The sequence below is a fragment of the Methylocaldum sp. genome, assembly GCF_039794385.1.
Lineage (GTDB): Bacteria > Pseudomonadota > Gammaproteobacteria > Methylococcales > Methylococcaceae > Methylocaldum.
This window is the reverse complement of the sequence record NZ_JBDIVO010000005.1, coordinates 1-46,492: the sequence shown is the minus strand read 5'-3', so window position 1 is coordinate 46,492 and position 46,492 is coordinate 1. Positions and strand designations below refer to the sequence as shown.

34 protein-coding genes and 3 tRNA genes are annotated in these 46,492 nt (G+C 56.9%); 21 read left to right on the top strand and 16 right to left on the bottom strand.

Translation table 11 applies throughout. The features are described 5' to 3' along the window. Window positions 1-163: 163 nt before the first annotated feature. From ABJK70_RS00845 to ABJK70_RS00835, 3 genes are all read right to left on the bottom strand, one after another. Window positions 164-646 carry a redoxin domain-containing protein gene (locus ABJK70_RS00845; protein ID WP_168175475.1) on the bottom strand — a complete coding sequence of 161 codons (483 nt, stop codon included), beginning with the start codon at window positions 644-646 and terminating at the stop codon, window positions 164-166. A gap of 41 nt (window positions 647-687) precedes the next feature. Next, window positions 688-1,761, bottom strand: coding sequence for a sialidase family protein (locus ABJK70_RS00840; RefSeq protein WP_156879736.1), 1,074 nt, complete (start codon window positions 1,759-1,761; stop codon window positions 688-690). An 835-nt stretch (window positions 1,762-2,596) separates the two neighbouring features. Then, window positions 2,597-2,968 (bottom strand): response regulator, encoded by a 372-nt coding sequence (locus ABJK70_RS00835; protein WP_077731451.1) that lies wholly within the window; start codon window positions 2,966-2,968, stop codon window positions 2,597-2,599. A 274-nt stretch (window positions 2,969-3,242) separates the two neighbouring features. On the opposite strand from ABJK70_RS00835, the gene ABJK70_RS00830 reads away from it, so the two are divergent. The 4 genes from ABJK70_RS00830 (at window position 3,243) to ABJK70_RS00815 (ending at window position 6,172) form a co-directional block, all read left to right on the top strand. After that, window positions 3,243-4,397 carry an FAD-dependent oxidoreductase gene (locus ABJK70_RS00830; RefSeq protein ID WP_347257261.1) on the top strand — a complete coding sequence of 385 codons (1,155 nt, stop codon included), beginning with the start codon at window positions 3,243-3,245 and terminating at the stop codon, window positions 4,395-4,397. A 126-nt stretch (window positions 4,398-4,523) separates the two neighbouring features. Next, window positions 4,524-4,994 (top strand): SRPBCC family protein, encoded by a 471-nt coding sequence (locus tag ABJK70_RS00825; protein WP_205780824.1) that lies wholly within the window; start codon window positions 4,524-4,526, stop codon window positions 4,992-4,994. Between the two features lie 82 nt (window positions 4,995-5,076). Continuing rightward, window positions 5,077-5,538 (top strand): PAS domain-containing protein, encoded by a 462-nt coding sequence (locus tag ABJK70_RS00820; RefSeq protein ID WP_077731453.1) that lies wholly within the window; start codon window positions 5,077-5,079, stop codon window positions 5,536-5,538. A gap of 151 nt (window positions 5,539-5,689) precedes the next feature. Further along, on the top strand, window positions 5,690-6,172 hold the full coding sequence (locus ABJK70_RS00815) for a type II toxin-antitoxin system RatA family toxin (RefSeq protein WP_347257260.1): 483 nt from the start codon (window positions 5,690-5,692) through the stop codon (window positions 6,170-6,172). Window positions 6,173-6,221: 49 nt separating this feature from the next. On the opposite strand, the gene ABJK70_RS00810 is transcribed toward ABJK70_RS00815, so the two are convergent. Beyond that, window positions 6,222-6,461, bottom strand: coding sequence for a hypothetical protein (locus ABJK70_RS00810; RefSeq protein ID WP_205780825.1), 240 nt, complete (start codon window positions 6,459-6,461; stop codon window positions 6,222-6,224). A 354-nt stretch (window positions 6,462-6,815) separates the two neighbouring features. On the opposite strand from ABJK70_RS00810, the gene ABJK70_RS00805 reads away from it, so the two are divergent. Next, window positions 6,816-7,250 carry a hypothetical protein gene (locus ABJK70_RS00805; protein WP_077731455.1) on the top strand — a complete coding sequence of 145 codons (435 nt, stop codon included), beginning with the start codon at window positions 6,816-6,818 and terminating at the stop codon, window positions 7,248-7,250. A gap of 72 nt (window positions 7,251-7,322) precedes the next feature. Here ABJK70_RS00805 and ligA read toward each other — a convergent pair whose 3' ends face one another. From ligA to smc, 3 genes are all read right to left on the bottom strand, one after another. Next, on the bottom strand, window positions 7,323-9,335 hold the full coding sequence (gene ligA, locus ABJK70_RS00800) for an NAD-dependent DNA ligase LigA (protein ID WP_347257259.1): 2,013 nt from the start codon (window positions 9,333-9,335) through the stop codon (window positions 7,323-7,325). A 2-nt stretch (window positions 9,336-9,337) separates the two neighbouring features. Continuing rightward, entirely contained in the window at window positions 9,338-10,075 is a 738-nt protein-coding gene (locus tag ABJK70_RS00795; RefSeq protein WP_077731457.1) for a cell division protein ZipA C-terminal FtsZ-binding domain-containing protein, read from the bottom strand. A gap of 101 nt (window positions 10,076-10,176) precedes the next feature. After that, entirely contained in the window at window positions 10,177-13,683 is a 3,507-nt protein-coding gene (gene smc / locus ABJK70_RS00790) for a chromosome segregation protein SMC (protein WP_077731458.1), read from the bottom strand. A gap of 213 nt (window positions 13,684-13,896) precedes the next feature. Between smc and queF the strand changes: the two genes are divergently transcribed. Beyond that, window positions 13,897-14,286: a preQ(1) synthase gene (gene queF, locus ABJK70_RS00785; protein WP_077731487.1), complete on the top strand. Its 390-nt coding sequence runs from the start codon at window positions 13,897-13,899 to the stop codon at window positions 14,284-14,286. On the opposite strand, the gene ABJK70_RS00780 is transcribed toward queF, so the two are convergent. From ABJK70_RS00780 to ABJK70_RS00770, 3 genes are all read right to left on the bottom strand, one after another. After that, window positions 14,273-14,977: a class I SAM-dependent methyltransferase gene (locus tag ABJK70_RS00780; RefSeq protein ID WP_077731459.1), complete on the bottom strand. Its 705-nt coding sequence runs from the start codon at window positions 14,975-14,977 to the stop codon at window positions 14,273-14,275. The two genes, queF and ABJK70_RS00780, sit on opposite strands and share 14 nt — an antisense overlap. A gap of 9 nt (window positions 14,978-14,986) precedes the next feature. Beyond that, window positions 14,987-15,382, bottom strand: a complete 396-nt coding sequence (locus tag ABJK70_RS00775; RefSeq protein WP_077731460.1) for a hypothetical protein — start codon at window positions 15,380-15,382, stop codon at window positions 14,987-14,989. 193 nt (window positions 15,383-15,575) lie between these two features. After that, window positions 15,576-16,367, bottom strand: a complete 792-nt coding sequence (locus ABJK70_RS00770; RefSeq protein WP_086135094.1) for a polysaccharide deacetylase family protein — start codon at window positions 16,365-16,367, stop codon at window positions 15,576-15,578. Between the two features lie 203 nt (window positions 16,368-16,570). On the opposite strand from ABJK70_RS00770, the gene ABJK70_RS00765 reads away from it, so the two are divergent. Further along, window positions 16,571-19,783, top strand: a complete 3,213-nt coding sequence (locus tag ABJK70_RS00765; protein ID WP_347257258.1) for a discoidin domain-containing protein — start codon at window positions 16,571-16,573, stop codon at window positions 19,781-19,783. A 27-nt stretch (window positions 19,784-19,810) separates the two neighbouring features. Then, a complete protein-coding gene (locus ABJK70_RS00760; RefSeq protein WP_347257257.1) occupies window positions 19,811-23,656 on the top strand; it encodes a hypothetical protein in 3,846 nt (1,281 codons plus the stop codon). On the opposite strand, the gene ABJK70_RS00755 is transcribed toward ABJK70_RS00760, so the two are convergent. Then, the gene (locus ABJK70_RS00755) at window positions 23,648-24,268 is read right to left on the bottom strand and encodes a class II aldolase/adducin family protein (RefSeq protein ID WP_347257256.1); all 621 of its coding nucleotides are present in this window, start codon (window positions 24,266-24,268) and stop codon (window positions 23,648-23,650) included. The genes ABJK70_RS00760 and ABJK70_RS00755 overlap by 9 nt on opposite strands. Window positions 24,269-24,507: 239 nt before the next feature. Here ABJK70_RS00755 and ABJK70_RS00750 point away from each other — a divergent pair. The 9 genes from ABJK70_RS00750 to ABJK70_RS00710 all read left to right on the top strand — a co-directional run bounded on the left by ABJK70_RS00750 (window position 24,508) and on the right by ABJK70_RS00710 (window position 33,702). After that, window positions 24,508-24,592, top strand: a tRNA-Leu gene (locus ABJK70_RS00750). A 151-nt stretch (window positions 24,593-24,743) separates the two neighbouring features. Beyond that, window positions 24,744-26,066 (top strand): trigger factor, encoded by a 1,323-nt coding sequence (gene tig, locus ABJK70_RS00745; protein WP_077731464.1) that lies wholly within the window; start codon window positions 24,744-24,746, stop codon window positions 26,064-26,066. Window positions 26,067-26,085: 19 nt separating this feature from the next. Further along, entirely contained in the window at window positions 26,086-26,730 is a 645-nt protein-coding gene (gene clpP, locus ABJK70_RS00740) for an ATP-dependent Clp endopeptidase proteolytic subunit ClpP (RefSeq protein WP_077731465.1), read from the top strand. Window positions 26,731-26,831: 101 nt separating this feature from the next. Further along, window positions 26,832-28,112, top strand: a complete 1,281-nt coding sequence (clpX, locus tag ABJK70_RS00735; RefSeq protein ID WP_077731466.1) for an ATP-dependent Clp protease ATP-binding subunit ClpX — start codon at window positions 26,832-26,834, stop codon at window positions 28,110-28,112. Between the two features lie 554 nt (window positions 28,113-28,666). Further along, window positions 28,667-31,051, top strand: coding sequence for an endopeptidase La (gene lon / locus ABJK70_RS00730; protein WP_347257262.1), 2,385 nt, complete (start codon window positions 28,667-28,669; stop codon window positions 31,049-31,051). A gap of 219 nt (window positions 31,052-31,270) precedes the next feature. After that, on the top strand, window positions 31,271-31,543 hold the full coding sequence (locus ABJK70_RS00725) for an HU family DNA-binding protein (protein WP_077731468.1): 273 nt from the start codon (window positions 31,271-31,273) through the stop codon (window positions 31,541-31,543). A gap of 11 nt (window positions 31,544-31,554) precedes the next feature. Then, a tRNA-Val gene (locus ABJK70_RS00720) sits at window positions 31,555-31,630 on the top strand. Between the two features lie 6 nt (window positions 31,631-31,636). After that, a tRNA-Asp gene (locus tag ABJK70_RS00715) sits at window positions 31,637-31,713 on the top strand. Between the two features lie 108 nt (window positions 31,714-31,821). Then, on the top strand, window positions 31,822-33,702 hold the full coding sequence (locus ABJK70_RS00710) for a SurA N-terminal domain-containing protein (RefSeq protein WP_347257255.1): 1,881 nt from the start codon (window positions 31,822-31,824) through the stop codon (window positions 33,700-33,702). 16 nt (window positions 33,703-33,718) lie between these two features. Here the strand turns inward: ABJK70_RS00710 and ABJK70_RS00705 are convergent, their stop codons facing one another. Beyond that, entirely contained in the window at window positions 33,719-34,717 is a 999-nt protein-coding gene (locus ABJK70_RS00705; protein WP_168175477.1) for a TraB/GumN family protein, read from the bottom strand. A 331-nt stretch (window positions 34,718-35,048) separates the two neighbouring features. On the opposite strand from ABJK70_RS00705, the gene ABJK70_RS00700 reads away from it, so the two are divergent. Both ABJK70_RS00700 and ABJK70_RS00695 read left to right on the top strand, forming a co-directional pair. Beyond that, on the top strand, window positions 35,049-36,170 hold the full coding sequence (locus ABJK70_RS00700; protein WP_077731471.1) for a glycosyltransferase family 4 protein: 1,122 nt from the start codon (window positions 35,049-35,051) through the stop codon (window positions 36,168-36,170). A 27-nt stretch (window positions 36,171-36,197) separates the two neighbouring features. Next, the gene (locus ABJK70_RS00695) at window positions 36,198-38,363 is read left to right on the top strand and encodes an amylo-alpha-1,6-glucosidase (RefSeq protein ID WP_077731472.1); all 2,166 of its coding nucleotides are present in this window, start codon (window positions 36,198-36,200) and stop codon (window positions 38,361-38,363) included. 62 nt (window positions 38,364-38,425) lie between these two features. Here the strand turns inward: ABJK70_RS00695 and ABJK70_RS00690 are convergent, their stop codons facing one another. The 4 genes from ABJK70_RS00690 to ABJK70_RS00675 form a co-directional block, all read right to left on the bottom strand. Next, on the bottom strand, window positions 38,426-39,319 hold the full coding sequence (locus tag ABJK70_RS00690) for a DUF72 domain-containing protein (protein ID WP_077731473.1): 894 nt from the start codon (window positions 39,317-39,319) through the stop codon (window positions 38,426-38,428). Between the two features lie 212 nt (window positions 39,320-39,531). Then, a complete protein-coding gene (locus ABJK70_RS00685; RefSeq protein WP_077731474.1) occupies window positions 39,532-40,884 on the bottom strand; it encodes an NAD(P)/FAD-dependent oxidoreductase in 1,353 nt (450 codons plus the stop codon). Between the two features lie 218 nt (window positions 40,885-41,102). Next, window positions 41,103-43,130, bottom strand: a complete 2,028-nt coding sequence (locus tag ABJK70_RS00680; RefSeq protein ID WP_347257254.1) for a 2,3-oxidosqualene cyclase — start codon at window positions 43,128-43,130, stop codon at window positions 41,103-41,105. Window positions 43,131-43,297: 167 nt separating this feature from the next. Continuing rightward, window positions 43,298-43,900 carry a nuclear transport factor 2 family protein gene (locus ABJK70_RS00675; protein ID WP_156879729.1) on the bottom strand — a complete coding sequence of 201 codons (603 nt, stop codon included), beginning with the start codon at window positions 43,898-43,900 and terminating at the stop codon, window positions 43,298-43,300. 141 nt (window positions 43,901-44,041) lie between these two features. Here ABJK70_RS00675 and ABJK70_RS00670 point away from each other — a divergent pair, with 141 nt between their 5' ends. Together ABJK70_RS00670 and ABJK70_RS00665 are read left to right on the top strand one after the other, a co-directional pair. Then, entirely contained in the window at window positions 44,042-45,658 is a 1,617-nt protein-coding gene (locus ABJK70_RS00670; RefSeq protein WP_347257253.1) for a cytochrome P450, read from the top strand. Between the two features lie 8 nt (window positions 45,659-45,666). After that, window positions 45,667-46,492: FAD-binding protein (locus tag ABJK70_RS00665; protein ID WP_347257252.1), on the top strand; the 826-nt coding region annotated here is incomplete at its 3' end.

The window sequence follows — 46,492 nt, the reverse complement described above, 5'->3', positions numbered from 1 at the left end:
GATTAATAACAACCGGGAGAGCAAACATAGGCCTTCACAAATGCTTCCCTGATCAATTACCGGGGAGCTAACCCCGACCGGCCTCATCTCCCTCGCTTCGCTCTGCCCAAGGGGAGAGGGGTTTTTGCGACACCTTGCGGGAGAAGGCTTTTTCAGAGATTCCTCAAGGCTTGACCGCGGCGACCCAGGCGTCGATGTGTTCGGTCGTGATCGCGCCGCTGACCGGCAGACGGTTATGGCCCGCATCGTAGAAATAACTGCGGGGCAGCTCGCCGTACCAGGACGAGTCGATCTCGTAGCGCAGCCGCTGCGCATTGGAATCGCTGAAAATCCACGATTCGACCTGCTTCAGCTTGTGTTTCGCCAGCATATCACTCACTTCGCCGGCAAATTCGGCTTCGTCGGTGGAGACCATCACCAGATCCAGCTTCGGATGCTTTTTCATCGAGGCTGCCAGGGCGTCCAAATCTTTCATGCAACTGGCGCAGTCCAGGGACCAGAACATGAGAATGAAAGGTTTTCCCTGGCGGGTTTTCAAGATATCGCTGAGACTGCCGGCCCTGAATGGCTGCGTTTGATTTTCGGCGAATGACGGAGCTGAAAATAGCGTCAGGAACAGGCAAAGCAGAGCGAATAATTTTTTCATATGGGTATTCATAAGAATCGGAAGGGATAAGAGCGGATCGATTAATCGATGCGGATCAGGCGGTAACCCTTGTCTTGGCTATTCCACGATAGAAAAATCGCTTGGCCGTCGGTCAAGAGGAACGGAAAATCGACTTCGGCGTCCGATTCCACCGTTGCGACTGCCTCGGACCATGTTTTTCCGCCATCCCTGGACTGTTTGACCATCGCCCGATTCTTCCGGCCGTCGAACTCGTTCCAGGCGAGAATCACCCGATCGCCCGCGGCCAAGACGTCCGGATGTCCCGGCAATCGGTCGGGATCGCCCAAGGCCATGGGCTCTGAAAAGCTGCGGCCCCGATCGTCGGAATAAGCGTAAAACAGGCCCTGGCGTTTCGTTCCCTGGGTAAACCATGCGACGTGGTAGCGGCCGTCCCGGCCTATGGAAAGTGCCGGTCCATGAACCGGGCACGCTTCGATTTTCCAGCTGTCATTCGTGGCTCGTGTCGCCGCCCACTCGGCACGGCCGTCCTCGGGCTTTAGAAGGCCATGATCGCGGATGTTGCCGGGATAAATGAACCGGGTGATCAAAACCGGCCGCCCATCGGTATCGAAATCGACGGCGAGGCGGCAGCAACTGCAAACGTCGTCCACGATTTTTTGATTGGATTGAAGGGGCTTTCCGTTGGCGCCCAGGACGGTGTGAAAGATGTCGTTGCCCCGTGCTTCGTCGACGCCCTCGCGCTCGTCGTGCCAAAACGCGTGCAAATCGCCGCGGGGATCAACCGCCAGTACGGCCTGAAACGAGTTGGCTGTTCTAGCCATGTCGCTCAAGGGCTCCGGCGCGGTGAAATGCCGCCCCTGATCTTCGGAAATGCTCAAATAGGTGGTCCAAGGCTGCAAGCCGAAGGCCGGGTAAGCGACGTAGATTCGGCCGGCGGGATCGACGGCGATCTGCGGGCGGTATTCGCTTTGCGTCCTGATCGGCACGCGCTCCGGGTTGATTGCTACCGGGGGACTGAAGGTTTTGCCGTAATCGCTGGAAAAATCGACGTAGACGCGGTCGGTGGTGGGCACGACGCGCCACAGCCGTCGGTCGGGGCCGAAAGCCGCCGAGACCGGAAGCTTTATGTCCATGCCGCGATAATGTTCAAATCCGTCCGAAATCGGCTTTGTTCGCGAACCTATGGACGCGCAACCGGACAAGACCGCCACGGACAAAGCCCAGAAACACAGCGAGGCCAGATGATTGCGGACGCCGGAGAAAGACCTCGTCCGAATCGCTCTTCGTTTGAGTCCGATCGACAACACGCTTGAAATCAAACCCCCGGTTCGCAAATTAGCCGCCCCATCTGCACGTAACCCTGGTTCGACCGGCGATGCGGTAACCCGGTTCCGCCGGGTAACCGTTCAACTCGGTCGCGATGAGGGACATCGTACGAAAAGCCATGTTTAAGGTTTCGCTGCCCGCAACAACACCAGCCGGTGAAACATTAAGGAAGCTCTGAACAAGTGGATTCCGGTCATGCCCTTTGGCAGGCTCATCACGAACGGAATCAATACGTTACCGTTCGTCCTGAGCCTGTCGAAGGACTTAATCAGAGATTCCTTAAAGAACTTGGCCGCCGTTATCGAAGTCCTTTGGCTGCAAAGGCCGATGGTCAAAGTTACGGCATGCATTTCTTGCTTCTTGCTCCACGAGTAAAGAAAAACTCTTTGCTTCGGTAAATGTTGAAGTGTGTGTTTTCGCAGATCGCCAAGGCTTTTGTAAAAGGCCGGTCAAATGGGCGGAGCATCACGCAGAAATCGAGCCAAGCATGCCGAACCCGTTGCGCGGCGCAAGGTTGCTTGGCGCTCGGTTCCGAAGCCATCCGTAAAACTGCGGCAAATCACGCAGTCAGGTGTTTGAAATGACGCACACATATTTTCTTGATGTCTCTGACGAGAGAGCGTGGGCTACATCTCGGTAGGGCTATCCGAGCAGGGCGCCCAATTCTTCCGGATCGACCGGCTTTACCAGGTGATGATCGAACCCCGCGGCTTTGGTGAGAGCTCGGTCTTCTTGCTGGCCATAACCGGTGATGGCGATGATCAGCGCTTCGCGCGTCTCCGGACGTTCACGCAGTCTGCGGGCTACTTCGTAGCCGTCCATGCCCGGGAGGCCGATGTCCAACAGCACGGCCTGGGGCCTAAATTCGGATGCCAAATCGAGAGCGGCCGGCCCATCGAGTGCGGTTCGGACGTCATGGCCTTCGAGTTCCAGTAATAAAGCCAAACTTTCGACGGCATCCGTGTTGTCATCGACCACGAGAATACGCTTGGATTTGGTGTCTTGGTCGGTCATACATCAGTTCCTTTTTGTCACAGTTCGGAAATGCCGGGTAACACAATACGATCTAACCGGGGGCTTTCATAGGTCGAGCGACGCGTCTACACAAATAAGACGTGAATAGCCGGAGCAATGGGGAGCCGAACAAAGGGGAATCTTTGTCGGGCCGGCAAGTCTTATGAAGAGCGGGAATTTCCCCGGCAAGGCGGCCAAGATACCGTGCTTCTGGAAATCAGTCCGTCGACCATGGGAAGTTCATACAAGAAGAAACAACAAGAAGAGAACGGATATGTTTTTGCCATTTTATTTCCCCAGTAAGGAAGCGCTCAAGCTCGTCATCATAGGCGGCGGCTATTCAGGGCTGTCGGCGCTGATTACGATCCGTGAATACCGTTCCGACGCCGAGATCGTCTTGATCGATCGCCGGCCTTATCACCTTAAGATTACCCATCTGCACGAAAGTTTTCGCCGTCCTCTGACGGACTTCAAAGTGTCTTTCGCGGCCTTGGAGAAGCGGTTCAATTTTCGCCATGTCATGGCGGATCTGAGATTCGACGATACGGCGTTGAAACAGTGGCAAAGCGACCGGGTCATACCGGTCGGGCAGGAGGAGATCGGGTTCGACTATCTTCTGATCGCCACCGGAGCGGGTTTCAAGAAGCTCGAGAAACCTAGCCGAGTGATCGATCTCGACGATTTCATCGAAAAGCCGGGGCCGGAGGTCCTGCAAGAGAACTTGGCGGCTGCGAACTCTTCCGCTCCGTGGATTACCGCGGTCGGAGGCGGTGCGACCGGCATCCAGTATCTGTTCGAGATCGCCAATTTCGTGCGGGAGCGCCGCATTCCCTGTCGGCTTCGTCTGGTGGACTCCGAGCACAGGGTGCTGACGCAGTTCAATGCGAAATTGGGGCAGTATGCGGAGGCTCGAATGGCGGACCTCGGAATCGAGCATGTGACAGGTCGTTTTTTCCGCGCTCAGGAGGCGGATCGTGTCGTGCTCGAGGAGGTTGAGACGGGCGAGCTGTCCGAACTCGATTCCCAGCTGAGCCTGCTTTTCGTCGGCAAGAGCGCCAACATCCGTTTGCACGCCAATTTTTTCGGCCAAGTCGTTGTGGACGGAGACATTTTGGACCGGGTTTTCACCGCCGGCGACTGCTCGTACTATCGCTCATTGGGATCGAACGCCATGACGGCTCAGTCCGCCGTGCGCAAAGGCAAGTTGGCCGCTCGAAACATTCTCAGGCATTCGGGGCTCGTCAAATTGCTGGAGCCGTATCTGCATCGCGATCTGGGCTATCTGGTCAGCCTGGGGCCTCAGGATTCCGTGGGATGGGTGGCGTTGGAACGCAATGTGGTCGGGGGATTTCCCGCAGCGGTCGTGAAAGAAATCGTCGAAGCGCAATACGATCTATTGCTTGCGGGCATCGATACCTATGTGTTGTGACCGGCTGGAGGAAAGGTGGCAAGGCGTATATTTGCGGCGCTGTTGTCAAAGCGTGAGCAGGTGAACTGAATTCATATGGGATATCGGTGCGTCCAATAATGACGCCGGAAAATTCAGGAGGCGCAAATGATGTTTGGCTCAAGTCAGCCCGTAAAAGCCAAGGCGACCACGGTCATCAACAAACCCGTAGAGGAAGTTTTTCATTTTATAAGCGACGAGTTCTTCGAAAATTACCCGAAGTGGTCACCCGAAGTCGTCGAATTGAAACCCTTGTCGGAAGGGCCAATGCGTCTTGGCACTCTGGCGCGGCAGGTTCGAGTCGATCATGGGCACCGGACCGAATCCACGTTCAGGGTGACTGATTATCAACCGAACAAGCGGCTTTGCTTCAGCGGAGTGTCCAGCCCTTTCCGCTGTGTCTATGATTTCGAGCAAAAGAGTACGCAGTCGCCATCCACGCAGGTCGCGTTTACCTTTGAGTTATCGGAGCTCGAGCTGTTCATGCGTCCGTTCGAGAAATTGATTCGAGTCGCCGTGCAGGATGGTGCCGAGCAGACGGTGAAAAATCTAAAAGGCCTCATCGAGGGCCATTCGTGAGTCAAAAGGAATTTGGCGAGGTTTTTCGATCAACAATAAGCGGAAGCGAGAGATTGAAGTGAAGAATTAGGAGGAACCGATTATGGCCTTCATTGTGGAAAAAGATCCGGGACTGATCCCGCAGGTGCTGGCTAAGATTCTTGATTCGTGCGTCAATGGCGTAACGCTGGCCGACCCGGATTTGGACGATATGCCCGTCGTTTATGTCAATAAAGCCTTCGAAGAGATAACGGGATATGACCAGGGAGAGATAGTGGGGAAAAACTGCCGGTTTTTACAGGGAAACGATAGAGATCAGGACGCTCGTACCCAGATCCGCGAAGCGCTGGCGAACGCTCAGCCGGTTGAAGTGACGCTCCGCAATTATCGAAAGAACGGCGAGCTCTTTTATAATCATCTCGCACTCACGCCGCTCTTCGATCGAGACGGGAAGGTGATTTATTATCTCGGGATTCAGTACGATGTGACCAACCAGGTACGGGCCGAGGAAGAGATCAAGCGCCTGAGCGAAAACTTGGAGAATGTCTCTAGGCTGACGAAATAAAAAAGCCGGCGTCTTTGCCGTGTGAAAGACGCATGAGCGATAAGACGGTGTGGTCAAGAAGTTTCCCGGCGCTGTTCGCGTTCGGCCGCAAATGTGCGTGTCGCTAGGCCGACGCCGTAAATGCAGATTATGAGCAAGTTAAGGTTTTGATATGGCGGTTATTTGCACGAGCGTTTGCGTCAACTATACGCCCAAAGAAATGTACGATTTGGTGAACGACGTTCAATCCTATCCCAGCTACCTTCCTTTGTGCAGCAATGTAAAGCTGCATTCAAAAACACCGAATGCCCTCAGGGCTACCATCACGCTGTCGAAAGGCAAGATCAAGTTTTCCTTCACGACGGAAAATTCGATGGAGGACAGCAGGCATATCCGGATGAATCTGGTCGAAGGGCCGTTCAAGCACTTGCGCGGGCATTGGCGTTTCGAGCCGAGTGCGACCGGCGGTTGCGAGGCGACTTTCCGCCTAGATTTCGAGTTTGCCAACGCCTTGCTGGGAATGGCCTTCGGCGGCTTTTTCAAGGAAGTGACCGAGTCCTTTGTCGAAGCTTTCTGCCGCCAGGCGGCCAAGAAATATGGCGAGCGGGAGACTCATCCGCCCGAGTCTCTTCATGGCCATGGAAAGCTCACATAAGAGACAACGGCACCTCGCCGCATGCGCGGTGCAACCCGGTCCTTGAACCTTAACTGCGCGGTCCGGCTGAAAGTCGGCGATCCGGAACCTCGAAGCGGTAAGTTTCGCCGTGACTCAGATATCTCACCCGATCATCGAGACCGGCGGCGGTTACGGCCTTCTTGAAGTCTTCGAGCGGTGATTTGAAAACCCGGTAATCGTTGTAGTGGATAGGAATCGCCTCGCGAGGGTTAACGATTCTTATCGCTTCAATGCCCTCCTTAGCGTCCATCGTGACCAGGATGCTCATAATCCGGGTGCCGCCGAGATGAAACAGTCCCAGATCGATGTCCGGATGGCGAATGGAATTCTTGGCGGTGTCGACATGAGAACGGAACTCGATGAGTGCTAATAATGAAAAGACCTCAACGGGGCTCTTCTTATTTTAAAAAATGCTTGAATATATCGAGTCGAAACTATAATATGACTTCACTGCCGTCGTGTCCCCCTCAAGGCAGTAGCTAGATTCAATACCTCAACGAACTAGCGAAGGAAGACTTATAGGGTCGGCCCGAGCCTCCTCAGCCGACCTTTTTTTTGTGGTTGCAAATCGATTCGCGAAATCCTCTGGTCGAAGGTGCTGATTCGTGGAGGGCAATCAGGCATGATGGGTCGCTTCTCAGTGAAGCTGAATAATTTGCTTTTCTGGATAAAGGCCAAGATGGATGAACGGATGGTCCTGCTCATGGCCGGCTCTATCGTCATAATGCTCTATGGCGACGTCGTTCTGGGTTGGATCGGATCGTTATTGCATTACGCGATCGAGGTATTGGAACTGGGCCTTGAGCACCTGATCGAAGCGACATTTCATGTATCTCAACGCACAGCACAGATCCTGACGGCCTGGACCGGGCTTTTCCTATTCCTGCTGCTCGGCTGGTTCATTTTTCGTAAGACTGTAAGCCTGTTTCGCGAATGGATTGCGCTAAGGTCGGACCGCTTGAATCTACATCAAACCCGAATATCGAACCGGCAAAGACTGGCCATCTGTGCCAGCCTGCTGATCGCCGTCATTCTTGCGATCTACTTTCAGTTCTGATCGAAAGGCGCACGGCGGACCGAGCAAAAATCGACCGTTCGCGGACCGGTTAAACCTGATCCGCCTACGTCCTTAATTTCCTACCAAGTCCAGAAACGCCGCTTCGTCCAATACCTCGACACCGAGTTCCTGGGCCTTAGCCAGTTTCGAGCCGGGATCGGCTCCGGCTATCACGTAGCTGGTGTTCTTGGACACGCTACCGGTGACCTTGCCGCCTAGAGCCTGAAGCCTGGCTTTTGCTTCCTCTCGACTCATGGAGGACAGCGTGCCGGTGATGACGAAGGTTCGGCCCTGGAGCGGTTGCTCGGTTTTTACCTCCGCGACTTCTTCCCAATGCACCCCGGCATCGAGCAGAGCTCGGACCACCCCGACATTGTGCGCTTGCCGGAAGAAGGTATGGATATGATGGGCCACGGAAGGGCCTATGTCGGGAACATTCTGCAGTTCTTCCTCGTCCGCGGCCACGATGTTGTCGAGGGTGCGAAAGTGAGCCGCCAAGGTGTGCGCCGTGACTTCGCCGACTTCCCGAATGCCCAGCGCAAAAAGGAAGCGGGACAGGGTAGTATGCTTGCTCCGTTCCAGCGCATTGATCAGGTTCTCCGCCGATTTTCGCCCCATGCGCTCCAGTGCCGCCAGCTGTTCCGCGGTCAGTCGGTAGAGATCGGCGACCGTCTCGATCAGCTTGTTTTCGAGAATCTGATCGACCAGCTTGTCGCCCAGGCCGTCGATGTCCATGGCGCGGCGCGAGGCGAAATGCTTGATGGATTCCTTGTGCTGCGCGGGGCAAAAGAGGCCGCCGCTGCAACGGGCGATGGCTTCGCCGGGCTCCAATTCCACCTCCGCGCCGCACACGGGGCAGTGGCTAGGCATTTGGAAGACCGGGGCGTCGGCCGGGCGGAGTTCCGGCAGGCTTTTCACCACTTCCGGGATTACGTCGCCGGCGCGCCGGACGACGACGGTATCGCCGGCCCGAATATCCCGCCTGTGCACTTCATCCGCATTGTGCAGCGTCGCATTGGTTACGGTGACGCCGCCGACGAAAACGGGTTCGAGCCGCGCCACCGGGGTCAGGGCGCCGGTGCGTCCCACTTGAACCTCAATGGCGATGACTTTGGTGGTGGCTTCTTCCGCGGGGAATTTATGGGCGATGGCCCAACGCGGCGCGCGAGCGACGAAACCTAATGCGCTCCGGTCCGCCAGACGGTCCACTTTGTAAACCACGCCGTCGATTTCGTAGGGGAGATCGTGCCGCCGGGCCAAGAGGTCCCGATAGTAAGCAAGACAGCCGGCTATGCCTTGGACCACGTGTAGTTCCGGACTGACGGGAATGCCCCAGGACTTGAACCGGTCCATCAACTCTTTCTGGGTATCCGGCAGCTGGTCGCTCGGAAAGATGCCATAGCCGTAAGAAAAGAAGCAGAGGCGGCGTGAGGCGGTAATCTTTGGGTCGAGTTGGCGGAGGCTTCCGGCGGCGGCATTCCGCGGGTTGACGAAGACCTTGTCGCCGTTTTGCCGCGCCCGCTCGTTCAAGGCGAGAAAACCCTTTTTCGGCATGAACACTTCGCCCCGCACTTCGAAGCGTTCCGGCCAGCCGCTGTCCCTGAGCCGCAGCGGAATGTCGCGGATCGTGCGGACGTTGTGGGTGATGTCTTCGCCGGTCTGACCGTCGCCGCGCGTGGCCCCGCAAACCAGGACGCCCTTGTCGTAGATGAGGCTGACCGCGAGGCCGTCGAGCTTGGGTTCCACCAAGTAGCCGATGTCGTTGCGTCCGAGCCGCTGGCTCACGCGGCGATGGAAATCCTCGGCGTCCTCGTCGCTGAAGGCGTTGTCCAGCGACAGCATGGGGATTTCGTGGCGTACCGCGGCAAATGCTGCGACCGGCGGAGCGCCGACCCGCTGTGTTGGGGAATCGGGGATGGCAAGTTCCGGATACTGGTGCTCGATCGCCAAGAGCTCCTGCATCAGGCGGTCGTACTCGGCGTCGGAAATCAGCGGCGAATCGAGCTGATAGTAGCGCAGATTGTGGAATTCGATTTCTTTGCGCAATTCGTCCGCGCGACGTTTAATCTCTTCCGGCGCGTTCACGGCTACTCGTAAGCTTCTTCCAGGCGGTTGCGCATCTGGGCGATTTTTTCCCCGGTCAGCGGACGGCGGGCGTCGTCCCACTCGATCCCGTCCAATCGAACGGCCAGCTCATGGCAAGTGTTGACCAAATCGTCGAACACGCCCAAGGGATCGTCGACCGTGGCGGGTTGAAAGAACAGGACCACGCCGGGGCACTCGAACGACGCCATGTCGTCGACGGGGAAGGTGCCGGGTTTCACGAGGCTGGCCACGCTGAACAGAGGTTTGCGGAATTCGCGGTCATAACGGTGAAAGATGCCCATCTCGCCATGGACCAGGTCGAGGTCCAACAGAGCATTCTTGAGTTCGTCACCCGCAAAAACGAACTCGTCTCCCGCCACCACGCTGAGTTGTATCAGAAACGGGGCGCCCAAAGCGGCGGTTCTGTCCGCTTCTCTCTGCGTTGTTCGCGGCGGTTCCTGCGGCGCCTCGATCACGTCTTCCGCCTCGTCTTCGAAATCGAATTCATTATCGGAAAAATGCCGCTCGTTTCGATTCAGGACGCGAACGCTTTCGAATTCTTCCTCATCGTAATCAGGCGACTCCTTATCGATCGAAGGGTCGAAATCCAGTTCGTCGAACTCGCCGCGCCGTTGTAGAAAATCCAGGACTTTTTGCTTGTGGCGTCCCCAGACATAGATGCCGGCGATGACGATGACGCCGATCACCAGCAGGACCAAACGTACGGTATCTCTATCCATCTCCTTTCCTCAAAGGCACTTGACAGCCTGCAAACAAGGAAGCCGCCAATGGCGGCCAAGTTATCTCGTGCGGAAAACCGGCCCGCACACGGCACAGGAACTCAAACCGCCGACATTTCCACCGCCGCGTCGATATCGACCGCGACGATGCGGGACACGCCGGGTTCTTTCATGGTAACGCCGGCCAGATGCTGGGCGATTTCCATCGTCACTTTGTTATGCGAAATAAACAGGAATTGTACCTTTTCGGACATTTCTTTGACCAACTGGCTGAAACGGCCGACGTTGGCGTCGTCCAGCGGAGCGTCCACTTCATCGAGCAGGCAGAAGGGCGCCGGGTTGAGCTCGAAGATGGCGAACACCAGCGCTACCGCCGTGAGCGCTTTTTCGCCGCCCGATAGCAGGTGGATCGAGCTGTTCCGCTTGCCGGGCGGCCGCGCCATGATGCTGACGCCGGATTCCAGCAAATCGCGTTCGGTGAGGTCCAGGGATGCCTGGCCTCCGCCGAACAGCTTGGGAAACATGCGTTGCAGGCCGGCATTCACCTTGTCGAAGGTCTCTTTGAAGCGGGCTCGGCATTCCCGATCGATTTTCTCGATGGCTTCTCTCAACGTGGTCAGCGATTCGATCAGATCCTGGTGCTGCTGATCGAGAAACTTCATGCGTTCTTCTTGCGCCAGGTATTCTTCCATCGCCGTCAGATTGACCGCGCCGAGCCTGATGATTTCTTCCCCCAGTTCGGCGACTCGCTTCTGCCAGATCTTTTCATCCGCGTCCTCGGGCAATTCGGCTAAAACCGCGTCCGGTTCCGCGCCCAGTTCATCGAATTGCTCCTGCACCGTCTGTCGGCGCACTTCGTTGGCCTGGAGTTCCAGCTTGGTCTGTTCGAGGCGCTGTTTGAGGCCGTCCAAGTCCCTCTGATTACGGACCCGAGCTTGGTCGACGCGGCGAATTTCGGCTTCCAGGTCGCCGACGCGCTTGCGTAAATCCGACAGTGTCCGCTCGACCTCGACGCGCTGCTCCAGCAGTTCTTCCAACCGGGCTTGTTCGTCCTCGACCGGTGTTTCTGCTTCGTTCATCTGTGCGCTGACGGTTTCCAGCCGTCCCAGGGACTGGTCGTACTGATTTTGGGCCCGCTCAAGGTGTTTTCGGGTTAAACCTTCAGCCGACTTCAGGGTTTCGAGACGGGTTTTGAGTTCGTGGACCCGGTCGCGCGCCGCTTTCAAGGACGCATCGGCGTTGCCGAGAACATTTTCCAGCGCCTCCCGCCGGGCGGCATGATCCGCGGTTTTCGGTTCCAGCTCGGCAAGCCGTTCTTCCGCCTCGAGCAAGGCAGTCTTGGCCTCGGCGGTTTCTTCGACGATTTGAGACTGGTGTTCTTCCAGATCGTCCAGCTCGTATTCGAGCTGCCGGAGACGCTTCGCAGCCTGCTCGCAGCGTGCCGTGGCGGCGCTCAACTCGGCCTTGAGACGGGTTTGATCGGCGCCCAAAGTACGCTCCTGAGACTGCAGGCGCTCGCGCTCGTGCTCCGCATCCTTCACTGCTTGATCGGCTTGCGCGAGATCGTGCTCCAGTATCCGGCTTCTTTCGAGCAGGCTGTCGCGCCGGGTCTTGAGTTCCCGCAGGTCGCGCTCCCGCTTGATCATGCCGGCCTTTCCGTCCTCCGGCTTGTGGACGGCCAGCCAGCCCCGGCCGAGGCGGATGCCGTCCGGAGTCACCACCGATTCGTGGTCCGCCAGCCGCTCGCTCAAGGTTTTCGCTGCCGCAAGATTTTCCGCGCAATATACGGCACCGAGCAGCGGACCGAGATCCCAGGGCGATTGCACTTGTCCGATGAGTTTTTCTGCGGCCGGCGTGGCAGCCCCATTCGGCGAGTGGGTTTCGAAGAAGCTCAGCGACTCGCCGGGAAGTTTGTCCAGATGCGGCCAATAGACGGCCGGTCCCTCGACGCACAGGGCTTCGAGATGGCTGCCGAGGACACTTTCGACCGCCGTCTCCCAGCCGGAACGCACGTCCAGGTGTTCGGCCAGGCGCCCGGCACGATCGAGATCGCGTTCGGCCAGCCATGTCCTGACTGCGGCGCGGTCCTTGCCCATGGCGTGCTGTTGCAGCGTTTCCAGCGAGCTGATCTGGCCCTGTATGGCATGCACTTCGGCACGGCCGGCGTTCAGTTCGTCCTGGCAGGCTTTGGCCCGCTGGCGTTCCTGCTGAATTCGTTCGACCAGGCTTTGCAGCTGCTCGTGCAGCGCCGCGCGTTCGGCTTCGAGTTCCGCCAGATCCTGTTGCAGCGCTTCCAGGCCCTCGGTTTGCAGCGTGTCTTCGAGCTCGTCGCGCTCGGTTTCCAGCCGCTCCCGCCGGGACTGGAATTGTCGCTCCTGTTGTTCCAGTTGCTTGAGCCGCGATTTCTGAAGCTCAGCCTGGCCTTTGCAACGGTTGATTTCGCCGCTCAGCGATTCGAAGGCCTGGCGCAGGTTTCTGAGCGCCCGGTCCGATTCGTCTCGGTGTTTGACCGCTTCGATTTCGGCGGCCAAACCCCGATCAAGGTCGGTCTCGACTGACGCGAGCTCTTCCCGCACGGCTTCGAGTTGGTGTCGATCGTTTTCCAGGTCGCGCAGCGCCTGTTCTTTTTCCCCTTGGAGCCGGGTTTGTTCCTGACGCAGGGTTTCGCGCGTCTTGTGCGCGTGCTTGATCGCCTGGTCGAGCCGGCTGACTTCGGAGCCCAGCTCGTAAAAGCGGCCTTGATGCTCGCCGAGTTGGTGTTGCAGCGCTTCGTGCTGGTCTCGATATTGCTCCAGCGTTTCGTTCAAGCCGTTGCCTTCGCTGACCAGTTGTCGGAACAGCTGTTCGGATGTTGCCAGGGACTTTTGATGATCGCGCAGGAGCTCGTCGTATTTGCGCCAGCGGATGGCGAGCAGTTGCTCTCTGTAGCGCCGCTCCTCCTGCTTGAGGCCCGTGTACTTTTCGGCCTTTCTCGCCTGCCGCCGGAGGTTGTCCAGTTGTTTCGCCACCTCGTCGCGCAGATCCTGCAGCCGGTCTAGGTTTTCCTGGGTGTGACCCATGCGGAGTTCGGTTTCGTGACGCCTTTCCTTGTACTTCGAAATGCCCGCCGCTTCCTCGATGATCTCCCGCAGTTCGTCGGGCTTGGCTTCGATCAGCCGGGAGATGGTGCCTTGCTCGATGATGGCGTAGCTGCGGGAGCCGAGCCCGGTGCCGAGGAACAGGTCGGTGATGTCCTTGCGGCGGCAGCGGGTGCCGTTCAAGAGGTAGGTCGATTGCCCGTCCCGCGTGACCTGGCGCTTGATGGAAATTTCCGGGTATCTGGCGAATTCGCCCGGCGCCTTGCCTTCGCTGTTGTCGAAGATCAGTTCCACCGAGGCCATGCCCACCGGCTTGCGGGTGCTGGACCCGTTGAAGATCACGTCGGCCATGGTGTCGCCGCGGAGATGCTTGGCCGAGCTCTCGCCCATCACCCAGCGCACCGCGTCGATGATGTTCGATTTGCCGCAGCCGTTCGGTCCGACGATGCCCACCAGATTGCCGGGAAGCGGAATCGGCGTGGGGTCGACGAAGGACTTGAAGCCCGCGAGTTTGATCTTGTCCAGCCGCATCAGAGGGTGTAAATGAGTTTTGCAGTACGAGACGACAGCAGGAAAATGATGGTGGGCGCGATGGCGGGCAAGTCCGTTAGTCTGGTTTGTAATGGAACCGGGCGCTATTATAGCGGACTAAGTCACGGCGTCATTCCGTACTTGTTTATGTCCTGTCTGTGTTCCGCCACTACTGCGCATCGCGCATTTCTGAAGATCCTTTACCGTTCTCCTATGCCATCAATACCTAGCAAAGACCTCGAAACCTTCGATAATCCGCAACCCGGCCGCAATTACACTATCCGCATCGAGATTCCGGAGTTTACCTGCTTGTGCCCCAAAACCGGCCAGCCGGACTTCGCCACCATTCTGATCGAGTACGTGCCGAACCGATCGTGCGTGGAGCTCAAATCGCTCAAGCTTTATATCTGGTCTTTCCGCGAGGAGGGCGCGTTCCACGAAGCGGTGACCAATCGAATTCTCGATGATCTCGTCAGTGCCTGCGCTCCGAACTTCATGCGCGTGACCGCCCGCTTCAATGTACGTGGAGGTATCTACACCACGGTTGTCGCCGAGCACCGCGATCCGGCGTGGGAGCCGCCGCGGCTGGTCAATCTGCCGTAAGCGACGGATTGCGGCGCCGGGCGATGAAAAGCACGTTGGCAAACGGCGTGCCTTCGCTCATCGGAACGGTCTCCACGAAAAATCCCAAGGCTTCGAGCAAGCCTTTCCATTCCGTCTCGCTGCGGTAATGATAGCGTTGCCGAACATGGCCCCGCGCCAGCGCGCACAGCCGCTCTGCGGTTCGGGTGGCTTGAAAACTTAGGCCTGAACCGGCATCCGCCTCCCGCATGACCAGCGCACCGCCATCGGGCAGTACGTCCGCTATTCGCTCGAGCAGCGCCTCCTGTTCGTCCGCCGCGAGATAAAGCAGAAGGTCCAGCAGGACAGCCGCTCGGCAGGCGGGCAAGGCTGCCGAGCGCACGTCGGCGACGGCGATTTCCGCCTCGTCGCCCAAGGCCAGCCTGGCGGCGGCTACGTCGTTCGGACGCAGATCGATGCCGAAAAATTGCGCGTTGCTCAGCGGAATCAGATCGAGTCTCCGAGCTTCCGACAATAGGCTCATGAGAATGCCTCTCCCGCAGCCGAGATCGAGAATCGCGCCGCTTCGGGGAAGCCAATCGGGATTGGAAAGGAGATAGGCGTACACGGGATCGTGCCGCAGCTTGCCGCGCACGAATCCTTCGGTGAAGCGGCCCGCCGCCCGATAGCGGCGGGCGGTTTGTTCGGCCAAATGGCCGAAATCGACGATCACTGCGCGTTTTTAAATGCTCAACAGCTCGCGCTTGATGGCATTATCGAAATTCTGAATCCAGCCGTTGTAATTGCTGTGAATCTTGGTGCCGTCGTAGTTCAGGTTGTTGCTGTTCTTGTAGCGGATATTGTATTTGTCCTTGCTGTAGGTGATGTCCACTTCCGCCATATGGGAGCGGATGAACAGCGTTCCGATGAGCTGTCCCGGCTTTACTTTTCTGACCTGCCAGCCGAGTCCGGCACCTGCCCGAATGATGGCTTTCTCGACGTCCTCGGCGGTATAAGGCTTGTTGCCCGTCACCATGACCGGCGCGTCGTAGACGTTGTATACCGGAGAAGTCCGGCAACCGGCCAGGAGAACGAAAGCGGCGACGAATAAAGCGACGAGTACGGGTTTGAGTCTCATTGTTTTTTCTCTTTTTGTTGGTTGACGGAAAATCCCAAGAGGACGCTAAGCACGAATCGCTGTTCCGACGATCCTTTATCCCCCCAGATCGATTGTGCAAAGGATCCGCGTTCAGGGCAACAATCGTTCACATTAAGTTAGCGTCGATCCCGAAACTTCTATGTGGGTAACAGCTTTTTAAAGCTTGGAGTCGTCATAGCGGAACGGGAATCAGGTTCAGCCGAGCGACTTCGTCCAGCAATCTCGGCAAGGCTTCCAGTACGACGGGGCGGCCGTTCCGGTCGCGGGCCGAAGAGCCATCGTGCAGCAGCAAAATATCTCCGCCGCGGAGGTTTTTGGACAAACGCCGCACGATCTTTTGAGGGTCGCCGAACACGGCATCGTAGCCACGGCGTGTCCATGAAACCAAGGTCAGATCCAAGCTGCTCAGCACGGGTTGCAGCCACGGGTTGCGCATGCCGACGGGGGCCCGGAAGTAGCGCGGTGAGGCGCCCGTGAGAGCTGTTAACGCCGCTTGCGCTCGCCCGATTTCCGCCTTGAAACCGCCGACGGCGCTCAAGGCGAAGGTATGCGCATGGCGGTATGTGTGATTTTCGATGCGATGGCCTCGCGATACGATGTCGCGAACCAGTTCCGGATACTTTTCGGCTCTGGCGGCGATGCAAAAAAAGCTGGCTTTGGCTTGGTAACGATCCAACAGATCGAGCACTTTCGGCGTGGTTTCGATGTCGGGTCCGTCGTCGAAGGTCAGTGCGATTTCCTTGCGTTCCGCTCGTTCGGCGGGGAGCCGGGTGAGGTTCGGGCCGAGCAGCGGGCTGGTAGGCCAAAAGCTCGCGCCGAATACGATCGCGTGATTGGCTGCGAGGGCCTCGACGAGCAGCGTCGATCCATCGGGCGCAAGAAGCGCGGCGGACCCGCCGATGACTTGAAAAGCCGCGGAATAGCGCAGAAAAGGCGAGGGAAGCCAGTGGCGGACGGAGTGCATCGGCGTTATGTGTATCGAGTCGGAGAGCAAAGCTTGAGGATTAAAACCGATTTTCTTATCCGTGGGGAGATGCCCGCCGCTTGATCAACGATATTCCGGGGACCTCCATGCTTGCCTGGCCGAGCGGATCAGGCTTACGCTCTCGTCAAGAAGGTCTCGAAGCTTGTCTATATAGAGAAGACCTGCTTTTCCGATTGATAGAAATGAATAGACGAAAACTGATCAAGCTCTTGTTGGGCTTGGCATGTCTGGTGGGGTTCGGTTTGGCGCGGGCGGCGAATTCCGCAGCAGTGATTCTGGACGATTTCGAAACGCTGAGCGGCTGGACCGCCGTGGCCGCGGAAGGCACTCATGTGGAATTGGCTCAGGATACCGGCCGGACCGGCATGGGTCTACGCCTCGATTTCGATTTCAGGGGCGGTACGGGCTTTGTTACCGTGCGCAAGAAGTTCTCCATCCCGCTGCCCGAAAATTACGCATTCACGTTTTATACGCGGGCGGAAGCGCCGGCCAACAATGTCGAGTTTAAGATCATCGACCCCTCCGGGGATAACGTCTGGTGGCGACGGCGCTTCGATTTCAAGTTGCCGGTGGACTGGCAACAGTACCGCGTGAAAAAACGCATGTTCGACTTCGCGTGGGGACCGTCCAATACGCCACTCAAGCAGGTTGGATTCGTCGAGTTCTCGATCACGTCGAGCACCGGCGGCAAGGGATCGATTTGGCTCGACGATTTCCGCTTCGAGAAGCGCGAGCCGATTACCGCCTACAATCTCACGCCCAAAGTCACGGCCTCGACCACCGCCAAGGATCACGACCCGGAGTCGGTGCTGGACGCGAAGCCCGAAACCTCATGGCAAAGCGGCGCGCTCGCGGAAAGCCAGTGGCTGCAGGTCGATTTTCTGAAGCGCCGCGAATATGGCGGCTTGATCATCGAGTGGGACCGCGACGATTACGCCACCGCTTATCAGGTTCGGATTTCCCAAGACGGCAAGCTATGGCAGCCGGTGTACACGGTCAGTCTGGGCAACGGGCGCCGCGATTACATTTATATGCCCGACGCCGAATCCCGCTATTTGCGGCTGGAGTTGCAGAAAAGCAGCCGCGGCCGGGGATACGGCATCAGCTCGCTGACCATAAAACCGTTCGACTTTTCCGCCTCGCCGAACGCATTTTTCGAAACCATTGCCCGTGAAGCGCCCCGCGGTATCTACCCGAAATATTTTTACGGCGAGCAAAGTTATTTCACCGTCATCGGCGCCAACGGCAGCGACAAGGAGGGTTTGCTGAACGAGGAAGGGGCGCTGGAAGTGGATAAGAACGCATTTTCCATCGAACCCTTCTTATACACCAAAGGCAAGCTCGTTACCTGGAACGACGTGTTTCCGGTACAGGAGCTCGAGCGCGGTTATTTGCCCGTGCCCTCGGTGACCTGGCGGTCCGATTCGGTCGAAATGAAGACGACGGCTTTCGCCGCCAGCAAGCCCGGGCAGGCGCTTTATGCGCGCTATCGGGTGGAGAACAACGGCAGCGAGCGTGAGCAGTTGAAGCTCTTGCTCGCGATCCGTCCGTTTCAAGTCAATCCGCCCTGGCAGGCCTTGAATATGGTGGGGGGCGTTGCGCAAATCCACGATATCGCGCTGGACGGGCGAATCATCCGGGTCGACGAGAATCGCTCGGTAATCCCCTTGACCCCGCCTCATCACTTTGGTGCGACGACCTTCGACCAAGGTTCGATTACCGATTTCTTGATGGAAGGCAAGGTGCCGCAGCAGACCGAAGCTCACGACCCCTTCGGCTATGCGTCCGCCGCCTTGGAATACGAGCTGGATTTGCCTCCCGGCGCGTCGCGGGAGATTTATCTGGCGATTCCGTATCAGAATCCGGAGGCCATTCTGGAGGCGGCGAATATAGTGGAGGGGAACGGCAGTGCCTTCGGTCGGGCCCGGTTTCGGGATGCCGTCAACTTCTGGGAGGCCAAGATCGTCCGCGCCGATCTGATCGTTCCGCCCGAGGCGCAAAAGCTTCGGGATACGGTGAGGAGCAATCTGGCCTATATCTTCATCAACCGGGACGGCGCCGCGCTTTATCCCGGTTCTCGCTCCTACGCCCGCTCCTGGATTCGCGACGCGGCCTTGATGTCCGCCGCCTTGCTCGGCATGGGGTATACCGAAGAAGTACGGCACTTCATCGAATGGTATGCCGGGTTCCAGTTTCCCAACGGGAAGATTCCCTGCTGCGTCGATCACAGGGGGCCCGATAGCGTCCCCGAGAACGACAGCCACGGCGAGTTCATTTACGTTGTCGCCGAATACTACCGTTACACGCGCGATATCGGTTTTGTATACGAGATGTGGCCGACGATCGTGAAATCGGTGCACTATATCGAGCAGTTGCGCAATCAACGGAAGAGCGAAGAGTACAAGTCCTCCGATAAATCGATGTTTTTCGGCATGATGCCCGAATCCATCAGTCACGAAGGTTACAGCGCCCATCCGGTACACTCCTACTGGGACGGCTTTTGGACCTTGCGCGGGCTCAAGGATGCCGCCGACTTGGCCGTGCTGGTCATGGACGAAAACAATGCCGCGCATTTTGACGCTTTGCGGGACGATTTTCGCAGCGACCTGTACCAATCCATCAAGCGCACCATGGCCAAGCACAAGATCGCCTTCATGCCGGGTTCGGCGGAGCTGGGCGATTTCGACGCCACCGCCACGGCCATGGCGGTCGCGGTCGGCGGCGAGCAGACCAATCTTCCGATAGAGGCGCTGAACAAGACCTTCGACAATTTCTACGACTATTTCAACAAGCGGCGCGACGACAAGCTGGAATGGATCGCTTACACGCCGTACGAAGTGCGTACCGTAGAAGCGCTGGTCCGTATGGGGCGGCGCGAGCAGGCGCTGGAGCTGTTGAATTTTCTGCTCAAGGATCAACGTCCCGCCGACTGGAATCACTGGGCGGAGGTCGTCTGGCGCGATCCCAAGCATCCCAAGTTCATAGGCGATATGCCCCATGCCTGGATCGGGGCGGAATTCGTGCGGGCGATGCGCGCTCTGTACGCGTATGAACGTGAAAGCGATCAAGCATTGGTTCTGGCGGCAGGAATTCCGAAAGCGTGGCTGGAGGGTGGCGGCGATGTGGGCGTGAAGCGTTTGCCCACGTGGTATGGAACCTTGAACTATACCTTGCGCCAGGAAGAACCCGATAAATTGCGGCTCGTGCTCTCCGGCGATCTCGCCCTGCCTCCAGGCAAGATCGTTCTCAAGGCACCCGCCGACCAGCCCATCCGGTCGCTTACCGTCAACGGAAAACCGGTCGATACGTTTACCGCCGATCAAGCGGTGATCGGCGAGTTTCCGGCGGAAGCGACGGTGAACTACGGGGCGGCAATTACGCAGCAAGCCAATTGATTTCGATTTTTGACCTAAGGAGTCCGCATGAGCTTCGATCCTAACCAGGCCGGTCTCGATCGACCGAACGATTCGGTCCCGGCGTCGCGCCTTCTGTCCAACGGACGCTACACGGTATTGCTGACATCGGCCGGCACCGGGTTTTCGATGCTTGGCGGCCACGCGCTGTCCCGCTGGAGCGGAGACCGCGTCGAAGACGGCGAGGGATGGTTCATTTACCTCCGGGATTTGGATAGCGAAGACTGGTGGTCGCTCGGTTTGCAGCCGACGGGGATGGAAGCCGATGCACGGACCGCTCGTTACGAGCCGGGCCGGTTTAGGCTTCAGTGCGAGAACAGCGGTATCGAGGCCGTTTTGGATGTGTGCGTCAGCCCGGACGACGATCTGGAGCTGCGCCGAGTCACGCTGCGAAATCGTTCGAATCGGCCCAGACGGATCGAAATCACGAGCTATCTCGAAGTGGTCCTGAATCATCCTGCGGCCGATGCGGCGCACCCGGCTTTCTCCAAGTTGTTCGTGCAAACCGAGTTCGTGGCGGAACGAGAAGCGCTGCTCGCTCGTCGCAGGCCGCGCAGCGCTCATGAGGTTTATCCGTGGTTGGTCGGCGCGGCGTTCGGGCCGGGTGAATTGGAGTACGAGACCGACCGGATGCGCTTCCTCGGCCGGAACCGGACGCCGGCGGAGCCGCAGGCGCTTCGTGAAACACAGCCGCTGTCCGGCGGGATCGGCAACGTGCTCGACCCGGTTTTCGCTCTGCGGCGCTGCTTGGAACTTGCTCCCAACACGCAGGGAGATGTGGTGTTTCTGTTCGGCGCGGCCGAAGACAGGACGCAGGCGCTGAAGCTCATCGAGCGTTGCTCGGCGGAAAAAGCGATAAATACTATCTACGCCCGCGCCGCCGAAGGCGAGCGGGAACTCGTCCGGCGGCTCGACATGACCGGAACGGAGGCGGAGTTTTTTCAATCCCTCGCCGGTGCGTTGCTTTACGGCGATCCGAAGCTTCGGGCTCCGGAGTCGGTGCTGCGGAGCGCCTGCGGTCCTCTTGTGCGGCTCGACCGCTACGGCTTGCCGTTCTACCGGCCGATCGTTCTGGTACGGGCCAGTGACAGTCGCGAGGATTCACGGGTTGCCGAACTCATCAAGGCGCAGCGCTATTGGCTGGCGAAAGGCTTACGTTTCGCGCTGATGATCTTGAGTCCGGACAAGGGGGCCGACTTCGGTGGGTTGGGCGGGCTTGATCAGGACATCTTTATTCGCGCGGAAAAAGACATTGCGCCGGCCGATCTCGATTTGCTGCTCGCCGTTGCGCGCCTGGTGGTCGATGAAAACGCACCGTCGCTTCGATCGGAGCTTCCGGTTCCAAGCGCGAGAGCGCGGCGCGCCCTTTTGCCGCCGGAGACGCCGAAACTCAAGGCCGGGCTCGAAGCGCTTCGATTTTTCAACGGATATGGCGGTTTTGCCGCGGACGGCACCGAGTACGTGGTTCGTTTGGATTTGACCGACGGCGAGTTGCAAGGGCCGCCTCTTCCATGGATCAACGTAGTCGCCAATGAACACTTCGGCTTTCTGGTCAGCGAGCGGGGAGCGGGTTATACCTGGCATCGGAACAGCCGCGAGCATCGGTTGACGCCTTGGTTCAACGATCCCGTCAGCGATTCGTTCGGCGAAGCGTTATATCTCCGGGACGAGGAAACCGGCGCGTTCTGGTCTCCCTTGCCGGGGCCTCGTTCGGCACCCGCCGCTTACGAGGCGCGCCACGGGTTCGGGTACAGCCGGTTTACCAGCACCTACGATGGTTTGGATCAGGACGTCGTACTGTTTGCGGCCCGCCACGATCCGGTCAAAATTTTCCGATGGCGTCTGACGAATGGGGGCGCTAGCCGCCGCCGCTTGTCGCTGTTTTCATACCAGCGCTTAATTCTGGGCGGAACGCCGTCCGACAGCAGCCGGTTCGTGATCACCCGCCATGATCCGGAGACGTCGACGCTGTTCGCTATCAATCGCCAAGCCGGAGAGTTTTCCGACGGCGTCGCCTTCGCGGCGGCGGTAGGGCAGCCGGGTGCCATGTATTTCACCGCCGATCGGGAGAGCTTCATCGGGCGGAACGGCAGCCCGGAAGCCCCCGCGGCTTTGCTCGCACGCGCATCGCTCGATGGACGGAATGGCGCTAATCTCGATCCGTGCGCGGCGCTTCAGCTTCAAATCGACTTGGAACCGGGGCAAACCTTCGAATGTGCGTTCCTGCTGGGCGAAACCCTCTCCGAGGACGAATCCCGTTCGATCATCGAGCGATACCGGCAAGGAGGCGCCATCGAGAACGCCTTGGCCGAAGCCCAAGGTTTTTGGCGCGATTTTGTCTCCGGAATCCAAATCGAGACGCCGTCTCCCGAGATCGATCTGATGGTCAACGGCTGGCTGGCATATCAGAACCTGAGCTGCCGGGTCTGGGGGCGCTCCGCGTTTTATCAGTCCGGAGGCGCCTTCGGTTACCGCGATCAGCTTCAGGACGCCTCGGCGCTGATCTATCTGCGCCCCGAGCTCACTCGAGCCCAGATTCTGCTTCACGCCGCGCATCAGTTTGTCGAGGGAGACGTGCTTCACTGGTGGCATCCCGAACCCCTGGAGCGGGGATTGCGCACCCGATTTTCCGATGATCTGGTCTGGCTGCCATATGTCACGGCGTTTTATATCCGTCACACCGGCGATTGGAGCGTACTGGACGAATCCGCGCCGTTTGTGACTGCCCGTTTACTGGCGGAGGGGGAGGACGAGGCTTATCTGAAACCCGACGATGCCGGTCAGGTTGCGGACATCTACGAACATTGCTGTCGAGTGCTGGACCGCTCCCTGACCCGGGGCGCGCACGGTTTGCCCTTGATGGGCACGGGCGACTGGAACGACGGCATGAACCGGGTGGGCCGCGAAGGACGCGGCGAGAGCGTGTGGATGGGATTCTTTCTTTACCACGTTCTCGAAGAATTCCTGCCAATCTGCGAGAAGCGCGGCGACCAGGCGCGGATCGAAGCTTACCGGGCTTATCGAGAGCATCTTTACCAGGCGCTCAATGACGCGGGATGGGACGGCGACTGGTATCGACGCGCCTATTATGACGACGGTACCCCTTTAGGCACCAAACACGGCGATGAGTGTCGAATCGACGCCTTGGCCCAGGCGTGGGCGGTGATTTCAGGCGCGGCGCCGGCGGAGCGGGCGAATCGAGCTTTGGATGCGGTCGAGGAGCACCTGATCTCCGATCATAATGGTCTCATTCGTTTATTGACGCCGCCCTTCGTCAACACACCGCATGACCCGGGCTACATCAAGGGCTATGTGGCCGGCGTGCGCGAAAACGGCGGGCAATACACCCATGCCGCGTGCTGGGTGGTGCGCGCCGTGGCAGAACTCGGCCGGAACGACCGGGCCGCGCGGCTATTGGAAATGCTCAGCCCGGTGAGCCACGCGCGGACGCAGGAACAAACCGATGTTTACCGGGTCGAGCCCTACGTAGTCGCCGCCGACGTTTACGGCGAACCGCCGCATGTGGGCCGCGGCGGTTGGACGTGGTACACGGGGTCCGCGGGCTGGATGTACCGTGTCGCCTTGGAATCGATTTTGGGATTTCGGGTGAAGGAGGGCGCTTTCATCGAGCTCAAACCCTGTATACCGGCCGAGTGGCCGGAGTTTGTGATCCGCTATCGGCATCCGGGCAATCCGACGCGCTATACGATCAGGGTAACGAATCCGAATAAAACGCCTCGGCGTGTTCTCAGTGCGGATCTGGACGGACGGCCGGTGCCGGTCGAACGGGAAACGGCACGAATTCCTTTGCTATCGGACGGGCGGTCTCACGACGTTGTCGTGATCTTAGGCTAATGCCTGCGCCAGGCTGCGAATCAGGCATATGGCGGTTTCCTCGACGGTGCGGCCGAACGCGATGACGCCGTCTTCATGGCCACCCATGGCGATGACCGGGCTTTTCGAAGTTCGAACCAGAAACCCGACCTCATGGGCCATCTCCGGCGTGCCGTAACCGACTTGCCGGTCAGTCACGGGAATGGCCAAGGCTTCGGCCTTTTCCCATAATTCGGGCGAGTGGACATGCAGTACGCAATCGATCCCGCTTCCGCTTTGGTAAACCGCAGCATGGGTCAGGGCTTCGGAAGAGGGCGCTATCGGTCCTTCGGCGATGATGAGGTTTTGTTCCAGATCGAATCCGGTGACGAGACAGTAATGTTCGCTAGTGAGCTTGGGCTTGCCGCCGGTCTGCGTTCCGCTGATAAGGAAGGCGGTTTCACCGCGGCGAAGGCTGACGTTGCCGTAGGCCAGGCCGTCATACCGACGAGAGTCCTGCCCGGTGAGTCCGAGACGATAGAGGATGGTCCGCCAGGCATTCAGTTCGGCGACGATTTCCGAATCTACCGGCGGAGCCGTCGTGTAATCGAGGCGATACTTGACGACGCCTTCTCTGTCCTGTTTCTGATCCATCTTTAAATCCATAGCCTTGGCCGAACATATTTATTACTACAGGCCGGACGAAAAAGCGAAAAACGGCAAAATCCGCTATGCGTCCAAAGAACGAACAGATGAAAAAATATTCGCGCGTTTTATAATAGAAAGCTTGCATCCGATCGGCGGGGCGAGTTTTTGGATCGAATCTTGAAGGGAAGCGGGACCGAGCCGGAAATTCCTCGGCAAACGGAGTATAATCCGGGCAGATTTTATGTGCGAATGTGGCGAAATTGGTAGACGCGCTGGATTTAGGTTCCAGTGGGGCAACCCTTGAGAGTTCGAGTCTCTCCATTCGCACCAAATGTTCAGTAAGCACCAAGAAGCCAAGCTTCCTAGCATAAATATCCGATTACGGATATCAGAGTTCGGCGCATCAGCCAGCAATTTAGGCGATTGTGCTTTTCGAGCCAGTCCCTCCGATACTTTTTTCCATTCTTGAGGTAACAGCGACATGCAAGTTTCTGTCGAAACGACATCTGAATTGAGCCGGAAAATGACCGTACAGGTGCCGGAAGAAGAGATCCAGGAAAAAATAGCCTCACGCCTCAAAACTTTGGCGAACAAGGTCAAGATCGACGGTTTCCGTCCCGGCAAAGTGCCTCAAAGTCTGGTAAAAAAGCGCTATGGACAGCAGGTCCGGGAGGAGGTCCTTTCGGATCTGATCCAATCGAGCTTTTATGAAGCCGTCCGGGAGGAGAGGCTCAAACCAGCGGGAGTGCCGCAGATCACCGCTCGCCGAGTCGACGAGGGCAGTGGGCTGGAATATGAAGCGAGCTTCGAAGTGATGCCGGAGTTCGTGCTGATGCCGTTGGAGACATTGGAGGTCAAGCGGTTCGTTTCGGAAGTGACCGAGCCGGATATCGATGCCATGATCGAACGTCTCAGAGAGCAGCGGAAGAGCTGGCAAGAGGTCGAGCGCGCGGCGGCAACGGGGGATCGTGTTACGATCGCCTTTGAAGGCAAGATCGGCGATGAGTCGTTTACCGACGGAAAAGTTGAGAATCTGCCCGTTGTCCTGGGCACGAACCAAATGATTCCAGGATTCGAAGATAAGTTGGTCGGCGCAGTGGCCGGGTCGACGCTCGAATTCGAATTGCCGTTTCCGGCCGACTACCCCAACCAAAAGCTGGCCGGCAACACGGCGCAATTTGCCATCGAGCCGCTGAAAGTCGAAGAAAGCTTATTGCCCGAGGTGGACGCGGAATTCGCAAAATCCTACGGCATCGAGGAAGGTGGCGTGGAAGCTTTCCGCAGCGATATCCGCGCTAACATGGAGCGCGAGATGAAGCGGGCGCTGCAGACGAGAACGAAATCCTCGGTGATGGATGCTCTGTTCGCCAAGAATGCGATTGCTCTGCCCAACGCCTTAATCCAAGATGAGCTTGAGCATTTGTTGGCGCCCTACCGGCAAGCGGCCCAGAAAAGGCGGCAGGATCTCGATGAAGCCAAGCTGAAGGAGCAGCTAGAGCCAGTGGCGAGACGAAGAGTCGCCTTGGCGCTGATCCTCGGGAAGATCATTGAAACTAATAATCTTGTCGTGGATCAAAAGCGGGTGCGTTCGACCGTCGACGAATTGGCCGCGAGTTATGAGAGCCCGGAAGACGTGGTGCGCTGGTACTACGCCGAGCCGGAGCGGCTTCGCGAAGTGGAAAACGTGGTCATGGAGGATCAGGTGGTGGATTTGGTATTGGACAAGGCAAAGGTGACCGAGGAAAAGATCGCGTTTCAAGAGTTGATGCAGCAGGTTACCGGCAGTTCCTCACAAGCGGCGTAACTTTAACCCGAGAGATCTCATGATGTTTACCGGCGATTTTGATAAAACCGTCAATACTCGGGCGACGGGGTTGGTGCCCGTCGTAATCGAGCAGTCGGCGCGTGGCGAACGGGCGTTCGATATCTATTCTCGCTTGCTCAAGGAGCGGGTGGTTTTTCTGGTTGGGCAGGTCGAAGACTACATGGCCAACCTGATCATCGCTCAACTGCTCTTTCTGGAATCGGAAAATCCGGACAAGGACATCCATCTTTATATCAATTCTCCCGGCGGCATAGTCACCTCGGGACTGGCGATTTACGATACCATGCAGTTCATCAAACCCGACGTCAGCACCCTGTGCATCGGTCAGGCGGCTAGCATGGGAGCGTTGCTTCTGGCGGGCGGCGCGCCCGGCAAGAGATATTGTCTGCCCCATTCGCGAGTCATGATCCATCAGCCTTTGGGCGGCTTCCAGGGACAGGCCAGCGACATTGACATTCATGCCCGCGAAATTCTCGCGACCCGCGACAGACTGAATCGAATATTGGCGAAACATACAGGTCAGCCGTTGGAACGAATTCAAGTCGATACCGATCGTGATAATTTCATGAGTGGAGAAGACGCAGCGCAATATGGTCTAATCGACAAGGTGCTCGCTAGCCGAGAACCGGGTTCTAGCGGTTAAACGCATTGGAATTCGAGTTCCAAGGACTAGTGGACGTATGCCGGTAGCGGTTGGTTCGCGTAGGTTGCTACAACAGTCATCTGACGAATAAGAGGTTTGCGATGAGTGATGATAAGCACGGCAAAGACGGGGGCGGGAAACTTCTTTACTGCTCGTTTTGCGGAAAAAGCCAGCATGAGGTCAGAAAGCTCATTGCCGGTCCGGCTGTGTTCGTCTGTGACGAATGTGTCGAGTTGTGCAACGATATTATTCGCGAGGAGCTTCAGGAAAATGTTGCCGCTAGCGTAGATAAGTTGCCCAAACCGAAAGAGATCAAGGCCGTACTCGACGAGTATGTCATTGGCCAGGAGAAAGCCAAGAGGATCTTGTCGGTTGCGGTCTACAACCACTATAAGCGGCTCCGGGTGCATAACCACCTGAAGAAGAACGATGTCGAACTGGCCAAGAGCAATATCCTCTTGATCGGCCCAACCGGATCGGGAAAGACCTTGCTTGCCGAGACGCTCGCCCGGCTGTTGGACGTGCCGTTCACGATCGCCGACGCGACGACGCTGACCGAGGCGGGTTACGTCGGGGAAGATGTCGAAAACATCATCCAAAAGATCTTGCAGAAATGCGATTACGACGTGGAGAAGGCAGAGTCCGGTATCGTCTATATCGACGAGATCGATAAGATTTCCCGTAAGTCGGATAATCCCTCGATCACCCGCGACGTGTCCGGTGAAGGTGTGCAGCAGGCTCTGCTGAAGTTGATCGAGGGCACTGTGGCCTCGGTACCGCCACAAGGCGGACGCAAACACCCTCAGCAAGAATTTTTGCAGGTCAATACGGCGAATATCCTCTTCATCTGCGGCGGAGCGTTCGCCGGACTGGAAAAAATCATTCGTTCACGCTCCGAAAAGGGCGGCATCGGTTTTTCCGCGGAGGTCAAGACCAAGGACGAACGCCGCAATGTCGGCGAAGTTTTGGCGGACGTGGAGGCGGAGGACCTGATCAAATACGGCCTGATTCCGGAGTTTGTCGGTCGTTTGCCGGTGGTGGCGACTCTGGAAGAATTGGATGAGCAGGCATTGGTTCAAATTCTGACCGAACCGAAAAATGCTCTGGTCAAACAATACAAGAAGTTGTTCGAGATGGAGGGTTGCGATCTGGAGATTCGCGAGGACGCCTTGCGGGTGATCGCGCGAAGGGCAATGGAACGGAAAACCGGCGCACGCGGTCTGCGAACGATTCTCGAACACGTGTTGCTGGATACGATGTACGAATTGCCTTCCGCCGAACATGTTTCCAAAGTTGTGATCGATGAAAAGGTTATTCGCGGCGAATCGGACCCGTATCTGATTTATCAAACCGAAGAAAAGCACTGCGCTTCGGTAGAGTGAAATATCTTTCGAGTGCTATCGATGCCTTGCGGCGAGCGGGCGTCGGTAGCCGATTCAGGGTTTTGTTATGCGGCCAATTTTCAGATCTTGATCGATGGCCGAACTTCACTGTCTGACTAATGGCTGATAGCTTCTCAGTCTTAAAGCTCGTTAGGGCAGCCTTCAAGTTGAATTTGCGTTCTTGCTCGCCTGTCGGCACAAACACCTGTTTGCATTCACTGATCCTAATGGTAGCGGTCGCTTATTTCAGCGCGTAAGCGTCACCGCGCATTGATCTACGCATTTTGTATAGAAAATCGTTCGGATTCGGGAATCTCGACGATACATTCGCATCTAAGTAGTTTTTCGTACTTACCCGGACGGGATCGCAGAATTTTTGCTGATCTCTTCATCTGAAGTTTTTGGCCAAATCAAATAGTCCCCGATTTTATCGGGCTTAGTCTTGTTTTTTGCCCGAAGCTTACCTATATACTCAGTAACAACGCGTACTCACTAATATCCATGGGTGGCTAATGGAAAATACCTCGCTTGAAAATCGTGCAAAGCCGGAAAAGATGGTACCGGTGCTTCCCTTACGGGACGTCGTAGTCTATCCCCACATGGTCATACCGCTCTTCGTCGGCAGAGAGAAGTCGATTCTGGCCCTAGACTCTGCCATGCGGGACAACAAACAAATCTTGCTCGTAGCGCAGAAAGAAGCCGAACTGGATGATCCCAGCTTCGATGACCTGTACCAGATCGGCACTTTATCTAACATCCTGCAATTGCTGAAGCTTCCGGACGGCACTGTGAAAGTGCTCGTCGAGGGTAGCGAGCGCTGCAACGTCGATAAGTACCGTGTCGCCGACAAGCACTACGTAGCCGTAGTTTCGCCGCAGCTGGACGAGATCAACATCACCGATCAAGAAATCGATGTGTTGATGCGCACCGCCATCAACACCTTCGATCATTACGTCAAGCTCAATAAGCGGATACCGCCCGAAGTGTTGAATTCGCTTGCCGGCATCGACGACCCGAGCCGGTTGGCGGATACCATCGCCGCACATATGACCATCAAAATCGAAGACAAGCAGTCGATTCTGGAGATGAGCGATGTGACGGCCAGGTTGGAGCGTTTGATGACGCTCATGGAAGGCGAGGTGGATATGCTGGAGATGGAGAAGCGTATCCGCGGGCGGGTCAAGCAGCAGATGGAAAAAAATCAGCGCGAGTATTACTTGAACGAGCAAATGAAGGCCATCCAGAAGGAGTTGGGGGAAATGGACGATGTGCCGAACGAATTCGAGGAGCTATCGCGCAAAATCGAAAAGGCCGGCATGCCTGAGGCGGCTCGTACCAAAGCCGAGACGGAGTTGAACAAGCTCAAGTTGATGTCGCCGATGTCTGCCGAGGCTACGGTAGTCAGGAATTACGTCGACTGGATGGTCAACATGCCGTGGAAGAAGCGCACCAAGATCAGTCACGACTTGCAGCGTGCCGAAGAAATTTTAGAAACCGAGCACTACGGTTTGGAGAAAGTCAAAGAGCGTATCCTCGAGTATCTGGCCGTTCAGCAGCGCGTCAAGAAACTAAAAGGCCCAATATTGTGCTTGGTTGGACCGCCCGGTGTGGGCAAGACTTCGCTCGGTCAGTCGATTGCTCGAGCGACCAACCGGAAGTACGTTCGCATGGCCTTGGGCGGGGTTCGTGACGAGGCCGAAATTCGCGGCCATCGCAGAACTTACATTGGCTCGATGCCGGGTAAAATCCTGCAGAACCTTTCCAAGGTAAAGACCCGCAATCCGATGTTCATGCTCGACGAGATCGACAAGATGGCGATGGATTTCCGCGGTGATCCTGCTGCCGCATTGTTGGAAGTTTTGGACCCGGAGCAGAACCATACTTTCAACGATCATTACTTGGAGGTCGATTTCGATTTGTCCGAAGTAATGTTCATTGCAACGGCGAACACTTTGAATATCCCGGCGCCGCTTCTGGACCGCATGGAAGTGATCCGCATCGCTGGCTACACCGAGGATGAGAAAGTCAATATCGCCATGCGCTATCTGATTCCAAAGCAGGTCAAGAACAACGGGCTTAAGGACAGCGAAATTCATATCACCGAATCGGCGGTTCGAGATATTATCCGCTTCTATACTCGAGAAGCCGGTGTTCGTAGCCTTGAGCGCGAAATAGCCAAGATTTGCCGCAAGGTCGTCAAGAGCTTGGTCCTCAAACCGAGCACCAAGAAACTGAACGTGACTCATCGTAACGTGGATGACTTTTTGGGCGTCAGGCGTTATCGCTACGGACGAGCCGAGGAGAAGGACCAGGTCGGGCAGGTTACCGGCCTGGCCTGGACCGAGGTGGGAGGCGAGCTTCTTACCATCGAATCGGTCGTTATGCCCGGAACCGGCAAGCAAACCTATACCGGAAAACTCGGCGAGGTCATGCAGGAGTCGATACAAACCGCTGTCACGGTAGCCCGGAGCCGAGCAGAAACGCTGGGTATCGATCCGGCGTTTTATCAGAAGCACGATGTGCATATACACGTGCCGGAAGGGGCCACGCCCAAAGACGGTCCCAGCGCCGGTATCGGTATGTGCACGGCTTTGGTTTCCGCATTGACTCAAATCCCTGTGAGATCGGACGTTGCCATGACGGGCGAGATCACGCTTCGCGGGGAGGTTTTGCCCATCGGAGGGCTAAAGGAGAAACTGTTGGCGGCGCATCGGGGCGGTATTTCGACCGTCTTGATTCCGCAGGAAAACGAGAAGGACTTGGCTGAGATTCCAAAGAACATTAAGCAGGATCTCAAAATCGTCGCGGTTCGCTCTATCGATCAAGTCCTCGAGACCGCACTAAAACACATGCCGGAACCGTTGAAACCGCCGGTTACTCCCGAATCCGAGGGTGTGACTAAATCGACGGGTACGGCAGGCATGATCGTTGCTCATTAGTCCTAATTGGAGGGAGTTGCTTTTTGCGTGTTCAGAGAAATGCGACGGATCGCTAAAATTCGCTGAATCCCAGACGCTATGCGGCTTGACAGTGCTTTTTGTCTACTGCTACATTTCGGCCGGCGAGTTCACGCGTAGCCAACAGCATATAGGAATGGACGAAGTCTTGCGGCCATGTGAAGAACTTAGATTCAACATCATCGATCAAAGGGGGAAAGAATGAATAAAGCGGAACTAATTGATGCGATCGCTAAGTCGGCGGACCTGACGAAGGCCGATGCCGGGCGCGCACTCGACGGTATGATTGACGCTATCACGATAGCTTTAAAAAACGGCGAAACCGTTTCACTCGTGGGTTTTGGTTCCTTTGGGGTTAAAGAGCGTGCCGAGCGTCAAGGCCGTAATCCGCAGACGGGAAACACGATTACCATCAAAGCTGCAAAAATTCCCTCATTCAAGGCTGGTAAAGCACTTAAAGATGCTGTAAGCTAGTCGACTCTTTAGGGTGCTTAGCTCAGCTGGGAGAGCATCGCCCTTACAAGGCGAGGGTCGTAGGTTCGATCCCTACAGCACCCACCATAAATTGGAGCGGTAGTTCAGTTGGTCAGAATACCGGCCTGTCACGCCGGGGGTCGCGGGTTCGAGCCCCGTCCGCTCCGCCAAATTTCAAAAAACCCGCGCCCCTGAGGCAGCGGGTTTTTTTTTGAGGGCAGGGGGCTGCCTGTCTTTTCGTTTAATGATTGCTCTTAAAGCCGTATCAGGTTCTGCATATGCTTCAAGCGATTCGTGATCGTGCCCAAGGTATCTTCGCATGGGTAATGTTGATTCTTGTCGGTGTGCCGTTCGCTCTATGGGGAATTCAGAATTATCTGGATTCCGGCAAGGAGCAGCCACTGGCTGTCGTCGGTGACAGGGATATTTTTGAGCGCGAGGTAAACCAGGCCTATCAGCAGAGTCTTGCGAATCTGGTGGGTTTGGCGGAGGTCGACGATAGGCAGCTCAAACATGAAGCTTTAGAGCGGCTGATTCGAGAAGAAATCATTGCGCAAAATGCGGAGGCTAAGGACCTTGCCGTCAGCGACAGCGCCGTGCGCGACTTCATCCAGACGCTCCCTTATTTTCAAACCGAAGGCAAGTTTGATAAGGAAAAATACAACATCATGCTGTCATCTCAGGGCTTGAGTTCTGCCCAATTCGTTGCGCAGGTCAGAAGAGCTTTGTTGATGGAGCAATACCAGCGCGGATTGCTTGACAGCGCATTTGTAACCCCGAATCAAATCGCTTCGCTCTTTCGGCTCAGAAATCAGGAGCGTGAGGTCGAATATCTCAAAATACCTTTGAAGAAATCGGCTCGCACTATTTCCGATGCGGAAATCGAAGATTACTATCGGAAACATCTTCAGGCTTACCAAAATCCCGAGCGTGTATCGATCGAGTACATCGCCGTTCGTCTTGACGATATCGCGAAGGAGACCCAAGTCACCGAAGACGACCTGCGCAATCTGTATGAAGAGCAGAAGTCTGGTTTCGCGTCCGAAGAAAGGCGCAAGGTCAGCCATATCCTAGTCGCGGTCGATTCGGAAGGCGGTGAAGCCGCCGAGCAGGCGGCTTTGGCCAAGATCAATCAGATTCAAGACCGTTTGGCTAAGGGCGAAGATTTCGCTAAGGTCGCAAAGGAAACGTCGGATGACCCGATATCCGCTCAGAACGGCGGCGACTTGGGTTTCATTACCAAGGGAGCCATGGAGCAAAATTTTGCCGATGCGGCATTTGCTTTGAAGCAGGGTGAGTTATCCAAGCCTGTCAAAACATCTTTCGGCTATCACTTGATCAAAGTAACCGAGTTGTCTCCGGCTAAGGTCAAGCCATTCGAGGAAGTAAAAGACGAACTGCTGAAAACGTTCCAGCGCAATGCGGCAGAAAACAAGTTTTACGAACAGGGACAAACGCTGACGGAGCTCAGCTATGAACATCCCGACAGTCTGGAGCCGGCCGCGAAAGCCCTCAATCTGAAAATCGAGAGCACCGGATACTTTACGCGTGAGGCAGGAGACGGTATCGCCGCCGAGTCCACGGTAAGAGCAGCCGTGTTCAGTGAGGACGTTCTGAACGGACGGAACAGCGATCCGGTCGAATTGGGGAGCGAGAAAGCAGTCGTTTTGCGGATAAAAGACCATCAACCGGCGTCCGATAAGCCCCTCGCAGAAGTGAAGGAAGATATCGTTGGCAAATTACGTGCCGAGGACGCAAGACAGGAGACCCGCAAGCAAGCGGAAGAACTTTTGCGCCAAGCGCAGCAGGGTGCTCCGCTTACGGGTTTGGCCAAAGAGCACGGTATGCAGGTTTCCAAGGAGTCGAATCTGCGCCGCGATGCAAAAAATGTACCGCCAGTGCTGACGAATGCCGTATTCAAGGCTGCTCGACCGTCAGCCGAGCAGCCCGTTATCTCAACGGTGGAACTTGAAAACGGCGATCAAGTCGTCTTTAAGCTGATCGCCGTCAAGGATGGCGCTTCGCAAGGAGATCCCAAGGAAGCGGACGCTGCTCGCCAGTTCCTCGCCAAAAACGCCGCGCAGCGCGAATTTTCGTCCTTTGTGGCACAATTACGTGAACTCGCCGATGTTTACGTCAAGCCCGAGGCTGAAAACTGATCCGGATCGATTCGAGCTATAGCTGCGAAATTTTGAAGCCTTTCGATTGCAACAGGTTTAGGAGGCCGTGTTCACCGACCAGGTGGCCGGCTTCCAAGACAACGAAATAAGTCCTACCATCGGCCGCCAATTCCCCGATTTTCTCCGCCATCGCTGCGCTTCGATCGGTGAACAAGAGCTTGAAGAGCTTGTCCGAAGCCGGAAGACTATCGAAGCGGCGACGCACGATCAGCTCAACGGTCGAGGAATCTCCGCTCGTCCAGGCTTCGATCATCGATTTGAAATAGTCGTCCCCACGTTCAATCTCATTTAGCGATTGCAGGAGTATTTGCTCCTGTTCAATCTCGGACAAGCCATCCAACAGTTTCGCTTGTTCATCTACCGAGTCTAATTGAAGTACCGGCTTTCGCATCTGCGCATCCTTGACAAAGCCTTTTTCGATGCTGAGCTCTTGCGTATAGCCCGCCTGTTTAGCGGCTAGGCTCATCAAACTCAGTGACGCCATCCATGGCTTCTGGGTGAGAATCGTTTCCTCTGCCATGCCCAAAGCCTTGGAGAGCTTGAGCACTCTTTCCCAGGTGGCGGCTTTGATGTGGTCTCTTAAATCGGAATTGTCCGTGTACGCGCCTCGGTTTGCGGCGATGGGAAGTAGTTCGGCCTGAGGCAGCGCAGCGACATCGGCTCCGACGATCAGCACATCCGACCCCGAGAGGGCGTCCGTTATCGCTTCCGGGAGGGGATACATATCGCTCGCGCCATAAGGAAGGGCGCCCATGAGGTAGACCGTGCCTTCCGCAATTGTCGCCTTCCAAAGAAAGTGCGGCTTGTTATCGCTGGCTGCTAGTTGAGACAAGCCGGGCGGCAGTTGAGCCGACGTCAACTCCTGACATGGTCGGTCTTGATAAAAGACCTTATCTTTCTGATCCAGACACTTATAAACATCGGCGAATATCGAGGTCGGCAGCAACGCGAGCGCGAAGACCAATAGGTTGGAGCGGGTTACGAGATGGAACATAGGCGTCATTCTTCCCAGTGATCAAAAGGTCGGCGAAGCGATTCGATGACACCCCAAATGTAGCTCAAGTGCCCAGCTTGACAATTTTTGACCAAAGTATGGGAGACGAAGACGGGGCGAAGGTATGTTGTGACGGAAAGACCGACCTGGTCACGTGAACCGTCGCTCCGTTGAGGGCGGGATGTAGCCGTCGCGTGTCTTGAGTCTCGATGATGAGCCACTATGGTGAACTCTTGAGTCCCGGTTTCGATCAAAAATTAATAGCGCAAACGACGAACTCTGGTGGCGCTCTTGCTGCCAGCCCGGACGTGAACAGCGTATAAGGAGGAGTATGAAAATCGCGCAGGTAGCGCCTTTGTATGAGAGCATACCGCCAAAACTTTATGGCGGCACCGAGCGCATCGTGCATTATCTTACCGAAGAGCTAGTAGGCGCCGGACATGATGTTACGCTCTTCGCCAGTGCTGATTCGGAGACGAGCGCCAAGCTCGAGCCGATTGTTTCCAAGGCACTGCGTCTCGACCAAGATGTACTAGATCCGTTACTACCCCATCTCTTGATGTTGGATCGGGTGCGCAGAGCGGCCAGTGAATTCGATGTCATTCACTTTCATACCGGTTGCCTTCATTTTCCGGTATTTCGCGAATGCTCGACCCCGCACGTTACCACCTTACACGGACGCTTGGACATCAGAGAGTTAGATGCCCTCCTCGAAGCCTTTCGGGACATGCCGTTGATCTCCATTTCGGATTACCAACGCACGCCGGTCGGTTGGGGGAATTGGGTAGCTACGGTTTATCACGGATTGCCGGAGGAGCTTTATACGTTCCGTGCCGAGCCGGGCACCTATCTGGCATTCTTGGGGCGTATTTCCCCGGAAAAGCGCGTCGACCGAGCGATCGAAATTGCAATTCGTGCCGGCATGCCGCTCAAGATTGCAGCGAAAGTCGATAAGGCCGACCGCGAATATTTCGACCAGGAGATCAAGACCCTTCTCAATCATCCTTTGGTGGAGTTCATCGGCGAAGTCAACGAGCGAGAAAAGAATGAGCTGCTCGGCAATGCTTACGCCTTGCTTTTTCCCATCGATTGGCCGGAACCTTTCGGGCTCGTGATGATCGAGGCGATGGCTTGCGGTACGCCTGTGATCGCCTTCAGGAACGGTTCGGTGCCGGAAGTTATGCGGCACGGAACGACAGGTTTCGTTGTCGAGAATCTTCACCAAGCGGTATCGGCAGTCGAACGGGTAGGCGAGATCAATCGGGCAATGTGTCGACAGGCGTTCGAAAATCGCTTTTCCGCCCGCCGCATGGCGAGCGACTATATTCAGATCTACCGACAGCTCGGTGAAAAGTGTAAGCAGAAAGTCTCTCCAGCGCTAAAGGTTCTCGGTATGGACGTCATCGAGAAGGACCTCGGTCGCCTTTCTATGCTGGGCAAGCAAACGATCTAGTTTTTCGATTCCTCGAACGGGTGATCCATGGACGATCCGGCTTCCACCGAAAACCAGTGGTATGTCGCTGCCACCGCACCACGGGGCGATGAACCCTCTCGAGTCTTAAAAGCGGAAGATATGTTCGGTATCTTCGATCGTCACGGCGATATTTATCAGGTGAGTTCGAGCGAGCAGGGACTTTACCAAGGCGGGACACGCTATCTTTCTCACCTGGAGCTGCGAATCAACGGACAACGCCCCTTCTTGCTCAATTCCACCATCAAGAAAGACAACAGTTTGCTGGCGGTCGACATGACCATGCCCGATCTCTATGAGAGCGAAGTCCTAGTCATCCCGAGAGGCAGCGTGCACGTGTTCCGATCGGTGGTGTTGTTAAGCCAGGCTAGGCATGAGCATTTGCGTTTGGTCAACTACGGCGATCGAACGGTAAATTTGAACGTCGAGTTTCGGTTCGCTGCCGATTATCGCGATATATTCGAAGTGCGCGGTGTCCATCGACCGGCCCGAGGAACAATGCTGACGCCGGACATTAAGGACGATGCCGCGATACTCGGTTATCGCGGATTGGACGGCGAAATGCGCCGAACTCACATCCAATTCCATTGGCGACCCGATCAGCTCAATGCCTCGAGTTGTAGCACAGCGCTTCGGTTGGGAATACGCGACGAGATTCATCTGCACGTCTCGGTAAGCTGCGCTTGCGACGATGCGAGCGTATCGCAAGGTGATTATTACCAAGCGATCGATAGGATAGGGGCGGACACTGCAGCCTCCCGGTCGAGCGTCGCCCACATCGTGACTTCGAATGAACAGTTCAACGATTGGCTCGGCCGGTCTGCCGCCGATCTCGATATGCTGGTCACGGAAACGTCTCATGGACCTTATCCTTACGCCGGAGTCCCGTGGTTCAGCACGCCTTTCGGTCGCGACGGCATCATCACCGCGTTGCAGACGCTGTGGGTTCGGCCGCAACTCGCGAAGGGCGTAATCACCTATCTTGCCGCGACCCAGGCTGAATCCTTGGAACCCGAACGCGATGCCGAACCCGGCAAGATTCTTCATGAAGCGAGATCCGGAGAAATGGCCGCTTTAGGAGAAATTCCGTTTAAGCGTTACTACGGTACGGTGGACGCCACGCCGCTCTTTATCGTTCTTGCCGGCCACTATTATCGGCGTACCGGCGACCGGGCTTTCATGGAAACGATTTGGCCTCACATCGAAAGAGCCCTGGACTGGATCGATCATCATGGCGATTGGGACGGCGACGGCTTTGTGGAATACGCCCGACATAGCGCAAACGGGTTGATACAGCAGGGCTGGAAGGACTCCAACGACTCGGTATTTCACGCCGACGGAAACCTGGCGCCGGCACCGGTCGCGCTTTGCGAGGTGCAGGGATACGTCTATGAAGCTAAACTGCTGGCGGCCGAACTGGCCGAATTGCTCGGCCGGGGAAAATGGGCGCAGCGGCTGCGGCAGGAGGCTGCAGCGCTGAAAAAACGCTTTAATGAAGCATTTTGGCTCGACGAACTCGATACATTTGCGCTCGCACTGGACGGCGACAAACGCTGTTGTGCGGTGCGAACCTCTAACGCAGGCCATGCCTTATTCAGCGGGATTGCGGCTCCCGATTATGCTCGTCGCACCGCCGAGACGCTGTTGGCGGTGGAATCTTTCAATGGATGGGGAATTCGCACGGTCGCAGAGGGGCAGAGCCGCTACAATCCGATGGCGTATCACAACGGTTCGGTTTGGCCCCACGATACTGCCATCGCGGCCATGGGCCTGGCGCGTTACGGTTTCAAAGACAAATCCTTGAAGATTTTGACCGGTTTGTTCGAGGCCGCCGTGTTTCTCGACTTGCATCGCTTGCCTGAGCTTTTCTGTGGGTTCTCCAGGCTTCCGGGGCAAGGCCCAACTCTCTATCCGGTAGCCTGTTCTCCGCAGGCCTGGGCCAGCGGAGCGGTATTTCAGCTCTTGCAAGGCTGTCTCGGCTTGAGCTTTTCACCCGAAAAACCGCAGATCAGGTTTTATCATCCGCGACTCCCGAATTATCTCAACTGGCTCAGGATCAGCAACTTGCGTTTTGACGATGGCGTCATTGACTTAGCCTTGACTCGCCATGCCCACGATGTGGGCATCAATGTAGAACGCAAGGAAGGCGATATCGAAGTGACCGTCGTGGTCTGATGCGGATGCCTCGCATCCCGACGGAAGTTTAACCACAACAGTGGGCGGCTAATACACCGAATTTAGGGCCTAGCCAGAAGCTGCTTCAGCTCTCCGGCATTATGTTGTGCGAAGTTTCCGAAATTGTTATTGAAAATGACGTGTGTTTCTCGCGCCTTTGCGGCGAGCTTCTCGATGGACCCCGCCAATTCCTGCAATTCGTCGGCCGAATAGAGATAGTTGAAGCGATCGGCGGACGACTCGAGCCCTTTCTGACTCCAGGTCTCGCGGTTTCGGCCGTGCATGCGGACCACCGCTATTTCCGGGGAGGTGGTTTCCCAAACCGAAGGAATGCTGCTGGCAAATCCCTGCGGCTCATCCACGACGACGTGCGTCAATCCCCGGCTCCGTTCGAATTCGAGCACGTCCTCGCGATGCCTATCGTCAAACCAGGATCGATGACGGAATTCCACGGCAATGCGAAATCCTTCCATTACTCGGGCGCAAGCGGCGATATGCTCGAGATTGCTTTGCCGATAGACGAACCACGGCGGAAACTGAAACAGTACGACGCCAAGCTTGCCTGCATGTTTTAAAGGTTTAAGGGCTGAGCGAAACCGTGACCAGAGTTCGCCGCGGAGTTCCTCTGGCAGGTCGCCATAATAAATGTTCTTTTTTTCGACCGGCCCCAGGGCTGCACGAATATCCACTGGAAGCACTTTCGGCGGCGTTTGATGTTGCGTGAACAGCCGAAAGCTTTTGACATCGAATACAAAGCCCGGCGGAGTCCGTTCGACCCATAGGGCCGCATTCCGCTCCGAGGGCAGGGCGTAATAGCTGCTGTCGACCTCGACCAGAGGAAACTGACTGGCGTAATAACCCAGCCGATCCGCAGGCGTCTTGATGTGGGCCGGATAGAACAAGCCGGAGTCGATCAGATTTTTGTCGGCCCAAGAGGCGGTGCCTACCAGAATCATCGCTTCCCTCGACTTTGAATGGCATGAGTCGCGCCAATTACGGCATACGACAGCAAATATCCGCTTTTACCGAAATGCGGTAATGTCGGCTGAAGCAGGTATCTCGATATTTCGACAAGTATTCCGGTGGAAAGTCATCCCTTCGGCGCCGAGGCGGCGCGATTTTGCTCAATGCCGCGCTGCCATTATTCCGGATGCCATGATCCTGACTATCAATATAACCATTGGCGGATCGCGGCATATTGAAAGGCAAGGCTCTTGTGTACCAGCCTGAGCACTCCCCTGTGCCAATCGACGACGGTTTTTTCGAAAAACCAACGCGGCAACAGGCGGAAGGCCTGCAGCGCAACCGTCCCATACTGGGTGGCCAGAGAAAAAATACTAGTGTCCACCGTGGAAAGTAGCGCCATGGACCGAACGCATGCCTTATCGCTGGTGCGCCAGTAGGAAAAGATGCATTCTCTGAGCAGTAACGCCTCGGGCGTCTGGGCCAGAAACGCTTCGCGCAGTTCTTCCGCCAGGGTGCGCCGGGTCAATTCAAGACGGCCGCAGCGGCGAGAATAACGTCGCAGGGCCGTTGCGATATCGAGATTCGACTCGCTAAGCGCATCCCGCAAGATCAGCGCATCCTTTACCGCCGCAGTAATCCCCGAAGCGGTCAGCGGATGGCAGCAGCCTCTCGCGTCCCCGACCAGTGCGGCATTACCTCGTACGCTGGCATTCGGGACGATGCAGAAATTGGCTGCCGCCAAAGGTTTGCTCGTGGCCAGGACGCGTTCGATATCGAGCCTGAACAAGGGAGGGAAGAGACCGAGGTGCGTCTTGATCGATTCCTTCGAATCGGCGCCTTTCAGCACCTCGAACATGACCCTTGCCCGTCCTCCCCCGATCGCATAGGCATAGGCGACGCCGGCGGAATTCAGAAAGATATTGCCGTAGCCGTTATTGGGCAGATGGGTGTCTTCCACTTCGATGCCCATCATGCCGGAATAGCGCCGAGTCTCGTGAGAAATTCCGATCAATTTGCGCACTCTGGACATCGGTCCATCGGCGCCGAGGAATAACTGAGGGCGAATTCGTATTTCCTCGCCGTCGTTACTTCGTACCATCGCCGTGAACGACCCGTCGGGATTTTCCTCTATCCGTGTGACCCGTGCGCCTATCCAGGCCGTAACGCCGGGAAACCGCTGTACGGTTTCCAGCAGATGATCCTTCAGGATCCGGTGCTCGATCGCCCGTCCCAAATGGCGAGTTCCCGGCTTTTCGCCGTAGCGTAAGGTCACCGAGCTTGCGGGGTCGTCTTTATCGGCAGGGAAGATCGCGAAGCCTTTTACCGGCGAACCGGGCATCGATCGGTCGCTCAGCAAGCCGAGACGACACAGGCCATCGATGCCGGGCGGATGGATGAGCTCTCCGGCGAGGCGCCTGCCTTGGGCCGGGCCGGGTTCGATGATCAAGATGCGCAATCCCAATTGCGAGAGTGCCGCAGCGGCCGCTGCGCCGCCTACGCCGCCTCCGGCGATCAGCACATCGATATGTTCCTGATAAATGACTCGTCCTTGCATAATGCTTTTCCGATAATTGGTGAGAGCAGCCCGGGCGGGCTGCGCCTCGAATGTTGAACTTCACAGAATCCACCGACGACAATCCCTTGCAGTGCGATTTCAAGGTCCCGCTGATATTTGCGAGGGCCTTTTATCGGACTTTCGGTCCGAATTTCGGAGCTGAGCCGGAAGATTACATCTTCCGACGCCAAGTCGAAAAAATGCCTTGAAGACTCCGGCTATGGCGGGCTCGTCAGGCGCGCATAACGGGCCATCGCCCAAGTCGGGAAGTAGGTGTGATAGAGGCGATAATCCAACATCGCCGAGCCGAAGAAAACGCCGTTAACCGCCTGCCGCGGCCAACCGCCGTCCTCCAGTTGCCGGCTCATCAGCCATTCGAATCCACGTTTGATCGATTCATTATCGTACGGCAGGATGTCGAGCAGTGCGAGCAAGGCCCAACTCGTCATGACCACCTGACTTTGCTCGTGCTCGACGTAGCGGCCTTGGAGACAGCTCGAATAGTGCTCGCCCCAGCCGCCATCGGGCCGCTGCTTCCGGACCAGCCAGAGGGCGGCCGACTGAAGTGCCGGGTCCGAGGCGGACACGCCGGCCGCCCGCAGCCCCTTGGTCGCGTGATATATGGCATAGGTGTGATTGATGCCCCAGAATCCCGGATAGGATCCGTCGGCAAGCTGACGCCGGCGCAGGAAGGCTACGGCCTTGCGTATCGCTCGCTCGATCTCTCCGCCTGGGAAATCGGAATAACGCTTGCGATAATGCGCGAGGGCGGCCAGCGCCGACCCCGTGCACTCGATATAGGAAAGTTCGGTCATGCACTGGCCGAACATTTCGGACGGATTGACCATTTCGAGCAGCTTGCCGCCGCGCCGGCGTTCGTAGGTTCCGAAACCGCCGTCCGCATTCTGCCGCGACAGAATGAAGATCACCCCCTGGCGGAGGCGCTCGGGCTCGAGCGGCGACGCCACCGTGTACTCGGGATGTGCGTAGAGCGCGAGCAGGGCGCTCAAGGCTTCCGCTGCGCAGTCGCTCACCGGCCAACGGTGTTGCCCGTCGGAAAAGCACCAGCCGCCGAGCGCCGGGTCCCGCCAGGCGCCGTCGTAATCCGGAAGCTCCTCGGTTATCTGGGCACCCCAGAGAAAATCGTGAGCCCGCTCGAGCGCTTTTGCCGTCCCTTCGACAGCCGACGGTCCCTCGACCAGAGCCTGGACGGCGAATGCGGTATCCCAGGTGTTGGAGCGAGCTCCCGCATAACGGATGCCTTCCTCCTCGTCCTCCCAGCGCCAGTCCTCGACGCCTTCGAGGCTGGGCAAAAGGTCCGGATGGTTCGGATCGCGAGCGAAGATGGCCAGACAGTTGAGGAGTCCGCTCACGGGAGATATCCCCTGATAGCGTGTAACCCGCTGCTCGTAAAGTATCCGGTCGAAGCACAGGTCGAGGCCTTTCCGCCGCAGCGCCCGGCTATGGCGACGCTGGTAAGCGGCTAGCAGCTTGTAAATCAGGCGCAATACCGGGCTGATGGGGACATAGACATCGCTCGCGGCCAGGGTGTCTCGCAGAGCGGCGAAATCTATGGTTTCGTAAGGCTCCGGGTAGAGCTCCCGGCGCAATTCGCTGCGTAGCGTGTCCGGCAGGTTCGCGCGAAATCGCATGCCGCAAAGAAAGGCCATCCCGAGGTAAATCTGACGGGTGTGGCAGTAATAATGTCGCGGGTGTATCGGCAACCATTCCGGCATCAAGAAAAGTTCCGGCGGGACGGCATTGAGTCCCTCGTAGGCATAGAGATCCAACATGGCCAGCCAGAACTTGCCCCAAGTGGGAATACCCTTTACGCCATCGGGCTGGGTATGCAGCCAGCGGCGCGCCTTGACGAGCGTCGGCGAATCGGCGGGAACGCCGAGCAGCCTCAGGGCAACATAAGCCAGAGTGGTAAAGAAGACGTAGCCAGGCGATTCGGGGTGCATGCCCCAGGAGCCGTCATTCATCTGGTTACCTTCGAAATGAATGACGATGCGTGCCTTTTCCGCGTCGCTGTAGGGGCGGGCCGCTATGGTACGCACGATGACGGCCTGGGCGAGAATCATGGTGCACCAGACCATTTCCCCTTCCCAGTCGCCGCAGGGCCGCTGCAGATCCAGCAAACGCCGCTGTGCGCGGCGGCTGGCTTCCCACGCGCATCTGAGAGGCGGAACGGGCGTTTCCATCCCGGTGTGCCCGCCGGCGGTTTCATTCCATTGAAGCTTCACGAACGTTGTCCAAGACAAATCATTGACCGGCAAAGCACGAGGACCACGTTGTCTCCTTCGGGCGCTTATCGATGGCGCATGGAAAAATACGTTACATCGCGTTGATTGTGCGGGAATATCGCTCCTGCGTCTAGTTGCTTCGGACGAAGTCACTCGATACGGTTCCACTAAACCCCGAATAGTACCGTGCGCGCCATGGCGACAATGCCTTTCAATTTTTTGCCGATGCCTCGGCTTGTATGAATGGGAGCGACCCCGGGGAGCGGCTGACCTTTCGCCAGTTTGCTCAGCCTCTGCTTTACGGAAAGATCCAGTTTGCCGTCGGCCGCCAGTTCCATGAACATCGCCTTGACATTGCCGAGATCGAAAAAGTCGCGCTGCCAGCACCACTGATATCCTCCGCCGTAGCGGAACCAGGAACCGCCGATGCCGGCGACTTCGTAATCGCTGCCGTCTTCCCTTTTCACCGGCGCGACTTGGCGCCAGATGCCGATCACCTCGCCCTGTTTTTCATCGATCAGGATTTTCTCGTAGGGGTAGCGCCATTTCTCGAATCCCTCCATGTGCGCCCCGAGCGCCCAGTCCTCGATCTGCTTTCTGCCTCTGGCGATGAATTCTCGGTTTGGTCCCATGTTCCAGCCGTATTCCGCATCCTCGGTGTACATCACGCCGAGGTGCTTGATCCAGTTGCCCTCCCGCTCGGCTTGACGATTGGCGGCAAGCCAGCGTTCGACCATTTCTTCCAGCTCTTCACGAGGATAGGCAGGCATTTCGGCTCCTTTCGGGGTAGTCCTTGCACGAATAAGGTTTGATGTATATGAAAAAAATGATTTCATGAACACCTTGATCGCGAAGCATGATACTAATCTTTTCAACCGGCGGACGATAACGCCATCGACTAGGACTCGGCAATGGCCAAAGGGCAACTCAAAGAGCCCCCGAAACTCTCGGGCGCGTTCCCGCTCGCGGGGCATATTTTCAGTTTCGGCAAGAATCCGCATGCTTTCATGATGCGGCTGCGCCGGCAACTGGGAGACGTGGCCGAATTCAAGCTCTTCCACCAAAGTATGGTGCTGCTGACCGGCACGGAAGCCAGCGAGGCTTTCTATCGCGCTCCCGACGAGGTGCTTGACCAGGGGCCCGCCTACAAGATCATGACTCCGATTTTCGGCAAGGGCGTGGTTTTCGACGCGCCCATCGCAAGAAAAAACCAGCAGCTACTAATGCTGATGCCGGCACTCCGGGACAAGCCCATGCGGACCTATTCCGATATCATCGTCGGCGAGGTCGCGACTCTGCTCGATCGCTGGGGCGATTCCGGCGAAATCGATCTGCTCGAGTTCACCAAGGAACTGACGATTTACACGTCCAGCCATTGCTTGCTAGGAGCCGAATTTAGATACGAGCTGAACCGAGAGTTCGTCGAAATCTATCGCGACTTGGAGCAAGGCATTCAGCCCATCGCCTACGTCTTTCCCGATCTGCCGCTGCCGGTCTTCCGCCGCCGCGACAAGGCTCGGGCGCGGCTTCAAGAATTGGTGTCTCAGATCATGGAAAAGCGCGCGCAGCAGTCGGAGAACCGAACCAATGTCTTCCAGATGCTGATCGACGCGAGCTACGAAGACGGGAGCAAACTGACCGCACACGAGATTACCGGCATGCTGATCGCCGCCGTTTTCGCGGGCCATCACACCAGTTCCGGAACCACCGCCTGGGTGTTGATCGAGTTGCTCCGCCACCCCGAGCACATGAAGGCCGTCATTGCTGAAATCGAGGAACGATTCGGTATTGACGGCGCGGTCGATTTCGAGTCGCTGAGGCAGCTTCCCAAACTGGAAAACGTCATCAAGGAAGTTCTGCGCCTGCATCCGCCGCTGATCATTCTCATGCGCAAGGTGATGCAGGATTTTTATGTCAAGGACTACGTCATCAAGGCCGGCAAGTTCGTCTGCGCGGCGCCCTCCGTTACGCACAGAATTCCGGAATTATTCCCCCAACCCGACCGGTTCGATCCGGACCGGTACTCGCCGGAACGAGCCGAGGACAGGGACCTGTTCGGCTGGCAGGCTTTCGGCGGCGGGCGTCACAAATGCTCGGGCAACGCCTTTGCCCTGTTTCAAATCAAAGCCATCTTCTGCGTGCTGCTGAGGCGTTATGAGTTCGAACTGGTGAACTCACCTGAAAGTTACCGGGACGATTACCGAAAAATGGTGGTCGAGCCAGGCTCTCCTTGCCTTGTCCGCTATCGGAAACGGCAAAATTCGGCCCTGATCGGCGCCCGAAAAGAGACTATGCGTGCTCGAAACGACGCAATCGCCGAGCGTTTTAGGATCGTTGTCGACCGCGATCTATGTAAGGGTCATGCCCATTGCGTGGCGGAAGCGCCAGAAATCTTTCTGGTCGACGAAAAAGGCCGTCTTGAGGTGCTCGAGGAGCGGCCATCGGTGGCGCTGATCGAGAAAGCGAGGGCTGCGGAAAAATACTGCCCGAATCAGGCGATAAGAATACTGAACGACTCGGAATCCTGATTCGAGGCATGACCAAGCTCGTACCCAGCGAAGTTCCGGTGAAAGCGACAGGCGACCCTACATCCCGTGTTGTCGAACACATTCTCACCCATTATCGGGGGCTGTTCGCGACCCTCGTCCTTTTGCCCGTTTCGGCGCTGTATGGCGCGTACGTCTCGGTCCGCGACCGAATCGTCTTGAGTCTCAAGAGCGCTCCGGCGAAGCATGATCAAAAAGTGCGGCGGGTGATCGGGCAAATCGAGGCGTGGAAGCGGGACGGATGCCGGGAAAAATTGTGCACGGCCCGTTCCGGCTGGAAGTCCATGAGCGAACTCGTGCCCAAGTACAAGCTTTCCCATCGAAAGATCGACATCAGTCTTTACGACATCCTCGAGATCGACGAAGAACGGAGGTTGCTCAGGGTTGAGCCGCTGGCGACGATGGGCCAGATTTCACGATGCCTGGTGCCGCGCGGATGGACCTTGCCCGTCGTCCCGGAATTGGACGACTTGACGGTGGGCGGTTTGATCATGGGGTTCGGGGTGGAAAGCAGCAGTCACAAATACGGATTGATTCAGCACATCTGCGAATCCTTCGACATCGTGACGGCCGAAGGCAAGCTGCTCCGGTGCAGCCCATCGGAGAATGCGGACCTTTTCTATCTGATCCCTTGGAGTCACGGCACACTGGGTTTTCTGGTCGCCGTTCAACTCAGAATAATCCCTGCCAAAAAATACGTCCGGCTTCACTATCGTCCCGTTTACTCACTCGACGATATGGTCGACGTTTTCGAAGCGGAGAGCAGGAATAAGGAGAAAAATGACTTCGTGGAAGGGTTGGTCTACAGTCGCGACA

Excerpts from the sequence above, each read along its gene's own strand:
- ABJK70_RS00845 (WP_168175475.1), bottom strand. The coding sequence starts at position 646 with ATGAAAAAATTATTCGCTCTGCTTTGCCTGTTCCTGACGCTATTTTCA.
- ABJK70_RS00840 (WP_156879736.1), bottom strand. The coding sequence starts at position 1,761 with ATGGACATAAAGCTTCCGGTCTCGGCGGCTTTCGGCCCCGACCGACGG.
- ABJK70_RS00835 (WP_077731451.1), bottom strand. The coding sequence starts at position 2,968 with ATGACCGACCAAGACACCAAATCCAAGCGTATTCTCGTGGTCGATGAC.
- ABJK70_RS00830 (WP_347257261.1), top strand. The coding sequence starts at position 3,243 with ATGTTTTTGCCATTTTATTTCCCCAGTAAGGAAGCGCTCAAGCTCGTC.
- ABJK70_RS00825 (WP_205780824.1), top strand. The coding sequence starts at position 4,524 with ATGATGTTTGGCTCAAGTCAGCCCGTAAAAGCCAAGGCGACCACGGTC.
- ABJK70_RS00820 (WP_077731453.1), top strand. The coding sequence starts at position 5,077 with ATGGCCTTCATTGTGGAAAAAGATCCGGGACTGATCCCGCAGGTGCTG.
- ABJK70_RS00815 (WP_347257260.1), top strand. The coding sequence starts at position 5,690 with ATGGCGGTTATTTGCACGAGCGTTTGCGTCAACTATACGCCCAAAGAA.
- ABJK70_RS00810 (WP_205780825.1), bottom strand. The coding sequence starts at position 6,461 with ATGAGCATCCTGGTCACGATGGACGCTAAGGAGGGCATTGAAGCGATA.
- ABJK70_RS00805 (WP_077731455.1), top strand. The coding sequence starts at position 6,816 with ATGATGGGTCGCTTCTCAGTGAAGCTGAATAATTTGCTTTTCTGGATA.
- ABJK70_RS00795 (WP_077731457.1), bottom strand. The coding sequence starts at position 10,075 with ATGGATAGAGATACCGTACGTTTGGTCCTGCTGGTGATCGGCGTCATC.
- smc (WP_077731458.1), bottom strand. The coding sequence starts at position 13,683 with ATGCGGCTGGACAAGATCAAACTCGCGGGCTTCAAGTCCTTCGTCGAC.
- queF (WP_077731487.1), top strand. The coding sequence starts at position 13,897 with ATGCCATCAATACCTAGCAAAGACCTCGAAACCTTCGATAATCCGCAA.
- ABJK70_RS00775 (WP_077731460.1), bottom strand. The coding sequence starts at position 15,382 with ATGAGACTCAAACCCGTACTCGTCGCTTTATTCGTCGCCGCTTTCGTT.
- ABJK70_RS00770 (WP_086135094.1), bottom strand. The coding sequence starts at position 16,367 with ATGCACTCCGTCCGCCACTGGCTTCCCTCGCCTTTTCTGCGCTATTCC.
- ABJK70_RS00765 (WP_347257258.1), top strand. The coding sequence starts at position 16,571 with ATGAATAGACGAAAACTGATCAAGCTCTTGTTGGGCTTGGCATGTCTG.
- ABJK70_RS00760 (WP_347257257.1), top strand. The coding sequence starts at position 19,811 with ATGAGCTTCGATCCTAACCAGGCCGGTCTCGATCGACCGAACGATTCG.
- ABJK70_RS00755 (WP_347257256.1), bottom strand. The coding sequence starts at position 24,268 with ATGGATCAGAAACAGGACAGAGAAGGCGTCGTCAAGTATCGCCTCGAT.
- tig (WP_077731464.1), top strand. The coding sequence starts at position 24,744 with ATGCAAGTTTCTGTCGAAACGACATCTGAATTGAGCCGGAAAATGACC.
- clpP (WP_077731465.1), top strand. The coding sequence starts at position 26,086 with ATGATGTTTACCGGCGATTTTGATAAAACCGTCAATACTCGGGCGACG.
- clpX (WP_077731466.1), top strand. The coding sequence starts at position 26,832 with ATGAGTGATGATAAGCACGGCAAAGACGGGGGCGGGAAACTTCTTTAC.
- lon (WP_347257262.1), top strand. The coding sequence starts at position 28,667 with ATGGTACCGGTGCTTCCCTTACGGGACGTCGTAGTCTATCCCCACATG.
- ABJK70_RS00725 (WP_077731468.1), top strand. The coding sequence starts at position 31,271 with ATGAATAAAGCGGAACTAATTGATGCGATCGCTAAGTCGGCGGACCTG.
- ABJK70_RS00710 (WP_347257255.1), top strand. The coding sequence starts at position 31,822 with ATGCTTCAAGCGATTCGTGATCGTGCCCAAGGTATCTTCGCATGGGTA.
- ABJK70_RS00705 (WP_168175477.1), bottom strand. The coding sequence starts at position 34,717 with ATGTTCCATCTCGTAACCCGCTCCAACCTATTGGTCTTCGCGCTCGCG.
- ABJK70_RS00700 (WP_077731471.1), top strand. The coding sequence starts at position 35,049 with ATGAAAATCGCGCAGGTAGCGCCTTTGTATGAGAGCATACCGCCAAAA.
- ABJK70_RS00695 (WP_077731472.1), top strand. The coding sequence starts at position 36,198 with ATGGACGATCCGGCTTCCACCGAAAACCAGTGGTATGTCGCTGCCACC.
- ABJK70_RS00690 (WP_077731473.1), bottom strand. The coding sequence starts at position 39,319 with ATGATTCTGGTAGGCACCGCCTCTTGGGCCGACAAAAATCTGATCGAC.
- ABJK70_RS00685 (WP_077731474.1), bottom strand. The coding sequence starts at position 40,884 with ATGCAAGGACGAGTCATTTATCAGGAACATATCGATGTGCTGATCGCC.
- ABJK70_RS00675 (WP_156879729.1), bottom strand. The coding sequence starts at position 43,900 with ATGCCTGCCTATCCTCGTGAAGAGCTGGAAGAAATGGTCGAACGCTGG.
- ABJK70_RS00670 (WP_347257253.1), top strand. The coding sequence starts at position 44,042 with ATGGCCAAAGGGCAACTCAAAGAGCCCCCGAAACTCTCGGGCGCGTTC.